Here is a 56,307-nt window from a genome sequence, read left to right as displayed (position 1 = left end):
ACTCCGGCACGTCCATCACCGAGAGCGTCTACCGTCACCAGCTCCGGCCGGTGCTGCTCAACGGAGCCGTCGCTATGGACCGCATCTTCGGCTCGGACGACACCCGGGAGACGTAGTCACCCAGTTAGTCACCCAGCAACGAAAAGAGGGCATATCCTTCAATGGGATATGCCCTCTGACCTGGTCGGGCTGACAGGATTTGAACCTGCGACCCCTTGACCCCCAGTCAAGTGCGCTACCAAGCTGCGCTACAGCCCGCCGCCACCCGGCAAAGCACCGCGCGGCAACCAGGAAAGCTTAGCAAGCCCTACCCGTGGGCCTTGCCCCGACCCCCCGGCCCGGTCTTCTTGCGCGGCTTGACGGACACCTCGATCGGCGAGCCTTCAAAGCCGAACTCCTCTCGGAGCTTGCGCTCGATGAAGCGCTGGTAACCGGCATCCAGAGGCCCGGTCGTGAAGAGCACGAACCGCGGCGGAGCCACGCCGGCCTGGGTAGCGAACAAGATGCGGGGCGCACGACCCCCTCGTACGGGGTGGGGGGTGGCCTGGGTCAAGGCAGTCAGCCACTGGTTGAGGGCACCAGTAGGAACCCGCTGCTCCCACGAAGCCAACGCACGACGCAGCGCGGGGGCGAGCTTGTCCATAGCCCGGCCGGTCTTGGCCGAGATGTTGACTCGCACGGCCCACGGGATGCGCTTCAGCTCGCGGTCGATTTCCTTGTCGAGGTAGAAACGGCGGTCCTCGTCGACCAGGTCCCACTTGTTGAAGGCGATCACCAGCGCCTTGCCGGCCTCGACGACCTGGGTCAGGACGCGCTGGTCCTGCTCGGAGATGGGGTCGCCGGCGTCCAGCAGCACGACCGCTACCTCGGCCGCTTCTACAGCCCCCGCCGTACGGAGGGACGCGTAGTACTCAGTGCCGGAGGCCTGGTTGACCCTCTTACGCAGGCCGGCGGTGTCGACGAACTGCCAGAGTTCGCCGTCCATCTCGACGAGGCTGTCGACGGGGTCGACCGTGGTGCCGGCGACGGAGTCGACGACCGCGCGCTCCTCCTTGGACACCTTGTTGAGCAGCGAGGACTTGCCGACGTTGGGGCGGCCGACCAACGCAACGCGGCGCGGGCCGCGGGGGCCGTCCTCGATGATGGGAGGCGGCGTGGGCAGCGCGTTGAGGATGTCGTCGAGCAGGTCGCCGGAGCCGCGGCCGTGCAGGGCCGAGATCGGGTGGGGCTCGCCCAGGCCCAGGGACCAGAGGCTGACGGCCTCGAGTTCGAGGTTCTGGTTGTCGGCCTTGTTGGCGACCAGGATGACCGGTTTGTGGGAACGGCGCAGCATCTTGACGGCGGCCTCGTCGACGTCGGTGGCTCCGACGGAGACGTCGACGACGAACACGACGACGTCGGCGGTCTGGACGGCGATCTCGGCCTGGGCGGCGATCGCCGCGGCGCGGTCGCGGGCGTCGGGTTCCCAGCCGCCGGTGTCGACGACGGTGAAGCGGCGTCCGTTCCAGACCGCGTCGTAGGGGACGCGGTCGCGGGTTACTCCGGGGACGTCCTCGACGACGGCCTGGCGGCGGCCGATGATGCGGTTGACCAGGGTGGATTTGCCTACGTTGGGGCGGCCGACGACGGCCACGACGGGCGCCGGGCCGGCATCAGAGTCCTCGGACAAAATGCCCAAAGGGACTTCACTCACGACTTCACCTTGCTGTTCAGAAGATTCAAGAGGTACGCGACGACCTCGTCGATGCCGATGCCGGTCGTGTCGACCTCGATCGCGTCGTCGGCCAGCTTGAGCGGGTCGGTCTTGCGGGTCGAGTCGAGCTTGTCGCGCCGGGCCAGGTCGGCTTCGGTCGCATTCACGTCGGCGGCGTCCTCGGCGCTGCGCCGGGCGGCCCGGGCGGCGGCGGAGGCGGTCAGGTAGACCTTGAGGTCGGCGTCGGGTGCGACGACCGAGGCGATGTCGCGGCCCTCAACGATGATGCGCGGCTGGGCGGCGATGATCGCCTGCTGCAGCGCCACGAGGTGCTTGCGGACGGCGGGCACGGCGGCGACGGCCGACACGGCCTGGGTCACTTCGACGCCGCGGATGGGCTCGTCGACGTTGGTGCCGTTGGCCGCGAAGTGCGGCGCCTTCGGGTCGGTGCCGATCGACAGCTCGGTCTCGAGCGCGATCTTCGCGATGGCGTCGGGGTCGTTCAGGTCGACGCCGGCCTGCAACACTGCCCAGGTCACGGCCCTGTACATGGCGCCGGTGTCGAGGTAGACGCCGTCGACCTTGGTGGCCAGCCGCCGGGACACGGTGGACTTGCCGGAACCGGACGGGCCGTCGACCGCGACCACGCACTTCTCCGGCCGTGCTTCTTGCGCCACCGTTCCTCCAAGGTTTGCCTGCCCGACCAACCCTCCCATTGTGCCCGTCGCACCGATGAGCGACGAACTAGGGTATGTTACCGGCAAGTAACCTGAGGGAGTTGCCATGCCTGCGCTCGAACGCCACGATGCGGTTTACGTCCTCGATCTCGGCGACGGCGAGAACCGGTTCCACCCCGACTGGCTGACCGAGGTCGAGTCTCTTCTCAGCGAGGTCGAGAAAAACGACGAACCTCGCGCACTGGTCACCTCGGCCCGCGGCAAGATCTGGTCGAACGGGCTCGATCTTGAATGGCTGATGGAGCATCCGGAGCAGTACACGGACTACGGCGTACGGGTGCAGGCCCTGCTTTCCCGCGTGCTGACCTCGCCTTTCGTCACCGTCGCGGCTCTGCAGGGTCACACCTTCGCCGCCGGCGCCATGCTCTCGCTGGCCCACGACATGCGGATCATGCGGGCCGACCGCGGCTTCTGGTGCCTGCCCGAGGCCGACATCAACATCCCGTTCACGCCCGGAATGTCGGCTCTCATCCAATCGCGCCTGAACCCGCAAACCGCCCACGAGGCCATGGTCCTGGCTCACCGTTTCGGCGGCACCGAGGCCGCGGGCCGTCAGATCGTCGACCAGGCGCTTCCCGAGGAGGCCGTGCTCACCACGGCGATCGAGCTGGCCGCCGCCCACGTCAACAAGGCCGGCCCCACCCTCGAAACGATCAAATCCCGCCTCTACGCCCCCGTGATCAAGGCGCTCGGCAGTCTCGATTAAAAGCCAGATTTCGTACGCCACGCGGGGCGCAACAACCGCACCATCGCGAACCCGCTGCGCCTCGCGAGCCGGCCGCAACGTTCGGCCGTAGCGCGCCCACGGGATGTTGCCGGTGGTCACCCGGGAGCCGGATGCGGCAAGGGCCGCGCACCTTCCGGACGTAACCCGTCGAAGATGATCCCCAGATAGCGCCGCCACAACTCCGGCGGCGCGTCGGGGACGAAGCTGACCACGTGGTTCGGCGCGCACATCAGCAGGATCACGTCCATCCCCGAGACGTCCTCCCGGATCGCCCCCGCCGTCTTGGCCCGCTCGACCAGCGCGACGATCGCCTCGAACAGAACCGTCCGGGCGTCGTCCAGCCGCGCGTTGACTCCCCCGGCCTCGCGCAGGAATGACAGGTCGAGCTGCCGCTGCCGTCCCGCCGCCGCGTCCATGAACTCGAGCAGCGCCGCACCGGCATCCGGAGCGTCGATCAACCGGCGGGCCAGTTCCGCGAGACCGTCGATACGATCCAGCACCACCGCGGCCAGCAGATCGTCCTTGGTCGGGAAGTGCCGGAAGACGGTCCCCTTGCCGGTCCCGGCCCGGCGCGCGATGTCGGCCACCGACGCGTCCAGCCCCCGCTCGGCGAACTCGGCTGCGGCCGCGGTCAGCAGCGACGCCCGGTTGCGTACGGCATCCGCACGCAGCGGCCGGTCGGAAGTCACACCGAAGCCTAACAAGTTGACCGCCCGGTCCGTTTAGCTCTAACGTGACCGCACGGTCCGCTTACGGGGCGGCCGCGAACCCGAAAGGAACGACGGTCATGAAGGCAGTCGTAGCCACCCAGTACGGTCCGCCCGAAAGCTTCACGCTCGCCGACCTGCCCATCCCCGAGCCGGGCCCCGGCCAGATCCAGGTCCGCATCTCGGCGGTCTCGATCAACCCGGGCGACATCGTCATCCCCGGCGGCGCCTACCGGGCCCAGGCTCCGCTGACGTTCCCGCACGTGCTCGGCAACGACTTCGCCGGCACGGTGACCAAGGTTGGCGACGGTGTCACCGCGTACGGGAAAGGGGATGAGATCTTTGGCCACGCCGTGCCGAAAGCCCTGAAAGCAATGGCGGGCAACCACCCCTCGATCACCACGGGCGCGCTGGCCGAATATGCCGTGTTCGAGGCCGGCACGCCGTTCCTCGCGCACCGCCCGCCCGGCCTGAGCACGACCGACGCCGCCGCCCTGCCCACCGTCGGCCTGACCGCCCGCGCCCTGATGGCGACCGCACAGCCGGCGGCCGGCGAAACCGTCCTGGTCATCGGGGCCACCGGCGGCGTCGGCACGACCCTGCTGCCGCTGCTGCGGCATACAACCGTGATCGCTACCGGTCACCCCGCGGACGCCGGCCTGCTGCACAGCCTGGGCGCCGACACGGTGATCGGCTACGACGACGACTACCCCACCGACGTCGACCTGGCGTTGAACCTGGTCTTGCCGACCGACCAGCTCCGGAAAGCGGCCGAGGCGATCCGCCCGCAGGGACGCCTGTTCACGATCACGTTCCCGCCACCGCGCCCCGAGATGATCGGACGCGACGACATCCGCTTCGAGCTGGTCCTCGACCTCGACGGCCAGCTCGGCGGTATGACCGAGGTGGCCGACCTGAAGCCGACGATCGGCAGAATCTACCCGCTCACCGACGCCGTGCAGGCCCTGACCGACTTCGCCCGCCGGCACACCGTGGGCAAGCTGGTGATCACGGTCTAGGCGACACCCGGGTCCAGCTCTTGTTGTCGCCGCGACGCGACGTGGCGGCGACACAGCGGGGGCAGATGTACCGCACCTCGTCCTCGGTCGTGATCACGTCGGTGGCGCGGAAGTCGAACGGCACATGCGGGAAGCGCCTCAACCGGGTGCGGCTCAGCGCCAGCCCGCACACGGTCTGGTTGGTGCCCGGCCGCCAGGCGTGCACCTCGCCGCCCGGCTGGCGCACCCCGTCCGACCCGACCCATTCACTCGAAGCGGCGACAGCGTTCACGCGCCCCGCATTCCCGCCGAACCGACGACTATGCCCGTATGGTTTTGTTCGTCAGTTCCACGGGTTACTCCGGCCACCGGTCAGCGCGCGGCTCACACACCGTGACGGGTGATGGAGGCGGGACGCGCCTTGTCTACCAGTTGAGGGCACTGGGACCCAGCACTAAATGCGGTGTACCGCGGATCAGGGCCTGACACACTGGCGCGATGTCTTCAGTCGACGATCTCACCTCCGCACGCTACGCGCGGATGCGTTGGAACACGCCGCTGTCGCAGACCCACGCGGACCTCCTTCTCCAGCGACTTGACATTCCCGCCGGCGCCCGCGTGGTGGACCTCGGATGCGGCTGGGGTGAACTGTTGTTGCAGGCAGTCGGCGCGGATGACACTGGCTCGACAACGGGTACCGGCGTGGACACCGATGACGCGGCCTTGGCGCGCGGCCGTACGCTCGCCGTCGATCGGTCACTTGACAAGCAGGTGACGTTCCTGAAGCAGGAAGCGTCGGTGTGGCGGGAACGTGCGGACCGGGTCTTGTGCGTTGGCGCTTCTCATGCGTTCGGAGAAACACCCGCTCTTGAGTCGCTCGCCAACCTCGTCCGGCCAGGCGGCCGTCTGCTGTTCGGTGAAGGGTTCTGGGAGCGTCCGCCCACAACAGAGGCGACCGAGATCATCGGCCCGGGTCTCATGCCGCTCACAGATCTCATCGAGCATGCCCGAGCGCTGGGCTGGCGAGTCCTGCACATGAGCGTTGCCGACCAGCGGGAATGGGACGATTTCGAGTCAACGTGGCTGGCCGGTCGGCAGGCTTGGTTGCTGCGTCATCCCGATGATCCCCGAGCGGCCGAGCTCCGAGACGAACTCGATGTGCGGCTACGCGAATACGTCGGCGTCTACCGCGGCGTTTTCGGTTTCGCGTACTTCATACTCGGTCGCTGACGCTTTGAACTGATGCCACATCCGCGCCATGCACCTTGAATCGGCTACCGAGCACCCGCACCCCGGGTCACCTATACGGAGGTTGAACGGGCTGCGGAACTACTGTCAGTCCCATCCACGAGTGGTGGCCGGCCTTCGCGAACATCTCGGCACACCGCGCAGGCGCCGTAGGGCCGAAAGCCGCGAACATCTGGCGCCCAACAAATTTCGCGAACGAAGCCACCCGTACGCCGGTTGGACGCGCGGCTTGCCCGCCGATTGAATGCGCGGCCTGTTTGCGGGCTGAACCTGCGGCGTGTTTTCCGACTGAACGCGCTTGTCCGCCGACTGGACGCGCTGCCAGTTCGCCAGCTCGACGCGCGGCCTGTTCGCCGGCTGAACGCGCAGCCTGTTCGCAGGTGAACGCGCAGCCCGTTCGCAGGTGAACGTGCAGCCTGTTCGCAAAGTGAACGCGCAGCCTGTCCGCCGACTGAACGCGCAACCTGTTCACCAGCCCGACGCGCGGGGCCCGTTCGCCGACGAAACGCGCGGCCTGTTTGCGGGCCGGACCTGCGGGAACCCGGATCCGCATGACAGATCGCCACAGCACCGACGAACCCGACGGGACCACCGCCCACCAGGCGTCCCTGCGGCCACCCGGCCATTCCGTGGAGATCCCCACCGACGATCAGGGCGACCTGGCGCCGGAGGACAAGCGCGGCAACCGCGACGAGGGTTCGCAGCCCTCGGAGGTCAACCGGGCCGGCTACAACACGCGGGACGTGGCCGGTGACTCGCCGAACTACCGGCCGGATTAGAAAGCATTCAGGCCCGGGACGGTCGCCGTCCCGGGCCTGTTGCTGTTTCACCGAATACTGTCGGCGGGCCGCACGCGACGCGACAGGAGCAACCCGAGGGCGATCATTCCGATGCCCAGGCCGAGGTGCAGCCAGTCGTCGGCGGTGTTGACCGGCACGAAGTTGGCGCCGGAGTCCTGCCCGACGACCAGGCCGTAGAGCCAGAGCACCAGGTAGACGGCGCCGCCGCCGATCAGGAAGTTGCGCGCGCCCGGCGCCGTGCGGGCCAGGGCCAGACCGACCACCCCGAACAGCAGGTGGACGATGTTGTGCAGCACCGACACCTGGAACACACCGAGCAGGTGCGCGTCCGAGTGGTGGCCGGCGAAGGTCATGTCGCCGTAGTTGGTCGTCACGCCGGGGATGAAGCCGGCCAGGCCGACCAGCAGGAAGACCACGCTGACGACGAGTGCGGCAGTGCGAAGAGGGCTGCGTACGGCGGCGGTGTTGCCGGCCGTGGAACGGGTGACCATGTGGTCCGTCCTTTCCTAAGGGGACGGACCGGCTTCCCCGGGGGCAACCAGGGTAAACGTCAGTCCCCGGCCGCCTTGAACAGCGCCGCGACCTCCGCGCTGGACAGGTGCCGGAAGCCGCCCGGACGCAGGTCACCGAGCCGGACCGGGCCGACCGCCGTACGGATCAGGCGGGTGACCGGGTGGCCGACCTCTTCGAGCATGCGGCGCACGATGTGCTTGCGGCCCTCGTGCAGCACGATCTCGATCTGCGCGGTTTTGCCGAGCGCGCCAAGCAGCTTGAACGAGTCGGCCTTGGCCGGGCCGTCCTCGAGTTCGACGCCCGCGAGCAGCTGACGCCCGACGTTGCGCGGCAGTGGGCCGTTGATGACCTCGGCCACGTACGTCTTCTGGATCTCGTACCGCGGATGGGTGAGCTTGTTGGTCAGCTCGCCGTCGTTGGTGATCAGCAGCAGGCCCTCGGAGTCGGCGTCGAGCCGGCCCACGTGGTGCAGCCGCACGTCGAACTGGCCCACGAAGTCGGCGAGCTCGGTGCGGCCCTTCTCGTCGTCGAGCGACGACACGACGCCGCGCGGCTTGTTCAGCGCGAGGTAGACGAGTTTGGTGTTGGTGATCACCCGCTGCCCGTCGACGAGGATCTCCACGGTGTTGGGGTCGACCTTGTCGCCGAGCTTGGCGACCTTGCCGTTGACCGTGACGCGCCGCTTGAAGATCAGATCTTCGCAGGCGCGCCGGGATCCAACACCGGCCGCCGCCAGGACTTTCTGGAGGCGTTCGGCGGTGTCAGCCTGTGGCATCGAGCACTTCTTCCACATCGTCGGGCAGGAATGGGGCGAGCGGCGGCAGCTGATCGACCGAGTTGAGGCCGATCTTCTCGAGGAACAGCCCCGTCGTGCGATACAGGTGTGCCCCGGTTTCGCTCTCGGTGCCGCATTCCTCGATCAGGCCGCGAGTAGCAAGCGTACGCATGACGCCGTCGCAGTTCACACCGCGGATGGCACTGATGCGCGAACGCGTCACCGGCTGCTTATAGGCAACCACAGCCAGTGTCTCCAGCGCCGCCTGGGTCAGCCGCACAGACTGCCCGTCGAGAACAAACCGCTCCACATACGCCGCATATTCCGGCCGCGTGTAAAGCCGCCAGCCCCCCGCCACCCGCCGCAGGTCAAACCCATGCCCCGCCGCCGTGTACCGAGCCGACAAATTGTCCAGCATCGCCGCAATCCGCTCAGTCGGCTGCTCCAGAATCTGCGCCAGCTGCAACTCCCCCACCGGCTCATCCACGACCAACATGATCGCCTCCAGAGCCCCCGCCAGCTCCGAATCCTCATTCAACCCCGGAAGATCAACCTCAACCGCTTCCGTACGCGTCGTCGCCTCACTGCCCGCCCCGAGGGGTTCCCCTTCCCGGCGCTTCTGCCCCGGCACCCCGGCCCCAGCGCCCACAGAAGCACTAGACCCCGCCCCGCCAGCAACCCGGCCCCGCTTGCCGCCAGCCCGCTTGGCCCCGGCCTTTTGGCCGCCCGCGCCCCCGGCAACCGCGCCGTCAGCCAGGTCAGCCTCAGCCACCACCCCGCCCGCAGCCGCCGCGGCAGCATCCCCGTCGCCATCACTCTCGTCGCGGTCGGCCTGGTCACGGTCGGTCTCGTCGCGGTCGATCTCAGCGGAGCCGGTAGCGCCGCGGCCGGTCTCGGCGGGGACGCTCGCGCCGCGGTCGATCTCATCACGGCCGGTCTCGGCGTGGGCGCTCTCGTCGCGCTCGACCTCAGCGGAGCCGTTAGCGCCGCGGCCGGTCTCGGCGTGGTCGCTCTGAGCGAGCCCCGTCTCGTCACGGTCGTCCCCACCCCCGACACGGCCGTCGGCGAGTTCGTCCTGATCGAGGTCGTCGTCCTCGTAGCTGTCGCTTTCCCCAACTTCGTCATCGTCGTCGTAGTCACTCCCCGGCGCCGGCACCTCATCCGAGAACGGCAAATCCATCTCGCCGTCATCGCTCACATCGTCATCGGCCGCGGTATCGAACACATCCCCCGCGTCGTCCCCTTCCGGAGGCAACGGCGCATCCACCGGAATCCCCGGCTCATCCGGATCCGCGGCTTCAGCAGCTTCTTCAATGGGATCCGGCAGCGGCAGCTCAGGCCCCGGCGCAACCTCAACGGCGTCCCGCCCCGGCTCACCAACCGGCGCATCGACCCCGGCGCCCTCATCCCCCGGCTCCCCCAGCGCGGGCTCCTCGACGGCCAAGTCGTCCGCCGCGTCCGCACGAGCGTCGGAAGCCTGCGCGACAGGCGCCTCCACCCCGCTGGTGCCGGCGCCGTCAGCAGCCGCACCGTCACGGCCGTCGGCCTCAGCAGCCGCACCATCACGGCGGACCGCGCCAGCAGCCGCACTCTCAGGGTCGACCCCGCCAGCAGCCGCACTCTCAGGGTCGACCCCGCCCGCAGCCGCACTATCAGGGCCGCTCACGTAAGCAGCCGCAGCATCAGGGCCGGCCCCATCGGTCGCGCCGGCGCCCGATACCGCGTCCGCAGCGGCAGTCACCCCGCCGGCCGCAGGCCCTCCGACAGGCTCATCGCGACCCGGATCCTGCCCAGGCGACGTCCCCTCAAAAGCGGGATCGAAGTCGTCATCATCATCGGAGAGCCCGGCCTCGTCCAGAGACTCGGTGTCGTCCGGCGCATCAAGCCCCGGCTCGTCCCCCTCGGCCCGCGCCTCAGCCTCGGCCCGCGCCTGAAACTCCCGATCCGGCGTGCGCGGGGCGCGTTCCCACGGCGGCACCCAGGCGGCCGCCTGCGCCGCAAGTGAGTCCTGCCGCTCGTCGCTGCTCACGATCGTTCCTCCGCGTCGTCGTCTTCCCCGCCAAGATGATCATGCTCGTCAAGCCGGTCAAAGACCCCCGGCTCACCCCCACGACTACGCGAATCGGGCGCCCCGCCATCCTCGGCCCGCGGTTCCGGCTCCCCGAAGCGCCCAGATCCCGCCGCCCCGGACGGAACATCGACGTCAACGCCGGCTCCGGCTCCGGCTCCGGCTCCGGCTCCGGCTAGCTCCTCATCCGCGTCGGGCCCGCCGCCACCGCTAACGCGACCCAGCTCCGATCTCAGCTCACTAACGCCCGGCCCGCCGACACCGCCGCCTCCGCTGACACGACCCGACTCCGGCCCCAGCTCACTAACGCCCGGCCCGCCGCCATGAATCTCCGCCGCACCGTCACGGGCCTGTGCGCCAACGTCGTACGCACCAGGCTCGCGCCCCTCGTCGCCGATCGCCTCCGCGTCGAACTCATCAGCGCCCGAATCAACACGCGCGCCGCCGTCCGCGGCCACGCTCCCGCCAACGCCGAACGATGCCTCGCCCAAGCCAAGCTCGCCGTCGTTGTCCAGGTCTGCCTCGGGTTCGTGCGCCCTCTGATCGCCGGAAATGGCTGCGCTCACCCCGTCACGGCTCAACTCCGAACTGAGGCCGACTCCCCCGCGGACGTCGAGGCCGGACTCGACTCCGTCGGGCATCACCCCCACGCGCTCGCCGTCAGGCGCTTCTCCAGCCTGACGGTCCAGATCGACGTCGAACTCACCTCCGGCGGCCACCGCCCCGGCACGCTCGCTGTCAGTGGCGTCCCCAGCCACGACATTCACATCGGCGCCGAACTCACCCCCGCCAGCCAGCGCGCCCATGCGCTCGCCGTCGACCACACCCCCGCCCGGGCCATCCAGATCGACGCCGAACTCGCCGTGGCCAGTCACCGCGCCCATGCGCTCGGCGTCGACCGCGTCCTCACCCCGACCATCCAGACCGCCGCCGAACTCGCCCCCGCCAGCCACCGCCTGCATGCGCTCGCCGTCAGCCGCGTTCCCAGCCAGTTCGCTCCCGTCGACGTCAAATTCGTCCCCGCCAGCCATCGCTTCCCCACGCCGGCCATCAGCCACATCGCGATCCAGACCGTTCAGATCAACGCCGGCCCTCGCCCCCGCACGGTCACCGTCAGTCGCGTCCCCAGCCAGACCGCTCAGATCAATGTCGAAGTCGAAGTCGTCGAGATCGCTGTCCTCGTCGTCGTCCGCGTCAAGATCGAGATCCAGGTCGAGGTCGGTAGCGCGCGCCGCGGTGTCGTCCGCAGCCTCCAATTCGCCCGGCTCGGACGCGGCCGTGTCGATTTCCGGCTTGCTGCCCTCGTAGTCGTCGATGTCGAGTTCGGCGTCCGAATTGTCGCCGCCGATCCAGCGGACGATCAGCTCGTCGAGGGAGACCGGCTGTTCGAAGTCGATCAGGCCCTCGCGGTAGAGCTCGAGCAACGCCAGGAAGCGGGCCACCACTTCCAGGGTGTTGTCGCAGTCGGCGACCAGCAGGGTGAACGTGGCGTGGCCGGCGCGGCGCAGGCGGTCGCGCAGGAGGGCCGCGTGTTCGCGGACGCTGACCCGCACCTGGTGGATGTGGGCGATCGACACCTGCGGCGGGCCGGGCTTGGGGGCGAACTGTTTGAGGGCCAGCTTGAACAGGCGCTCGGGGCCGATGCCCAGCACCAGGTCGGGCAGCGCCTCGGCGTATCGCGGCTCCATCGACACCACCCGAGGCCAGCGGCGCATGCCGGTGCCCTCGAGCTCCATGATGTGGGCCGCGGCTTCTTTGTAGGCCTTGTATTGCAGCAGGCGGGCGAAGAGCAGGTCGCGGGCCTCGAGCAGGGCCAGGTCTTCCTCGTCCTCGACGTCGGCCGCGGGCAGCAGGCGGGCCGCCTTGAGGTCGAGCAGGGTGGCCGCGACCAGCAGGAACTCGCTGGCCTCGTCGAGATCCCAGTCGTCGCCCATGGCGCGGATGTACGCGATGAAGTCGTCGGTCACCTGGTGCAGGGCGACCTCGGTGACGTCGAGCTTGTGCTTGCCGATCAGCTGCAGCAGCAGGTCGAACGGGCCGGTGAAGTTGTCGAGCCGGACGAGGAACTTGCCGTCGTCGACCGGGTTGCCGTCGGCGTCGACCGGCACACCGGCGGCGTTGACGGCCACGCCGTCCGCGTTGATCGTGATGCCGGGAATCGGGGGCGCGCCACCGTCCGCGGCATCCACGGCCAGCGGCTCCGAAACCGGAGCCGGCGCAGCGTCGGGCGCGGGCGGGTGGGTCGACTCGTCAGGCACGAACTGACCGTAGACCACGGCTCCGACAACCTGCTCCCGAGTCACAGGTCACTCCCATCGCTCTGATGATCAACGCCCGGCCGGGCCTCGGGTGACTGGCATCAAACCGGAAAAATCGCTTGCGGGGCAGCGTGAGAATGCCGGGATGCCGACCATCACGACCGAGCGCCTGATCCTGCGTGACTGGCGCGACGACGACCTCGACACCCTGGCCGCGATCAACGCCGATCCGGAGGTCATGCGGTACATCCTGGATGGCTCCGTGCGCGACCGTGAGCAGAGCGCGCAGGGTCTGCAGCAGATGATGCGTACTTGGCAGGACCACGGCTTCGGCCTGTTCGCCGTGGAGCGGGACGGCACTCTGATCGGCTGGGCCGGCCTGTCGATCCCCGGCTTCCTGCCCGAGATCCTCCCGGCGGTCGAGATCGGCTGGCGTTTCGGCCGCCGCTCCTGGGGTCACGGCTACGCCACCGAGGCGGCCCAGGCGGCCCTGCGGTTCGGCTTCGACGAGATCGGGCTCGACCGCATCGTCAGCATCCGCCACGTCGCCAACGAGCGATCGCGACGGGTCATGGACAAGCTGGGCCTACGGCACGAGTTCGACACCGTGGTGCCCGGGCACGGTCAGCCCGTCGCCGTTCACGCGATTACTCCCGTACGGGCTGCCTGAGGATCGTACGGAGTTGGGAAGGCTCGGTTTTGCGGCGGTCGCTCAGGTAGATCTCGTGGTGCTTGCCGGCCATCGTGAACCCCTGGGAGGGGATGAAGGACGAGTGCATGGCGGCCAGCACCTCGGTCTCGTCGTCATAGGACCCGACGTGCAAGGTCTGCACGCACCGCCCCTCGGCCAGGGTCTCCAGACGGACCGGCGAGGCCGGCGGAGCGACCTCGGCGAACATCTCCGGCGTGATCCAGTCCGGCACCATGATCATGAGGGTCCAGTCCCATTGCGACTTGTCGCGGGCGGCGGTGAAGGACTCCATGTCGTCGGCCCACCACAGGCCCTCGAGCGGCATGACCACGTAGTCGCGACCCTGTACCTTGCTGGCGAACTTCAGCTTGTACGCGAGCGGGTAGAGCGCCTCGACGGCGCCGGTGAACAGCGGGGTGTTCGGGTCGCCGTGCCCGTCGATCATCAGGTATTGCAGGTCGGGCACGTCCACGACCTGGAATCCGCGGCGGGCGCGGTAAACCGGAAGCGTCTTCTTCAAGTCGACCTTGCTGGACTCCGCCACACCGAAAATCTTGACACACGGAAAACGATCACAGTCCATCTAAGAATTTTCGTCGTCAACTAATCTTGCGCGTATGGCTTCGTTCAACGACACAATGATCGACACCTTCAGGGCCAACAACGGCGTGCTCGGCGGCCACTTTGAAGGCAAGACGACCCTGCTGCTGCACACCCCGGGCCGCAAGACCGGAAACGTGACCGTCAACCCGCTCGTCGCGGCGCCGGACGGCGACTCCTACATCCTGTGCGGGAGCGGGGCCGGCGCGCCGGCTGACCCGCAGTGGGTCGCCAACCTGGAGGCCATCGACGGCCCGGTGACGATCGAGCTGGGCACCGAGACCCTCAAGGCCGACCACCGAGTCGTACGCCCCGGCCGGGACGACGATTGGGAGCGCCTCTACGGCCTCTGGCGCGCCTACTGGCCGGCCGCGGCCGACTACGAGACCAAGACCGACCGGCAGTTCCCGGTCGCTGTGATCACCCCGCGTTGACCTACGAGCGGCACTGAGCCGCACACCGACCTGCGAGCCGCACTACGAGCCGCACACCGACCTGCGGGCCGCACTGCGAGTCGCACGCCGTCCTGTGAGTTGCAGTGCCGCGCGGGCCGTCCTGCAAGCCGCACGCTGACCTGCGGGCCGTCTGCGAGTCGCGTGCCGCGCGGGCCGCGCTGCGAGCCGCACGCTGACCTGCGGGCGCGGATAAGCGCACGTTGACCGTTGGGGGCCGCGCCGGGCGTGGCCCCCAACGTCAAGCGGCCAGGGCCATGCCGGGCGAAGGCTCGTATGTCCCTTGGACCACGCTCCGCGCCCAGCGCATGCGGGCGACGGCGGTCTCCGGGTAGTCGCCGTAGGCGGCGGCGAGGGCGGCCACACATCCGCGGGTGCCGCCGCACGTGCGGACGGATGCGGCGATGGTGGCTTCCACGAGAGCGACACTGGGCCGGGATCCGGACGGGAGGTCGCTGGCGAACAGGGCGGCGGCGCGGGCGGCGAGCAATTGGCTGCGCATCTCGATCATCTCCGGTAGCGGAACGAACGAAGCGAATGAACTGATGCGTTCAGAGTGCGCCTCGTACGCCACCGCTCGCCTCCAGGTTTCCCCCTGAGGCACGAATCCGGGGGCTTAGGGGTTAACCCCAGACACGCACGAACACCAATCCGAGCGCATTCAAGATCTGCAGCAGGAACGGCATTCCGAACGGGAAGATACACAGGATCAGCAGTACGAGGACGCCGATGTTCTTGTCCTCGAACCACAGCCGCATCCACTGAAGTCCCTGGCCAGGCTTGCGGACGGCGTTGTAGAGGATGCCGAAGCCGTCGAGCGGCGGGATCGGGATCAGGGCCAGAATGCCGAAGCAGAGAAGCCCGACGGCCAGCGACAGCTGCACCTGGTGCGCTATCGGCAAGCCGATACCGAGCAGAACATCGGCCGGTCCGATTATCGACAGCACATTGTCGGGGTATGTCAGGGCGTACGCCAGCAGAAGCAGTTGCGAGGCGACGATGCAGACGATGGGGCCGGCCGCGAAGACCGCGATGGCTTTTCCTCGGCCCTGATAGCGGGGCACCTCGTCGACCGAGAGGATCTTGCCCCAGCCCATGCCGCCGATCGCGGCCGCGACACCGCCGAACGGGTCGATGTCCTCGCGCAGGCGGGGCGCGATCGGGTCGCGGCGATCGGCCAGGCCGAGAGTGCGCGCGGTCAGGCGGATGGCGACGGCGCGCAGCACGATCGCGAGCAGGAACGAGACGACCAGGGCAACGAACGCCACCGGCTCACCGAGAGCGAACAGCACTGGGTCAGCCGCGCTCAGCCTTGGCAGCGATGACCTCGCGGGCGAGCTGCCGGTAGTTGCGGGCGCCCGAGGACGCGGGGTCGAGCGTCGTGATCGGCGCGCCGGCCACGGTGGACTCGGGGAACTTGACGGTCTTGGTGATGACGGTCTGGTAGACCTTGTCGCCGAACGCCTCGACCACGCGCTGCAGCACCTGGCGGCAGTGGGTGGTGCGCGAGTCGTACATGGTGGCGAGGATGCCCTCGAGCTCGAGGTCGAAGTTGAGCCGCTCGCGCACCTTGTCGATCGTGTCGAGCAGCAGGGCGACACCGCGAAGCGAGAAGAACTCGCACTCGAGCGGGATCAGCACGCCGTGCGCGATCGTGAGCGCGTTGATCGCCAGCAGGCCCAGCGAGGGCTGGCAGTCGATCAGGATGAAGTCGTATTCCTTGCGGACCGAGCGCAGCACCCGGGCCAGCGCCATCTCGCGGGCGACCTCGTTGACCAGCTGGATCTCGGCCGCCGACAGGTCGATGTTGGCGGGCAGCAGGTGCAGGCCGGCCACGTCGGTCTTGATGATGACGTCCTCGGCACTGACGTCATCCTGCATGAGCAGGTTGTAGATGCTCAGGTCGAGGTTGTGCGGGTTGACACCCAGACCGACCGAGCAGGCGCCCTGCGGGTCGAAGTCGACCAGCAGCACCTTGCGGCCGTATTCGGCCAGCGCGGCGCCCAGGTTGATCGTCGTGGTGGTCTTGCCCACGCCACCCTTCTGGTTGGCGAGCGCGATGATGCGCGCCGGACCGTGCCGGTCGGTCGGCATGGGCTCGGGAATGGGACGGCGCATCGTGTACGCCGTCGGGTCGGCCGGGCCCAGGTCAGCGCCCAGGTCCATGGAACCCTGCTGCTCCCGGAGCGCCGAGGTCCAGGCCTCTGCCCGATCGCCGTTGCCCGCCATGACCCTCGCCCCCTTCCGACTCGCTGCAGCCGGAGTCGATGCCCGACTCTACGCCACGTCCGCCGCCGTACCGGGGTGAGCGGTCGGCGTGTCGCTATCTATGGGTGCGCAGTCTCTAACGAGCGCGAGGGTGTGCGGTCGCGTACACCTCGCGAAGCCGGTCCACCGTGACCAGCGTGTACACCTGGGTGGTGGTCACCGAGGCGTGACCGAGCAGCTCCTGCACGACGCGCACGTCGGCGCCGCCGTCGAGCAGGTGGGTGGCGTACGAGTGGCGTAACGTGTGCGGGCTCACGGCGTGCGGTCCCTCGACCGGGAGCCCGGCAGCCTCGGCGGCGCGGTGCAGGATCGTCCAGGCGCTTTGCCGCGACAGCCGGCCGCCACGCGCATTGAGGAAGACGGCGGGCGTCCCTCGTCCGTTTTTGACGAGCACTGGCCTGGCCCGTACGAGATAGGTCTCCAGAGCCGTCTTGGCGAACCCGCCCACCGGCACCAGCCGCGTGCGGCCGCCCTTGCCGTGCAGGACGGCGGCGGGCTCGTCGCCCAGCTCGAGGTCGTCGATCGCCGCGCCGACCGCCTCGGAAATGCGCGCGCCGGTGCCGTACAGGAACTCGAGCAGTGCCTTGTCACGCAGGGCGAGCGGGGTGTCGCCGGGCACGTCGAGCAGGCGGGTGACCTGGTCGACGTCGAGGGCCTTGGGCAGGCGTTTGGCCGGCGCGGGCGGGCGGACCTCGGCGGCCACATCGGTGCCGACCAGCCCTTCACGGGCGGCGAATTTGTGCAGGCCCCGTACGGCGCTGATCGCGCGGGCGGCGGAGGCGGCGGCCAGCCCTTCGGCGCGCAGGGCGGCCAGATGCCCGGTGATCTGGCCGGAGCCCACCGCGGCGAGATCGGCGATCCCGTCCGCGGCGAGCCCCTGCGCATAGCGTTCGAGGTCACGCCGGTACGACGCGAGGGTGTTACGCGACAGCCCACGCTCGACGGTGAGATGGTCGAGATAGGCCGCGATCACGCGCTCCACAGTCAGCTCCGTCTGGTTCCGGTTCCCCGCCCGGGGTCAGTTCAGCACCTCGGCCAGGTCCAGCGTCGTCATGCCGTGGGCCTCCGCGACCGGCCCGTACGTGACGTGCCCGTCGAAGGTGTTCAGGCCCAGGCCGAGCGCGTGATCGGCCCTCAGCGCGTCGCGCCACCCCAGGTTGGCCAGCTCCAGAGCGTACGGGAGGGTGACGTTGGTCAGGGCATAGGTGCTGGTGTGCGGCACCGCGCCGGGCATGTTCGCCACGCAGTAGAACAGCGAATTGTGCACCTTGTAGACGGGATCGGCGTGGGTGGTGGGCCGCGAGTCCTCGAAGCAGCCACCCTGGTCGATCGAGATGTCCACGAGCACGCTGCCCGGCTTCATCCGCGAGACCAGCTCGTTGGAGACCAGGTTGGGCGCCTTCGCCCCCGGCACCAGCACCGCCCCGATGACCAGGTCGGCGTCCAGCACAGCCTTTTCGATCTCGTACGCGTTGGAGGCGACGGTCTGCAGGTGCCCCCGATAGTCGGCGTCGGCCGCACGCAGCCGGGCGATGTTGCGATCCAGCACCAGGATCTCGGCCTGCATGCCGAGCGCGATGGCCGCCGCGTTCATACCGGACACGCCGGCCCCGATGACCACGACCTTGGCCGCGTACACACCCGGAACCCCACCCATCAGCACGCCGCGCCCGCCGCCCGGACGCATCATGTGATACGCCCCCACCTGCGGCGCCAGACGCCCCGCAACCTCGCTCATCGGCGCCAGCAGCGGCAGTGAGCGATCGGGCAGTTCCACGGTCTCGTACGCAATACCCGTCACCTTGCGGTCGAGCAGCGCGTCGGTGCACTCCTTGGACGCCGCGAGATGCAAATAGGTGAAAAGCACCTGCCCAGGCCGCATCCGCGGATACTCCTCGGCAATCGGCTCCTTCACCTTGAGAATCAGGTCGGCCGTGCCCCACACCTCGTCCGCTTTGTCGAGAATGGTGGCCCCGGCGGCCACAAAGTCACCGTCGGTGATCGACGACCCGGCCCCCGCCCCCGCCTGCACAAAGACCTCGTGCCCGGCTCGGCGGAACTCGTACACACCGGCCGGGGTGATGGCCACCCGGAATTCGTTGTTCTTGACCTCGCTGGGAATGCCGACCTTCATCGAGCCGACACCGTCCTTTCTCAACGCTGAGTGACGTCCCAGGCAGGCCCCTCCTCCACCGGGCCGGCCCCGAGGAAGAGTACCCCGTTCAATGTCTGGTATGTCCGCTTCACGCGGCGTGGACGCTCAGAAGGGCAGGCCGCCACGCCGGTCATCACACGTTGCGAGCGTTCACGGCAAGCGAATGAGCTTCGGTATCGGGCTCATCGATGCCAAAGCTGAGAATCCGGCTCGGATGAATCCGGATGATCGGCGCGCCCGAGCCATAACCGGAGTCGGACGGCGCCTCCAGCGCTTCGGCAGTGCCGCGAATCTCGAGACAGCGCACCCGCCACGGGTCAGTCGACGGAACATCGTCGACAACGAAGGCGACCTGCGCGGTGGCAGCCACGTTGCGAAACTTGTGACTGCCGGCCATGTTGTGCCCGGCAATGTCGATCGTGCCGGTGCCGGGGTTGTAGCGAAACCCGACCGGACTGTTCTGCAGGCTGCCGTCGGTGCGCAGCGTGGCCAGACGACCCAGCGGCTGCCCGGCGAGATAAGCAAGCTCGTACTCCGTAAAACTCATCCGACCATGCTGCAACCTCAACCATCATTGAGGTCAACCCCGACCGCCGATGCGCGCAACGAACGTCCGTTTCCGCGCGCTTAGCCGACGTCTGCTCATGCGTGCGCAGCAGACGTCAGTTCATGCGCGCAACGAGCGTCCGCTCCTGCGCGCGCAGTGGACATCCGCCCGCGCGCGCAACGAGCGTCCGCCGCGAACATCGGCTCCTGCATGCCGGCCTCCCGCGCTGCGCGCGACGAGCATCCGCTCCTGTGCGCCGCGAACGCCCGATCCTGCGCGGCGCGAGCGTCCGCCATGCGCGCAGTGAACGTCCACTCCTGCGCAACACCCAGCGCCGCCATGCGCGCAGTGAGCGTTTACTCCTGCGCGACCCGAGCATCCGGCCACGCGCGCCACGGACGTCCGTTTACGTGCGCACCGAGCGTTCGGTCATGCGCGCGGCGAGCGTTCGGTCATGCGCGCGGCGAGCGTTCGGTCATGCGCGCGGCGAGCGTTCGGTCATGCGCGCGACGAGCGTTCGGTCATGCGTGCGGCGATCAAGTGGAAGTCGGCCTCGGGGATGGTGAACAGGCCTCGGCGGAACGGTAAGCCCCAGTGGGTGGGGTCGGGGATGAACGACAGATCGCCGGCCAGCGGTTTGACCTCGATGGGGGTCGTGGGCTCGAAGTCGCACGTGAGGCGCCAATGTCCGGTGGCGGTTACCTGGTAGGGCTCGGCTCCGGTGACCACGGCGAGAGCGGTGAACTCGCGTACGGGATCGCCGCCTCGCAAGGCCGTTCGGGGTGAATAGAAGACGATGCGGTCGCCGGGGCGCAGGCGGCTCAGGCGGGTGTTCGCGCCGTGGTCGGCCTGGGTGAAACCGCCGGCCTCGGCCGCGCGGACGTGGTCGAGGCTGGCCGTGCTGACCCAGAATCGCTCAGGCCCGGTCATGCAGCGTCACCTGGTAACCGTCGGGGTCGGCGAACGTGAACGTGCGGCCGAACGGGCCGTCGATCGGCTCGGAGACGATCGGCACCCCGCCGGCGGAGAGTGCGTCGTGGATCTCCTGGGCGTCGGGGGCATGCAGCCAGAGGGCCACGCCGCGGCCCGGGTCGGGCACCGGGCCGGCGATCGCCGTGCGTACGGCGAAAGCGATGGGCTTGGTGTCGAAGACGACGGCGTGCGGCGGGCCGGGGCGGCGCAGCAGGCCCAGATATTGCTCGTAGAAGGCCGCGGAACGCTCGATGTCGCGCACCTGCAGGGAAATGAAGTCGGGTCCGGTGACCGCCATGCTCGCTCCTCGATTGTCGGTGTCAGCTAACTGACATGGCTCAGAGTATGTCAGGATGCTGACATGGGTCAAGTGGAGCTGGACACGTCGGTGGGCTACCTGCTGAAAATGGCGTCGAGCGCCCTGCACAACGCGATGGAGGCGGTACTGCGGCCGCTCGGCATGACGATCACGCACTACTCGTGCCTGGAGCTGCTCGCGCAGCGGCCGGGGCTGTCCAACTCCGAACTGGCCCGCGGCACGTTCGTGACCCGCCAGTCGATGAACGTGGTGCTGCAGACTCTGGAGCGCGATGGGCTGGTCGAACGACCCGAGCGCGCGCCGTCGGGCCGGGTGCTGCCGACCACGCTCACCGTCAAGGGGCGCCGTCAGCTGGCGACGGCTAGCGGGGCCGTACGGGCCGTGGAGGATTCGATGCTCGCCGGGATGACGCCCGCCGAACAAAACCAGATGCGCAGGTTGCTGCACTCCTGTGTCGTTTCGCTCAAGACACCGGTGGCAGACAGCTGATTCGATGCACGTATGGATTTCGCGTACGTCGTCGCCATCATCATCGCCCTTGTCGGTTTCGGCCTGGTCGTGGCGTCGAACCGGTCGAGCCGCAACAGCCAGGAGAAGGCCCGGCTGGCTGCGGTCGAGCGGAAACTGGACGCCGTCATGAGCCATCTCGGCATCGAGGAGCCCGTGCCCGCCGAGGATCCCGAAGTGCTCGCCCACCTGCTGAAGGGCGAGAAGATCCACGCGATCAAGATCTACCGCGAGCGTACGGGCGTGGGGCTGGCCGAGGCCAAGGACGCGGTGGAGCGCATGGCCCGCGAGCGCGGCCTCGGTTAGCGCCGTTCACCGGCGCGGCGTTCGGCCCAGCCGGATCGAGTTCGAGGGCGCCGGCGCGGTCTCCGGCTCGCCCCTCCCCGTCCGGGCTGACCCCCACCACCCCGTCCCTCGATTCCCTGACAGGCAGCTCACCAGGGAACCGGGCCGTGCTCGTCGAAGAAGCCGCCGGTCGGCCCGTCATCGGGCAGCGTGGCGAGCCGGACGACCACGGCCGCGCCGTCGGCCGCGGTGCGGGTGAGGCCGGGGAACGCGGTGGTGAAGTCGGTCGCACACGGCCCCGGATCGGCGGCGTTGACCAGGATGTTGCGGCTGCGCAGTTCCTTGGCGTACTGCACGGTCAGCGAGTTGAGTGCGGTCTTGGACGGGACGTACCCGGCCATCGGGGGCCGGGTTGTGAAGTAGTCCTCGGGATCGGTCATCCGGGCGATGGAGCCCAGTCCACTGCTGACATTGACGATCCGGGCGGCGGGAGAACGGGCGAGCAGCGGCAGCATCGTGGTGGTCACGCTGATCACGCCGAATACGTTGGTCTCGAACACCTCGCGCACAGCGGGCAGTTCGACACTGCCAGGGCTCTGGGCGGCGAGGTCGCCCGAGATGCCGGCGTTGTTGACCAGGATGTCCAGCCGGCCGAAGCGCTCCTCGATCCAGCGGGCGGCGGACAGGACGCTGGCGCGGTCGGTGACGTCCAGGGTGACCGGGTACACCCGCGGGCCCAGTTCGGCTGCGACTGCCGCACCGCGGTGCGGGTCGCGCGAGGCCAGCAGCACGTTCGTGCCCAGCGAGGCGAGCTGGGCTGCGACCTCGCGCCCGATGCCCTTGTTGGCCCCGGTGACCAGGGCAGTCGTGGTTTCTGTCATGCGTTCAGCCCACCACGGGGGCGGCCGGGAGTTCCAACACCGACCAGGCATGCAGCGATACCGTACGGGTATGGAAAGACCGGAGGTCCGCGAGCTTGTTTACTTCACCGCTGTCGCCGAAGAACTGCACTTCGGCCGCCCGGCTAGGGATGACCCAACCGCCGCTCTCCCGCGCCATTCAGCAGCTCGAACGACGGCTGGGCGTAGACCTGTTGGAACGTGGCAGTCGCCGGGTCGCACTGACCGAGGCGGGGGCCGTCCTGCTCCGCGAGAGCCGTACGGTGCTCGACGCCGCGTCGGCCGCGGCGCACCGCACCCGGCGGGCCGGCCGCGCCGACCCGAGTCTGGTCCTGGCCATCAAGCCGGGCGGCGACGGTGGCCTGCTGCCCGCGATCCTCGACGCCTATCAGGCTGCGCCGGGTGCGCTGCCGGTCGAGCTGGTGTGCAGCTTCGGCGAGCGTGAGATCCTCCTGCGGGAGGGCCGTGCCGACGCCGCCCTGCTTCACCGCCCCCAGCAAGACCTCACCGGCCTGGACACCCAGGACCTCCTGACCGAGACTCAACTGCTCGTGATACCGGGTTCGCATCGCCTCGCGGGCCGCACCCGGGTCTGCCTGAACGACCTCGCCGGGGAGCCCCTGCCGCGCTGGCCGCGCGCATCTGAGGGTGGCTCACACGGACCCGAGGTCCACGACCTTGGGCAGCTTCTCCATCTCATCGCCTTGCGCCGCATGGTCGCCGTCCTCCCCTCCTCCATCCGCGACCAGCTCCGCGACGACCTGGTCGCCGTCCCAGTCGATGATGCCGAGCCCACCACGCTCGTCCTCGCCTGGCCCGAGCACGCCACCTCCCCAGCCCTGGCCGCCTTCGTCCGCGCGGCCTCCGTCGTGGCGGGCGAGGCGACGGGCCACGGCGGGTAGATCGGGGTGGGAGGGGCCCTCGCCCCTCCTCGCAGGCGTGCGAACACTCCAGGACGCCCTCACGGCCCCGTCGAGATCACACCGCTCAGCCCAGCGCTAGTGGAGTTCGCGGGCGCGGCGTTCGGCCCAGCGCGGGTCGAGCGTGCGCAACATGTGTTCGTTGTCGTGCGCGATCGCGGCGAACGACCAATACAGGACATCGTCGCGCGCAGAAGTTGCGCGGTCTTCGACCACCTTGCCGCCCTCGGCGCGCATCCAGTGATAGAGCCCGTCGGAATCGACCAGAACGTACGGGCAACCGTCGTCCGGCTCGAACACGAGCACATCGGGCTGTCCGACCCCGATCAAGGCAGCCAACCGGGCCACCTCGGCTTTGAGCACTTCCAGCCCGTACGCGGATTGACCCGGCCCGGCGTCGCGGCGGAACTGCTTCATGGCCTCAACGGTAGACCGGTTGATGGAAGACGACCTCGGGACAGCGCGGCAACGGGCCGGGCGCCGCGCGCAAATGCTTGTCCAGCGTCGCGGTGACGTACGCGCGGGTGATCTGCATGCTGCGCGCGCCGGCGAGCGGCTGAATGGGCAGTCCGGCCTGGTCGCCCAACGGCGCGAAGTCGGTGAACGACAGGTGGGTGGTGCCGGTGACCGAGAGCCAGCGCTTCCAGCCGGTCAACTTCGTCCACGTGTCGGTCCAGGTCTCGTCGGCGCCGGGGACGCCGTGCTTCTCGTTGCCGATGAACACAAACGGACGGTCGAGTCCGCGCGCCGGCAGTTCGATCTGCACGGTTCCGTCCAGGTTCACGCCCACGTCGATGCGGCGATCGGCGACCATCGCGGCCGACGCCGCCGAGCCACCCAGCGAGTGGCCGACCAGCGCGATCCGCCCGGAGTCGTAGCCACCGCGCAAAGAGTCGAGAACGAACTGCACATCCCGTACGCGGGAAGCAGTCACCCGCGGACCGTCGGCCTTCTCGCAGATCAGGCACTCGGCGATGCGACCGTCGGGAAAGGTCACCGCGGCCGACTCGTAAGTGTGGTCGATGCCCGCGACCACATAGCCGCGGCTGGCCAGATCCTCGGCCAGGCCGGTCAGCGACGAACGGGGCAGGGTGAAGCCGGGCGACAACACGACCAGAGGCCGGCGGTTCTGATGCGCAAGTGGATGCGCGTTCGTGCGCGAATGAGTGACCGTGGTGCTCAGGATCTCGGGCGGAACGCCGGTCACGCGCTGACGTTCGAGGATGAGCGCGGACTCCTCGGGCGTCACATATTGCGCGGTGCGGCCAGATTCGCGCATCGCCGGATACCAAATGGACACCATGAGCTCGCGGCGACGTTCCGGCACCCACGGGTCGGCGCGGGCCCAGTCGACGAGGTGCCGGTTGACGACACCGACCGCGTACGGGCCGGTCGGCGCGGGCAGCTCCAGGGTCGCGGCCGGCGCCACCAGCAGGGACGCCGCGGTGACGGCAACGGTGAGGACGCTCATGTCTTCACCCTGGCGGACGGCCCGCCCGGACACATCCAGGACCGCCCCTAAGGCCCCGGACGTGCCGGCCGTCAAAGTGGGCGGTCAGGGCAGGGCGAAGTACACGCTGCCCAACGTCCGGGTCGGCGTCGAGCCGAGTGCGGGCGGTCTGTGTCGTTCGATTCAAGGCGCCCGGATGATCGGAACGCCGAGCCCGTCGATGTCGCGATCGTCCGTGATCACGCCGCTCACCTCGTTCAGCGGCATCACCACGTACGGGGAAGCGGCGTTGATCTTTTCCGCACTGGCCATCACGTACGTTTCGGCGGCCCGGCTCGCCAGCGTTCGTTTCATCGCCGCCTCGTCGGGGTCGCCGGTGGTCAGGCCCGCTTTTCGATGTACGCCGGTGACGCCGAGGAGGAACAGGTCGGCGTGCACGCTCTGCGCGGCCTCGGCCGTGATCGCGCCGCAGGTCACCGCCGAGTGCTTGAACAGGCGGCCGCCGAGCACGATCACGTCGACGGACGGATGGTCGACCAGCGCGGCGGCGATCGTGACGCTGTGGGTGACGATCGTGGCCTCCAGGTCGGGCGGCAGCGCGTTGACCACGGCCAGGGCGGTCGTTCCGCCGTCGAGCAGCACGGTCGCGCCGGGCTGGATGAGCGCGGCGGCCGCGGCGGCGACCCGGCGCTTGCTGTCGGGCGAGACCTGTTTGCGCGCGGCATAGTCGGCGGCCGCCGGTGCTGCGGGCAGCGCACCGCCGTACACCCGCTGCAGCAGACCGGCGGCGGCCAGATCGCGCAGGTCGCGGCGGATGTTGTCCTCGGCGAGGCCCAGTTCGAAGGCGATGTCGGTGACCACGAGCTTGCCCTCGGCCCGCAACCGCTCGAGCAGGAAGTCGCGGCGCTCGGCCGGCAGCATTACGTGTTTCTCCTCATTCTTGTCGACTGTTGCGTGTTCTCGGGTTAGCGTACCGGCCATGACCGACCTCGGCACCCCCGGCATCGACCTTCCCGACCACCGCGGCCGCACCCGCCTCGACGAGGCCGGCCGCGATCTCACCGGCAACCCCGACGTGATGATCCGCGACGTGGAGCTGCTGGCCGCGGCGTGGCACGTCCTTCGCCGTACGACGTACGACTATCGCCGCCGCGACGGCAGCTGGACCAGGGAGCAGCGCGAGACGTACGACCGCGGCGACGGCGCGACGATCCTGCTGTACGACCTGGCGCGCCGCACGGTGCTGCTGACCAAGCAATTTCGCTATCCCGCCTACGTCAACGGGCACCCCGACGGCATGCTCGTCGAGACGGCAGCCGGACTGCTGGACGACGACGATCCGGCCAGCGCGATCCGGCGCGAGACCGCGGAAGAACTGGGCATCACGGTCGGCGAACTGCAGCACGTGTTCGGCGTGTGGATGAGCCCCGGTTCGGTCACCGAGCGCCTGCACTTCTACGCCGCGCCCTACACCGCGGCCGACCGAACCGGCCCGGGCGGCGGAGTGGCCGACGACGGCGAGGACATCGAGGCCGTCGAGTTCGACTTCGACGACGCCCTGAACGCCATTTCCGACGGCCGCATCGCCGACGCGAAGACCGTCATGCTGCTGCAGTGGGCCGCCCTGAACGGACCGTTCGCTCCTCGCGCCGGTAGAGGGTCCCTCTGATATGTATTGATTGGGATGATTGCATGGGTCGTCTCCGCTGACATGCTCGCGAGCACGCCGCCACCTCATTCGATGGCGGTCCCCGAGCCCCACGGAGGACCTTCGTGCGAGCACCCCTCGTCCTCGGCGTGGCCGCGCTGGCGTTAGGCCTGGTCACCGCACCGGCCAACGCCCGATCGACCGACGCCGCCGTCCTGGCCGCCCCGAACATTTCCGTCGCCAACGTCAAGGCGCATCTGACGCAGTTGCAGAACATCGCCACGGCCAACGGCGGCAACCGCGCGCACGGCCGGCCCGGTTATCTGGCCTCGGTCACGTACGTGAAGAACCTGCTCGACGCGGCCGGCTTCACGACCCGCCAGCAGTCGTTCACGTACAACGGCGCCACCGGCTACAACCTGATCGCCGACTGGCCGGGCGGCGACACCGCGGACACCCTGATGGTCGGCGCGCACCTCGACAGCGTCACGGCCGGTCCGGGCATCAACGACAACGGGTCCGGCTCGGCCGCGAACCTCGAAGTCGCGCTGACCGTCGCACGCACCGGTTTCCAGCCCGACCGGCACCTGCGCTTCGGTTGGTGGGGTGCCGAGGAGCTGGGCCTGCGCGGCTCGACCGCGTACGTCAATTCGCTCACGACCGCGCAGAAACGTGAAATCACCGGGTACCTCAACTTCGACATGGTCGGATCACCCAACCCCGGCTATTTCCTGTACGACGGGGACAACTCCGACGGCACGGGTTCGGGTCCCGGCCCGGCCGGTTCCGCGCAGATCGAGCAGACGCTGGCCGACTACTTCACGTCGATCGGCGTGCCCACGCGCGGCACGGACTTCGACGGCCGCAGCGACTACGGCCCGTTCATCGCGAACGGCATCCCGGCCGGCGGCATCTTCACCGGCGCCGAGGGCCGCAAAACAGCCGCGCAGGTGCAGCTGTGGGGTGGCACGGCCACGACGTTCGACCCCTGCTACCACGCATCATGCGACACCATCTCGAACATCAACGACACCGCGCTCGACCGTAATTCGGACGCCATCGCGTACTCGGTCTGGACGCTGGCCGACGGCGGCACCACTCCCCCGCCGACCGGCACGACGGTGTGGTCCGACGACTTCGAGACGGCGACCGGCTGGACGGCGGGCACGTCCGACACCGCCACCTCGGGCCGGTTCGAGCGCGGCGACCCGGCCGCGACCACCTCGGGCATCGCGACCCAGCTCGGCAACGCCGCGGGCGGCACGTACGACCTGGTCACCGGGGCGACCGCGGGTGCCAGCGCCGGCGCCAACGACGTGGACGGCGGCACCACAACGCTCGTCTCCCCGTCGATCACGCTGCCGTCGGGCACATTGACGCTGGGCTTCAACTGGTACCTGTCGCACCTGAACAACGCCAGCAGCGCCGACTACTTCCGCATCCGGGTGATCTCCGGCAGCACCACGACCACGGTGTTCACCCAGGCCGGCGCCGCCTCCGACCGGGCCGCCGCGTGGGCCACCGGTTCGGTCAACCTGTCGTCGTTCGCCGGCCAGACGATCCGCCTGAGCGTGGAGGCCGCCGACCTGTCGACCGCCTCGCTCGTGGAGGCGGCCGTCGACAACGTCAAAATCACCAAGGCTTGACCCGTACGCGGGTGACGGCCCACGCCGTCACCCGCGTTCCCAACGCCGTGCCCTTACTTCGCCGCGCGCCCTCACTTCGCCGCGCGACCCGAACCCGCATACCGACGCCACTCATGCTCGAACGCGCACCACGCCACATGCACCCGCGCACTATTCGCTCATGCACTCGGCACCTCGACGGCATCGCTTGGGATTTCAGGCCATGGTCGCCAGGTAGCCGACTCCGCCGCCCGCGAGCAGCAGGCCCAGCGCCGCGAACCAAACGATTATCTGGGTGCCGAGCCGGATGCTGTCGCGGCGCGCGGCGATCACTTGATCGCGGCTGTCGGCCGAGAAAACGGTCAGTCCCGCGCGGCTCTTCTTGAGCGTTCCGTCGCCGAGCCGGCCAAGAGCGAACACTCGCGTGCCGCGCGGCACCCGGGTCTCGGTGAGCGTGAGCCGTTCGTTCTTGCGCACATCGTCAACGATTGCGCGCGACACGACCGACGGCAGTGTCCGGGGAGCTGAGCGTTTGTGCACGATCGTGGTCACCACGGGCACACCGTGCTCGGTGACGTACGGGGAGCCGAAAATCGCCGGATCGACTGGAACACGTCCACTGTGGTCGGCGAGCGTGAACCCGTCCGGCGATGAGAAGTCGATCAGCACGTCGTAGTCGGGTCCGTCCCCGCCCGAGTAGTGCCGGGTGGGCTCGCGGATGAGGCGTACGTGGAACCAGGTGCAGTCCTCACCGCTGACTGGCGCGAATTGCCGACCGGCCGGGCCGTATTCCGTTTGGCCCTCGATCGCAACACGGCCGCCCCGCCGGGTCGCGGCCGGCACCACCGCCAGGCGCCGCATGGTCCGCAGCGCCTGCAGATCGCCGAGGTTCAACAGCAGAAAGATGCCGGAGCCGCCGAGCAGCAGGCCCCCCAAGCAGTACGCCACAGTCGCGACGACCATCACGCCGTCAAGGTAGGGCATGCGTTCCAGGGCCCGCGTGGCGGCGCGGACCCTCGTACGACCGGTCAGCCGCCGATCTTGCCGGCGGCGAACTCGGCGCCGCGCCCCACAGTGCCGTTCCGGTTGTAGGCCAGGTGCGCCGCGAAGTTGTTTCCACCGCCGCAGACCGGGTCGCCCGTGTTGCAGAACTCGACCGCTTTCGCCGCGAATGCCGGCGCGGCCTGCGCGATCGTCTGCCGCCGGATGCCCAGCGGATTGCCGTAAACCACAACGGCCGCCACGCGCGCCCGCAATTCAGCCGGGATGGCCTTGCCCTGGGTGCCGACGCCGCGGATGCCGATGGCGATGTCGGTGACCGTCGCGCCCTGCGAATAACCGCCGATCACGAACTGCGTCTCCGGGCAGCTCTGCGCGACCTGCTCAATGTGCTCGGTCATGTTGGTCGCCCCCGGCCCAGCGCTGCGCTGGTTGGACGCGGCGTCATAAACCACGGCGAACGAGCCCACCGTACGTCCCTGGAGCTCGGCGGCCAGGGCCTGAGCCAGCGGCCGGCCGACAATCCCGAGACCTTGCGGCTCCCCGGTGCCACGCGCGAACACCAGCTCCACATCCGAACACCCAGCCGCGTTGCCGCCACCGGCCTGCCCGCCACCGTTCTGCCCACCGCCGGCCTGCCCGCCGCCGTTCTGCCCACCGTTCTGCCCGAACCGATCACGAAGCCGCTGCAAGAACGACCCCCCACCGGCCGCCGAACTGCTGGCCGCAGTTCCCGTTCCCGTCCCCGCAAATGCCTGCGGCGTCACGACTGCGCCCGCCACCACCACAGCGGCGCTGACCCCAACCAACACAAGGCGCCGCGACCTGCCACCCGCGGCCTTCCTCGCCCCCACACGTCGTTTCGGCATTCCCACCATCCCCTTAGCTCGTACCGGCTTTGCATAAACCGGTACGGCGGCGAAGGCAGCCCGGGTTGTGGCACTGACAGTGCGAATTCCAGCGCGGCCCACCGCGACAACGTTTTCCCAGGCCAGAGCGCTGAGACGGCCATCTCAGGATCCCGCCGCCACCACGAAGGAGACACCGGACACGCGACACGCAAGCCCCGAAATCATCACAAGAACGAACCGCCGAACAGCCGTAGCACCAACCGAACGAGGCGCCAAGAACGACGCGCCACAACGCCACAGCCCAACACGGGACGCGTCGAGGCGGCGCGGCACGGTTGCGCGGGGTGGCACGGTTGCGGGGGGCGGCGCGGCGCGGCACATATGTCGTCAGCGAGCGCGCTGCTCACGCAAGCTAACGGCGCAAGAGATAGGGCATGCCTTTACTGCGACCGGATGAGCGTTCGGTCGTGCGCCTGAGTTCGCGGGGGCTGAATTACTGACCTCTGCGCCCGTCGATGCATTCGCGAAGTAGGTCGGCGTGGCCCAGGTGGCGGGCGTACTCCTCGATCATATGGACCAGGACTTCGCGCAGCTCCACATTGTCCTGCCCTCGGGCATCCAGATCCGTTTGGGCTACGTAGTCGTCGGCGGCGTCGCACTGGCGCTGCCATTCCGTGAAGGCCGCGTCGACCTCGACGTCCGTAGGTGTCGGGAGAGTGAATTCTTCGCTGTGCAGACCGTTGGGGCGGAACGGCCGAGGGCCGCTGTCGCCTTGCATTACGCGCTGGAACCACCCGTGCTCGACTGCGGCCATGTGCCGCACCAGTCCGAGCAGTGTCAACTCCGACGGAGGCACCGCAGGCCTCGCGAGTTGCTCCGGCGTGAGTCCTGCGCATTTGAGCTGCAGCGTTGCCGCTGGGAGCGCAGGTACCCGATCAGCACGTCTCTCTCGCCGTGGATCTCACCTTGGTCCCGCGGGTCGCCCTCGGGCGAAACGAACATGTTCTGCCAGCCGAAACCTTTGCCCGACCACTGGTCACTCATGATCCAAGGTTGTCAGCCATCTAGGAAGAGACGCAACGCGATACGCCAAGGCGATCGCCCCGGCTCGCGGCGCTGCCAACGTGGTGCCGGAAGTCGCGAGCGTCTCGCGCCCAATCTCGCGAACGAAACCAGCTTGGGCTACAGCAATGTGAATACAAAGAAGCGGCGGTGTGGGCCGGGATCGCCCCCACACCGCCGCCGTCTTGAGTGTTGCTACTTCTTGGATGCGGGGGCCGCGCCCTCGTTGCCCGCGCCGGCCTCCTCGCCTGCGCCGGCCTCTTCGCCCGCTCCGGCTTCTTCGCCGGCACCGGCCTCTTCGCCGCCCTGGCCGGCTTCCTCACCGGCGCCCGCGTCTTCGCCCTGGCCCGCGTCGCCGCCGGCGCCGGCCACTACGGCCTTCGCGTCGGCCAGCGCCAGGCAGGACTGCAGCAGGCTCTGCTGGGCTGACGTCACGGCACGAGCGGCGGCGTCGGCCGCTGCGCCGCCGGCACCGGCGTCCTGGCCCTGACCGGCCTCTTCGCCAGCGCCAGCCTCTTCGCCTGCTCCGGCCTCTTCACCGGCACCGGCCTCGCCCGCGCCGGCTTCTTCGCCCGCTCCGGCCTTCTCGCCCTTACCGGCCGCGCCGGCCTTGCCCGCGGCGCCGGCCTTGCCCGCCTTGGCCGCGCGGACCTTCAGGGTCTTGACCCACTTCTTGGCCTGGGCCTTGTTCTGGGCCTTGGCCGCGGGGGAACCGGGCGCGGCTTCCTCGCCCGCGCCCGCCTCGTTGCCGGCACCGGCCTCTTCGCCGGCGCCGCCCTCGGCTGCCGCCGCGTCGGCCGCGAACGTGTCGCACGCCGCCTCGAGCGCTGCCGCCGATGCGGCCGCCGCGTCGCCGGGGGCCTGCTGCTCGACCGGTGCGATCTCCTCGCCGTCACAGACCACGGCGCCCGCGTTGACCTGGACGTCCGCGCAGTTTGCGACGTCGAACTGCTGACCGTCGACGGTCACCAGCTCGACGGCCTTGGTCTCGGTGCTGGCGTTGGCCAGCTGAACCCCGGTCACGCCCAAGGCCACGACCACGCCGGCCACAGCGATCGCGCCGATCGTCTTCCGCCGGTTTCCCTCGTTGGGACGTCGGTACTTGCGGGACCTCATGGCCACTCCTCGTCGTTGGACGTCGATGTCACCGGTGCTGCGGGCCAGTACGGGTCCCGACCGCCGCCCGGTTCAACCGACCTCCGGCCGTCAGCCCCAAATCGACGCCGTCACAACGGCAAAACACCAGGTCACAGCCCCTGCTAGAAAATCTTGAAAATTAGCTGGTAATCCACCGATCCGGACGAGTCAGGCGGAGGCCAAGCCGGAGGCTGGAGCCGGAGACTGGAGCCGGGCCGCAGGGTTCCGGCCGGGGGCCGGGTTCCGGCCGCTGGGGCCGTGGGCGGGGCCAAGCTGGAGGCTGCCGCCGGGCCGCGGGGTAGCGGCCGGGGGGCCGTGGGCGGGGCCAAGCTGGAGGCTGCCGCCGGGCCGCGGGGTAGCGGCCGGGGGGCCGTGGCGTGGACGGGACCGTCGGCAGAGGCGGGGGCGCGGGCCACGGCGGGGCCGTCGGCGGGGCCGTGGGGCGTGGACGGGACCGTGGGCCGTGGGCCGTGGGCCGTGGGCCGTGGGCCGTGGGCCGTGGGCCGTGGGCCGTGGGCCGTGGGCCGTGGGCCGTGGGCCGTGAGCCGTGAGCCGTGAGCCGTGAGCCGTGGGCCGTGGGCCGTGGGCCGTGGGCCGTGAGCGAGGGCCAAGCTGGAGGCTGCCGCCGGGCCGCAGGGTGTGGCCGGGGCCCGTGGCGTGGGCGGGGCCGTCGGCGGTGGCGGGGCCGCGGGGCTGTAGCGGGGCCGCGGGCGTGGGCGGGGGCCGTCGGCGGGGGCCGTCGGCGTGGGCGGGGCCGTGGGCGGGACAGCACGCCGTGCTGCGCGAAGCGCAGAGAACGACCGAAGACGCAGAGCGAATGGCGACTCAGACGCGGCACGAAGCCCGGCTTCGAACCAAGCAGTCCGCGCGGAGGATCGGGACCCAATCCGGCCGGGATCGAAAGCAAAACCAGCCAAGTCGCGAAGTGGATTCACGAAAAGGCGGAGCACAGCCGGAATGGGTAGGCCGAACGGGCAGGAATGGCGGCCGGCAGGCGTACGGGAAATGGCTGAACAACGCGAACGGGCTCACCGAAAGGGAGATGGCCGCGATCCGGAAAGCGGGAGACCATGAGTGCGCCAGTCCACAGTGGTGGCGGTGGAAAACGTTGCGTGACAACGGTTCCCGGGGTTGCCGTGGGGGAAACACGACGGCCCGGAAGGGAAACACCACTGGGCGGAAATGGCATTATCGGCGCCGATCTGGGGGCGGCGCCGATGAATGGCGGTGAACGCGGGCCGGTGGCGGCCGGCCCGCGTTTACCCGATCTAAGACGCCCGAACTCGGACGCCCGGACTAGGAAGCAGGGCGCAGTGTGGCCCAGCCCTCGTCGCGGGCGCGGGCTGCGGCCAGCAGGCCCCCCACAGCGGCGGCGTTGGTGATTTCGCCGCGGAAGACCATCGCCACGGCCTCGTCCAGGTCGGTCCAGACGACTTCGAGGTCGGCTTCCTCGTCGGTGCGCTCGAAACGCGAGTCGTCGGGCACCGGGGCCAGGTCGCGCGCCAGGAAGATGCGGATCGTCTCGTCGGAGAAGCCGGGCGACGTGAACAGGTCGATCAGCAGGTGGAACTGGCCGGCTCGCAGGTCGGCCTCCTCGGCGAGTTCGCGCGCCGCGGTGACGGCCAGGGCCTCGCCCTCGACGTCGCGCAGCCCGGCCGGCAGCTCCCACAGGCGCTGCCCGACCGCGTGGCGGTACTGGCGGATCAGGACGACCCGGCCGACGTCGTCGAGCGCGACCACGCCGACCGCGCCCTTGTTCTTGACGACGTCGCGGTGGGCGGTGCCGCCGGACGACATCGTCACCTCGTCGGTGAAGACCGTGAAGATCGGGCCCTCGTAGCGGGTGACGGTCGACTTTACCGAGTGCGTGAAGCTCACGACGCGTCCACCGGCAGCTCGTCCGCCGCCGCGTACTCGATGGCGGCCTTGGCCAGGCCGTCGAAGAGCGGGTGGGGACGGGTGGGCCGGCTCTTGAGCTCGGGGTGGGCCTGGGTCGCCACGAAGTACGGGTGCACCGACCGGTCGAGCTCGATGAACTCGACGAGCCGCCCGTCCGGCGAGGTGCCCGAGAAGACCAGGCCGGCGTCGGCCAGCTTGGCCCGGTAGTCGTTGTTGACCTCGTAGCGGTGGCGGTGACGCTCGGAGATGTCGGTCGAGCCGTACACCTCGGCCACGATCGAGCCTTCCTGCAGCTCGGCCGGGTAGGCGCCGAGCCGCATGGTGCCGCCGAGGTCGCCCTTGCCGGCCACGATGTCTTCCTGGTCGGCCATCGTCGAGATCACCGGGTACGGCGCCCGCTCGTCGAACTCGAGCGAGTTGGCCCCGGCCATCCCGGCCAGGTGGCGTGCGGCGTCGATGGTCATGCACTGCAGGCCGAGGCAGATGCCGAGAATGGGGATCTGGTTCTCCCGGGCGTACCGGGAAGTGTTGATTTTGCCCTCGATGCCGCGGACGCCGAACCCGCCCGGAATGACGATGCCGTCGACGCCCTTGAGGGCCGCCGCCGCGCCCGCCGTGGTCTCGCAGTCGTCGCTGGGCACCCACCGCAGCTGCACCTTGACGTTGTTGGCGAAGCCGGCGGCCCGGATGGCCTCGCTGACCGACAGGTACGCGTCGGGCAGGTCGACGTATTTGCCGACGAGCGCGATGGTGATGGTCCGCTTAGGGTGGTGCACCCGGTGCAGCAGATCGTCCCACTGTGTCCAGTTGACATCCCGGAACGACAGGCCCAGACGCCGTACGACGTACGCGTCGAGACCTTCGTCGTGCAGCACCTTGGGGATGTCGTAGATGCTGGGCGCGTCGGGCGCCGCCACCACGGCCTCGCGGTCGACGTCGCAGTAGAGCGCCAGCTTGTGCTTGAGCTTCTCGGGGATTTCCCGGTCGCTGCGGCAGACCAGCGCGTCGGGCTGGATGCCGATGTTGCGCAGCGCCGCCACCGAGTGCTGGGTCGGCTTGGTCTTGAGCTCGCCCGAGGGCGCCAGGTAGGGCACCAGCGAGACGTGCAGGTAGAACACGTGGTCGCGGCCGACCTCGTGGCGCACCTGGCGGATCGCCTCGAGGAAGGGCAGCGACTCCATGTCGCCGACCGTGCCGCCGACCTCGGTGATCACGACGTCGGGCCGGCGGCCGGACTCGTCGGGGTCGGCCATCGCGAAGATCCGCGACTTGATCTCGTTGGTGATGTGCGGGATGACCTGGACGGTGTCGCCGAGGTATTCACCGCGCCGCTCCCGGGCGATGACGGCCGAGTAGACCTGGCCGGTCGTGACGTTCGCCTTGCCGGACAGCGACCGGTCGAGGAACCGCTCGTAGTGACCGACGTCGAGGTCGGTTTCGGCGCCGTCCTCGGTGACGAAGACCTCGCCGTGCTGGAACGGGTTCATCGTGCCCGGATCCACGTTCAGGTACGGGTCGAGCTTCTGCATGACGACCCGGAGCCCGCGCGCGGTCAGCAGGTTGCCGAGGCTGGAGGCCGTGAGGCCCTTGCCCAGCGAGGAGGCGACGCCCCCGGTGACGAAGATGTGCCGCGTTTCGCGCACTGTAGAGGCCAAGGCCTTGCTCCCGTGGTCGTCTATTGAACCGACGTCTGTTTAACCGACGTGTTAACCGACGTGCGAACCGGGTCCTGAAGAGCCCCATCCACGGGAGTCCACCGTAACACCTGTGCGGGCGCGGACACGGTTCGGGCTGGTCGAGAAGCGTGTCAGCGAGCGGTCAAAGAGGGATCTTCGCGGGTCAGAGGTCCGCCGGGGCCGTCCGTTTCCCCTTCGGGGCGGGTGCGATCGGCCGCGTGCAGCAGCACCCGCAGCGCGGTCAGCACGGCGGTCGGCACCGCGGTGGCCGCGGCCGCCCCGGCCACGGTCAGCGCCGACCCGTTGAGCACCCCGGCGATCAGCGTCGCCACCGTCACGCCGGCCCCGGCCGCCCGCAGCGCCGGGTGCAGCCCGAAGAGCCGGTTGAGCCCGCCCCACGGCGAGAACTGGCAGAACGCCAGCATCAGCACCCCGGCCACGGCCAGGATCGTCAGCGGGCTGTCCAGCAGGGCCTGCCCGTTGGCGGCGGCGTTGCGTGACATGGCCGGCCCGGCGGTGCCGTTGAGCAGCTCGGTCAGCACCCGGCCGAGGATGCTCTGGTCGGAGGCCGGGCGGCGCACGTCGACCAGCGCGAACGCGATCGTGACGCCGAGGCCGGACAGCGCGGCCCAGGCAAAGCGGGGGAACGTCAGCCAGCCGCCGGTGGTGATGGCCGCGGCCACGCAGACCCCGGCGGTCAGGGCGATCGCGCCGACCGGGTCGGCGCCCAGGTAGGGGCTGCCGACGATCACCACGCCGATGCCGCCGAGCAGCACGACCACGACCGGGCGCCACGGCCTGGTGATCCACTGGCTGAGCGAGCCGGCCAGCACGAGCAGCCCGGCCACGAAGACGCCGAGCCCGACGCCGCCCACCCCGGCATAGCGTCCGCCGTGCACCGCCGAATAGCCCGCCACGCCGTTGAGCTGCAGCTGGGCGCCGGTGAGCAGGTCGAGGCCGACGACGATGGCGGCGATGCCGGCGGTCGCGCCGAGCGGCCACAGCGTGCGGGGGAAGCGGGGGGCGAACCGGATGAACGCGGTGCCGATCGCGATGAAGAGGGCCGTCACGCTGCCGAAGACCCAGGCCGGGTGGGAGTTGCGCCACCACGGGGTGGCGTCGGCGATCAGCGCGGCCGGGATGGCCAGCGCGGCGGCGATCAGCGCCAGCTCGAGCACGGTCACGATGCGCGCCGACGGCAGGGCCGGGCCGCGCGGACCGGCGTGCCGGCGGGCCCGCACCATCACCGGCACGGTCAGCAGGAACAGCAGGATCTGCAGGCCGGCCAGCACGGTGAAGAAGATCTCGGCCACCGCGTTCTGGGCGATCGAGCGGTGGTCGGCGTTGTGCACGCCCAGCATCGCGTCGGCCACGTCGGCCGGCCGGTCCTCGGCCACGGTGATGCTGCGCCCGGCGAACAGCTTTTCGGGCAGCGGCTTGCCCAGCGCGGTCAGCACCGTGGGGGCCAGGTCGATCAGCTGCAGGTAGCCGTCGCGGCCGGTGCCGGCCGAGGTCAGCCGGCCGCCGTTCCAGCCTTCGCCCTCGGCGATCGCCACGTGCAGCCGGTTGGAGCGTTCGGTGTCCGAAACCCCGGCGACGATCAGCAGCGAGCGCTGCGGGCGGGCGGCGAGCACCCGGGCCAGCGTGGCGTCGGCCATCCGCACCCGCTGCCGCCGTTGCTCGCCGTCGCCCGAGACGGTGCCCAGGTCGACGATGCTCAGGTTGCACTCGGACAGCAGGTTGCCGCCGTCGACCGGGAACGCGGGCTGGTATTTGTCGACGCGGCCGAACGGGCGGGCGGCCGCCATCGCCGCGCCCGGCCCGAAGGCGTAGGTGCAGCGCACCGACTCGGCCAGGGCGCCGGGCACCGCCCCGTACGGGAGCCGGTCCTGGTTGTTCTGGACCACCGAGCGCTGTTCGGTGAGGCTCGCGCCGATGTCGTCGGGCCGGGTGAGGGCCGGTTCGGCCGGTTCGCAGACGCTGCCGGTGGTGTGCCGGGGCCAGGCCGCGTAGTTGCCGGCGCCGAGCGTGAGCCACCCGTCGGAGGGGCACGTGACCCGCATCGCCGAGCGCACCGACAGCCAGCCGATCGAGCCCTTGGTCGCCTCCTGCCAGAGGGTGGGCGTGCGCTGCGGGTCGAGGTCGTCCCAGCGCAGTCCGGCCGAGCCGGCCAGGATCACGTAGTCGGCGCTGCCCGGGTTGGTGTCGCTGACCGGCCGGATCGCCAGTCCGGCCAGTCCGGCCACCGCGATCAGCGCGACCATCAGGTAGGGCACCCAGCGGGCGGCCCGGGGGCCGGCGGGCGTGAAGGGTTTGCGGACCCGGCGCAATCGGTCGAAAGCCTTCACGTCAAGAGCCCGTCGCTTCCGCGTACGCGGCCAGGACGTCGGCCACCGTGTCGGCCTCACCGGGCCAGGTCGCCGCCTGTTCGGGCCCGCGGGCGGCGTATTCGGCCCGCAAGGCGGGGTCGGTCAGCATCGCGCGCACCGCGTTGTCGAGGGCGTCCACGTCGTCCGGCGGGATCAGCATGGCCGCGTCGCCGACCAGCCCGGGCAGCCCGCCCACGGCCGTGCTGATCAGCGGCACGCCCGACTCCAGCGCCTCCTGGGCGAACAACTGCCGCGCCTCCCAGTCGCTGGTGATGACCGCCAGGTCGGCCCCGAGCAGCAGGTCGGCCACGTCGTCGCGGCGGCCGAGCAGGTGGAACGGGGCCCGCTTCTGCGACGCCCGCTGGGCCAGGAACATGTAGCTGGGGCCGGAGCCGGCCACCACGACGACCGGGGCCGGGTCGAGGTCGCGCCACCGGGCCGAGGCGTCGACGAGCAGGTCGTAGCGTTTCTGCGGGTGCAGGCGGCCGACCGACAGGATCAGCGGGGTGTGCGGCGGCAGCCGGAACTCGGCGCGCACGGCCGATCGGGTGCGCCGGGGCACGGGCAGGGTGGGCGCGGCGACCGCGCCGAGCCGGGCACGGCGGGCGCCGAGCTCGGTGGCCCGCTCCACCAGATCCTGCGAGGCGCCCAGGGTGAGCGTGGCGCTGCGGGCCACGACCCGTTCGACCAGGGTCGCGGCCTGCCCGCGCAGGCCCTTTCGCGACAGGACGGCGTTGTGCCAGGTCACCACGAGCGGGGCCCCCGAGCGGGCCAGCTGGGCGACGAAGCCGGCGCGGAAGCCGTGGGCGTGCACCACGTCGGGGCGCCGGGCCGACAGGGCGCTGCGCAGCTGGCGTACCGCCCCGGCGTCCTGCGCGCCCGGACTGGCCGGGATCTCGACGGCGACGAACGTCGCGCCGGCGTCGGTGAAGCCGAAAAGCTCGTCGGTGGCGGCCGGGCCGCCCACCATCACGTCGCAGCCGGCCGCGACCAGACCGCGGGCCAGGGAGGCGACGTGCTGGCCGACCCCACCGGTGCTGGAGGCCAGCACCAGAGCCACCGAACCACGCCAGTCGTCGCCCACAAAGATCTCCTTCTCAGGCCGAGCGGCGCCGCAGCCGGCGGGCCAGCGGCGCCAGGTCGTGCCGGGCCAGTGGGTAGACGACACCCAGGAAGACCACCAGCACGGCGAGCCCACCCAATATGCCTTGCACAATGCTGCCGGGAACCTGGGGGGTCGGGCCGAACAGGGCGCCGAGCCCGGCCACGACGCCCCACCCGGCGAGCGCGGCCAGACCGGCCGCGAGCACCGTGACCAGCGTGGTCCGGCCCAGGCCGGCGAGCGCGGCCGGCCCGGCGTGCCGGCGGACGGCGAGCACCAGCAACAGTCCGATGACCGACATGCCGATGCTGTTGGCCAGGCCGAGCCCGAATACCAGGCGGTTCCGCTCCACGTCGGCGAAGCCCACGGTCACGAACGCGAGCGCCGAGCCGGCCGCGACGACCCAGCCCGCAGCGGCCGCGGCCGCTGCGGCGGCCGTCGCGCCGCGGGCGTAGAGCGCCCGCGACAGCAGCGCGAACAGCGCGTAGCCGAGCAGCCCGGGCGCGAAGCCGACGATGCCGGACGAGGCGGGACCGGCGTCGATCAGGAACGCGGCCGGCCCGGCCACCGCGATCAGAGCGGCCGCGCCCAGCCCGGCCAGCAGCATCACCGAGCGGGCGGTGGCCGACAGGGCCTTGCGGTACGCCACCTCGTCGCCCTGGCTGGCGGCGGCCGACAGGCTCGGGTAGACGGCGGTCGCCACCGGCACGGCCAGCACCGCCCAGGGCAGCAAGAAGATCGTCTGTGCCGCGTTGTAGCGGGTGAGATCGCCGTTGTCGCCGGTGGCCAGCGCGATCGCGGTGATCGTCATCAGCTGCTGGGAGCCGACGGTGACGGCGCCCGCCCAGCCCAGCCGCACGGCCTGGCGACCCTCGTCGCCGGGGAACCGCAGGGTCGGCCGCAGCCGCAGGCGCAGCCGCCGCAGCGGGATCAGCAGGCACAGCGCGAGGACGACCACGCCACAGGTGGTGCCGGCCGACAGGATCAGCTCGCCGGTGCGGGTCAGGCCCGCGAAGCCGGTCTGGGCGCCGTCGGCGGCCGCGTACGACAGGTAGGCGCCCATCACGGTGACGCTGGACAGCAGCGGGGCGATGACCGGCCAGGCGAACCGGTGGTGGGCCTGCAGCACACCGGTGAGCACGATCCCCACCCCGTACAGGGGAAGCTGGGGTGCGAAGACCCGCAGCATGCTCGCGGCCGTCTGCTGGTGGGCGGCGGGCACGTCGAACAGGCCGGCGATCGGCCCGGCGAGCAGCGCGACCAGCACGGCCAGGGGCACCAGCAGCACCAGCACCCAGGTGAGCAGCGCCGAGGACACCGCGCTGACCCGGTCGCGGTCGCCCGCCGCGACCGCCCCGGCCAGCAGCGGCACGACCAGACTGGCCAGCGCGCCCCCGGCGACCAGCTCGAAGACGATGTTGGGGATGGTGTTGGCGGCGTTGTAGATGTCGCCCAGGCCGCCGTCGCCGACCGTGTGCAGGAAGACGAAGGTGCGCCCGAACCCGGCGATCCGCGCCAGCACCGTCAGGACGGTGATCAGCGCGGCGGCCCCGGCGATCTTCGCCGCTGGGGCCTGGGTCACGAGCCGCGGCGGCCCAGCTCGTCGACGTAGCGAAGCCACGGCGTGTCCTGAATGACCTTGGTGAAGCTGACCTTTTCGCTGGCCGCGGTCAGCGCGCCCAGCACGGTCAGCGCGGCCAGCCGCCCGGCCGGGCCGCTGCGGGCCACCAGCGCCACGCCGAGCAGCGCGCCCAGCGCGTTGGCCCCCGAGTCGCCCAGCATGATCTCTTCGCCCAGGTCGGCGGGCAGCAGCGCGGCCGAGGCGCCCAGCGTGCCCGCGGCGATCCCGCCGCCGCGGCCCAGCGCCAGCGGCGCGCCGACGATCGCGCCCGCCTTGATGGCGCGGCCCGGGCGCAGGTCGAGCAGGTTGACGAGGTTGGCCATCCCGGCGATGACGCCCGCGCCGAGCAGCACGTCGGCCGCCCGGCCGGCCCGGCTCGGGCGGTCGCTGCCGATCAGCGCGCCGGCCACCAGCCCGGCCGCGCCGACCCCGGCGATCTTGACCAGTCCGCTGGTCACCCGGCCCTCGCGCAGCGCGCCCAGGTGCCCCGCGAAGCCCTTCGCCCACTTCTGCTCGGGGCGGTTGCCGACGATGTCGTCGTAGAGGCCGACCGCGCCCGACACCGCCCCGGCGGTGACCGCGGCGGCGGCGAGCCGGCCGCTGCCCGCGCCGAGCGCGGCGGCCGCGCTCGCGCCCACGGCGAGCGCCGGGCCCCCGGCGAGGGTCACCGTGCGGCCGTGGAAGTTTGTGCGCTCGAGCGCGCCGGCGTGCTGGTCGCGGCGGATCCAGGCGAGCGCGGCCCGGGCGACGGCCGCGCCGGCCCCGAACGAGCGGAGGGTTGCCATGGGTGCGAAGTCTAGAGAGTCGCCGCTACGAGCCGGCCTTGGGCACCAGCGACGCGGCCCCGGCGGCCAGGCCGTAATGGCCGGTCTTGTCGTCGACCACGCGCTCGACGGTCGCCATGGCCGAGGCGACCTGGCCGTCGGCGGTGCTGGCGTTGTCCACCGTGGAGATTCGCTTGACCAGGGTCGGGTCGCCGCGCACGGCCGAGATGACGTTGCCGTCGCCCACGCCGACGCCGGCCACCACCAACCGGCGCTCGTCGCTGAACTGGGTGGCCATGGTGAGCAGCGACTGCGCCTTCTTGGTGGCGTCCTTGTCGACGGCCGGCGCGCCGGTGATCATCACGGTGGCCTCGGCTCCGCCGGTGGCGTCGTCCTCGACCGCGATGTAGCTGGCCTTGGTGTACGCCGTCAGCACGGCGGTCACGTCGCCCGCCGAGGGCTGGGCGACCGGGGCCGCACCGGAGACCGAGGGGCGCTGCAGCAGGGCCAGGGCGAGTTGCGCGCTGGCCGTCTCGACGCCGTCGCTGTTCACCGGCAGCTCGGCCAGGCCGATCGTGGGCTGGGACGACTCGCTGGCCAGGTCGAGCAGTTCGAGCCCGCCCGCGGGGTCGAAGAACTTGTCCTGCACGGTGACCTTGGCCGTGATGGTGGCCCCGGCGATCGTCAGCATCGAGATCACCTTGTCGGCGTACTGGTCGGTGCCGGGCAGCGCCAGCACGGCCAGCTTGCGACCGGCCAGCTTGCCGTTGAGGACCGTCGGCGCGATCTCGGTGGCGAACTCCTGGCTGCGGTTGATCTCCTCGCGGTACTGGTTGATCTCGTCGCGCTTGTTGGACAGGTCCTTGTTGAGCGCGGTGATCTGGCTCTTGAGGTTGTCGGCCACCGGACCGTTGAGCGCGGCGGTGCCCACGACCAGGCCGATGGCCAGAGCCAGGAAGACCGCGGTGAGCGACACCACGTGGTACCGGAAGTTGATCACGACGAAAGCCCCGTAGTCAGAAAAGGTGGCCGAGCTGGAAGACCAGATTGTCCCACCACTCGGAAACCACGGTCAGGTACGCCTTCCCGACCGTCGACACGGCCACCGCCGACGCCATCGCCGCGGTCGCCGAGAGCACCAGCAGCAGCAGGGCCGAGCCGGAGATGTTCTGCTTGTAGAGCCGGCTCACCCCCTTGGCGTCGACCAGCTTGCCGCCGACCTTGAGCCGGGTCAGGAACGTCGAGGCCATGCCGCCGCGTCCCTTGTCGAGGAACTCGACCAGGTTGGCGTGCGTGCCCACGGCCACGATCAGGGTGGCGCCCTTGTCGTCGGCCAGCAGCATCGCCAGGTCTTCGCTGGTGGCCGCGGCCGGGAAGGTCAGCGCGGCCACGTCGAGCTTGTGCACCCGCTCGAGACCGGGGGCGCGGCCGTCCGGGTAGGCGTGCACGACCACCTCGGCCCCGCAGCGCAGCACGTCGTCGGTGACCGAGTCCATGTCCCCGATGATCATGTCGGGGGTGTAGCCGGACTCGACCAGCGCGTCGGCCCCGCCGTCGACGCCGATCAGCACCGGCTTGTATTCGTGGATGTAGGGCCGCAGGACGTCGAGGTCGTCCTTGTAGTCGTAGCCGCGCACCACGATCAGCACGTGCCGCCCGGCGATCCGGGTGCGGACGTCGGGCACGCCGACGCCGTCGAGCAGCAGCTCGCGCTCCTGCTTGAGATAGTCCATGGTGTTGGCCGCGAACGCCTCGAGCTGCACCGACAGGCCCTCACGGGCGTCGGCCATCGAGCGCGCCACGGTCTCGGAATCCTGCCGGACACCGGTGGCGACCGGCTCGCCGGCGAGCATCACGGTGTCGCCCTCGATGACCACCGAGTCGCCCTCGCTCAGGCGCTCGAAGACCTCTTCGCCGAGGTCGTCGATGAGCACGATGCCGTTCTTGATCAGCACCTCGGGCCCCAGATTGGGATAGCGCCCGGAGATCGACGGCTTCGCGTTGAGCACGGCGGCCACCCCGACGGCGACCAGCGCGTCGGCGGCCACCCGGTCGATGTCGACGTGATCGATCACGGCGATGTCGCCGGGGCGCAGCCGGCCGGTCAGCCGCTTGGTCCGGCGGTCGAGGCGGGCGGTGCCGGCGAGGGCATCGGGATCGGTGCTCCGCGCGCGGCGCAAGGTGGGAAGTCGCATCACGGCCATCCTGACATGCCGAATCACGCGCCTGGCACGCGACATGCGCGATCTCACCCACTAAAGGGGCATTTGCCCCGCTCGTCCTTCTCAGTCATGGTGCCATGACCGAACTGCCTGCTCAGGCCCTTTTCTCGCGCCCGGCCACGGCCAGCAACTCTTCGGCGTGCGCGATGCCCAGATCGGAATCCGGCAATCCCGCGAGCATGCGGGACAGCTCCCGCGCCCGCTCGGTCTCCTCGACCACGCGCACCCCGCTCGTGGTGATCGCGCCGCCGGTGTCCTTGGCCACGACCAGGTGCCGGTCGGCGAACGCGGCCACCTGCGGCAGGTGGGTGACCACGAGCACCTGATGGGTGCGCGCGAGCCGGGCCAGCCGCTTGCCGATCTCGACCGCGGCCGTGCCGCCCACGCCCGCGTCGACCTCGTCGAAGACCAGCGTCTCGGGACCACCGGCCCCGGCGAAGACCACCTCTATGGCCAGCATCACCCGGGAGAGCTCACCGCCGGACGCGCCCTTCTGCAGGGGCAGCGACGGCGCGCCCGGGTGGGCCAGCAGCCGCAGCTCGACCTCGTCGGCGCCGTCCGGCCCGACGGCCAGCTCACCGGCGGTCGGCTCGTCCTTGCCGGCGACCCGCGGGACGACGGCCACCTCGACCTTGGCATGCGGCATGGCCAGCCCGGCCAGTTCGACGCTGACCGCCTCGGAGAACCGGACCGCGGCCTCGGTGCGCGCCTCGGTGAGCCGGGCGGCCAGCTCGCCGACCTGCGCCTCCAGCCGCTGACGTTCCTTGTCGAGCTCGTCGAGCAACTCGTCGGACGAGTCGAGCACGGCCAGCTTGGCGCGCGCCTCCTCGGCCCAGACGATGACGCCCTCGACGTCGTCGGCGTATTTGCGGGTGAGCGCGCGCAGGGCGGCGCGGCGCTCGTAGATCTGCTCGAGGCGGGCCGGGTCGGCGTCGAGGCTGCTCAGATAGGCCGACAGCTCGGACGAGACGTCACCGACCAGGGTCGCGGCCTCTTCGACACGCGCGGCCAGCTCGCCCAGCATCGGGTCGACCGCGGCCTGCGCCTCCAGCGTGCGCCGGGCCGTGCCCAGCAGCTGGGTGGCGTCGGGCGCCTCCTCGGTGACCTCGACCCCGCCGGCCAGCGCCTGGGCGGCCAGCGCGGCCGCGACCCGCAGGCCCTCGGCGTGCTCGAGACGCTGCACCTCGTTGCGCAGCTCGTCGTCCTCCCCCGGCTGGGGGTCGACCCGGCTGATCTCGTCGAGGCCGAGCTTGAGCAGGTCGGCCTCCTGCGAGCGGGTCCGCGCGTTGCGGCGGCGGTCGGCCAGGTCATCGACCACGGCCCGCCAGCGGCCGAACGCCTCGCGATAGGTGTCGAGCAGCTTCTCGTGTTCGGGACCGGCGAAACGGTCGAGCGCGGCGCGCTGCTCGGCCGGGCGCAGCAGGCGCAGCTGATCGGACTGGCCGTGCACCGCCAGCACCCGCTCGCCCAGGTCGGTCAGCATCGACACCGGCATGCTGCGGCCGCCGACGTGGGCCCGCGAGCGGCCCTCGATCGTGACCGTGCGGCTCAGCAGCACCGTGCCGTCGTCGTCGACCTCGCCGCCCGCGTCGGACACGCGCGTGGCCACCTCGCCGGCCAGCTTGCCGGCGAGGCGCAGGCGGCCCTCGACGACCGCGCGGCCGGGGTCAGCCCGCACGCGCCCGGCATCGGCCCGGCCGCCGAACAGCAGCCCGAGACCGGTCACCACCATCGTCTTTCCGGCACCGGTCTCACCGGTGATGACGTTCATGCCCGCCGTCAGCCGCAGCGTCGTGTCGTCGATGACGCCGAGCCCGGTGATGCGCAGTTCCTCCAGCACAGGGCAGACAGTATCGGTGCCCCCCGACATTTGCCCACCGCGGGCTCAGCGTGACCGCGGCGGAAAACCGATAGAAACCAGAACGTGACTACCGCTTGCTGCCGCGCCATCCCTCGACGGGAAGGGCGAACTTGGCCACGAGCACGTCGGTGAATGGCCGGGGCTGCAGGCGGACCAGCCGGACGGGCAGCCGGCCGCGCTCGACGGTGACCTTGGCGCCCGGCGGAAGATCCCAGGTGCGGCGACCGTCACAGCACAGCACGGCGAAAGACGTGTACGGGTCGACGGTCAGCGCGAACGTCGACGTCGGCGCGGTCACCAGCGGCTTGCTGAACAACGCGTGGGCGCTGATCGGCACCAGCAGCAGCGCCTCGACCTCGGGCCACACCACCGGACCGCCACCCGAGAACGCGTACGCGGTCGAACCGGTCGGCGTCGCGCACACAACACCGTCGCAGCCGTAACGCGCGAGCGGCCGGCCGTCGACGTCGACCATCAACTCGAGCATCTGGGCCCGCTGGCCCTTCTCGACGCTGACCTCGTTGAGCGCCCACGACTCGGCGATCACGCGGCCGCCGTACTCGGCCCGCACGTCCAGCGTCAGCCGCTCGTCCACCTTGTACGCGCCGTCGACGACGTCCTTGACGGCCTGGTCGAGGTGGTCGATCTCGGCCTCGGCCAGGAAGCCGACCTTGCCCAGGTTGATGCCCAGCAGCGGGGCCTTGACCGGGCGGGCCAGCTCGGCCGCCCGCAGGAACGTGCCGTCGCCGCCCATCGCCAGCACGATCTCGGCGCCCTCGGCCGCGGACGGCGACGGGGCCTCGACCGTGGTCACCTCGGGCGGCAGGTCGAGATCGGCCACCTCCTCGGCGATGACCCGCACCTCGAAACCGGCCGCCAGCAGGTCACGCGCCACCGTGCGCGCGTGCTGCGTGCTCTGCCTCCGGCCGGTGTGCGTGACCAGCAGGGCCGAGCGCGTCATGTGTCCTCCAAGGGGGCGGCCGTCTGCTCCGGCCCGGCAGAAGCTACCTTGATCCCGGGTCCGGCGGCGACAACTTCTTCGATCTCCGCTCGATCGGCGGCGGGCGCGTCGCGGCGGAACCAGACGAAGAACTCGACGTTGCCGCTCGGCCCCGGCAACGGGCTGGCGGTCACCCCGGCCACCCCGAGACCCAGCTCGGACGCGGCCCGGGCGACATCGAGCACCGCTTCGGCCCGCAGCTTCCAGTCCCGTACGACCCCGCCCGCGCCCACCCGTTCGCGGCCCACCTCGAACTGCGGCTTGACCATCAGTGCGAGATCGCCGTCGGCCGCCGTGCACGAGGTCAGCGCGGGCAGCACCAAGCGCAGCGAGATGAACGAGAGATCGGCCACAGTCAGGTCGGCGGGGCCGCCGATCGACTCCGGCGTGATCGACCGGACGTTGGTGCGCTCGAACACCACGACCCGCTCGTCGGTGCGGATCGGCCAGGCCAGCTGGCCGTAGCCGACATCGACCGCGACCACCTGCCGGGCCCCGGCGCGCAGCAGCACGTCGGTGAAGCCCCCGGTCGAGGCGCCGGCGTCCAGGCAGCGGCGACCGGTCACGGCCAGCCCCCGCGGCCCGAACGCGGCCAGCGCGCCGGCCAGCTTGTGGCCGCCGCGCGACACGTACTCGGTCGCCGGGTCCTCGCCGGTGACGAGCACCGGGTCGGCCGGATCGATCATGGCGGCCACCTTGCGGGCCACCGTGCCGCGCACCTGCACGCGGCCGGCCTCGACCAGCGCGGCGGCCTGTTCCCGCGAGCGGGCCAGTTTGCGGCGCACCAGCTCGGCGTCGAGACGGGCACGACGGGCCATCAGTTGGTCATTCCCATTTCTCAGCGATCGATGCTCGCCAGGGTCTCCTGGAGAACCTGGTGGGCCGCCTCGTACTCGGCGATCTGTTCGGCCGGGGCCAGACGCGCGGCGTTCGCAAGCGAACGCAGCACCTCGTCGACCGCCGGGTGACCGGTCTGCTCGACGATCCGGCCGGTTTCCTCGTCGACCGCGGGCGGAACGACGACCGCGGCCGGCGGAGCCGGCGACGGCGGCGAAACCGGCGGCGGACCGGGCCGGTAACCACCCGGAGGCGGACCGGGCCGGAACCCGCCGGACGGCGGCCCGGGCTTCGGGAACGTCATCGCGTCAGGCCTCCGGCTGCGGCTCGGCGGACGGAGCGACCGCCTTCTTTGCGGGCGCCTTCTTGGCCGCGGCCTTCTTGGCCGGCGGCAGCTCGGTGGCCGCCGCGGCCTCCCGCACCGGCGCGGTCGGGGCGTCCGCCGTGCCCGCCGGCACGGCCGGGGTGGCCTTCTTGGCGGCCTTCCTGGCCGCGCTCTTCTTGGCCGGCCGGGCGCCTCCCGCCTCGGCCTCCAACGTGGCCGGCGCGGGCCTCGCGGTCGCCTTCACCTCGGCCGGGATCACCTCGTCGGGCGGCGGGACCGCCTTGGCCGGCGCCTTCTTGGCGGCCGTCTTCTTGGCCACGGCCTTCTTGGCCGGCGGCTCCGTGACCGGCGCGGTGTTGGCCGGCGGGCCGGCCGGGTTGGTGCCCGCGGCGGGCATCTTGTTGGGCGCGGCCTTCTTGGCCACCGCGCGGGGCGCCGGGGCCGGTTCGTCGATGCGGGTGCCGCCGACACCTTCGCTGGGCGCGTCGGCCGCCGTGCCGCCCTGCGCGCGCGACTCGGCGGCACGGAGCTGACGTTCCAGATCGCGTACGCGACCGGTCAGCTCGGTGACCTCCTCGGCGGTGGCCAGTCCGACCACGCCGAGCGCCTTGTCGACCTCGTAGCGCACGATGTTCGTGAGCGCCTCACGATTGGCCATGCCGGCCGACAGCAGATCGTCGACCAGTCCCTGCAGCTGCGTGGCCGTGGCCCCGCCCCGGTTCACCAGCTCGCCCGCCACCTTCTGGGCACGCTTGCGTGGTGCTTCGGTCAGTCCGAGCGCCATCTCCAGATACGCCCGCCATGCGTCCGGCATGTTCCGCTCCTCTCGCGGCTCGTCGGGTGCCACGCTACCGGGCGGTGCGCCGGACTTCGTGAGGTACGGTGCGGTACGCCGACCGCATGTCGTGAGGAAGGGACCCGATGGCCACGGTGGACGAGTGCCGGCAGGCGCTGCACGACCTGGCCGCACGCCTCGAGCGAAACGCCGAGACGCGCGGCAAACTCGACTTCGACCGCACGCTGGCCTGCCGCGTGCCCGACCTCGGGACGGCCTTCCACGGACGGCTGACCGACGGCCTGCTGACCGGCATCGCCGACGGCGACGACCCCAAGGCCAAGATCGCGCTGACCGCCAACGGCGACGACCTGATCGCCCTGGTCGGCGGCCGGCTCGACGTCACCCGCGCGGTCACCTCCGGCCAAGTGAAGATCAAGGCCAACCCGTTCGACCTGCTCAAGCTGCGCAAACTGCTCTGACGCGGTCAGCCTCCGATGTGGCCAAGGGCGGGCATCCGCCAGCCCTCGGCCAGCCGTGACGGGTGCACGTTGACGCCGCCGCCGAAGAACTCGCAGAACTTCATGACCAGCGGATCCCAGCGCAGCGGGTCGACGTGGGCGGTGCCGGGCACGAGCAGGCTCTCCTCCACGTGCGTGCGCAAGACCTCGATCTCGTACGCGGTGGCGCCGCCCCCGGTCAGCCGGCGCGTGCCCGTGACCCGGCCCTCGAGCTGGATCGGGCACTCGGCCACCCGGGGCGGCGCGACGAGGTCGGACGCCTGCCGGCTCAGTCCCCCGAGAGTGAACTTGTCGGCCACGTGCCGGTAGCCCTGCGCCGCCTTGCCCTCCGGCACGTCCGGCCGCCCGGTCGTCATGGCGATCCGGTCGACCGCCCCGGCCAGCGACGACGACGGCAGATTGAGCACCACTTCCCGCTCGCGGGCCAGGTTGGCCGCCGTACGGCTGCGGTCGCCCATCCCGATGACCGCGGTCTGCCCGAGCCACCAGGCGGACGACATCGGCGCCAGGTTGGCCGTCCCGTCCTCGTTGACGGTGCTGAGCAGCACCACGGGCGTACCGAAATACAGAACTTTCAGGCCGGGTACGACGTGCATCGTGAGCCTCTCGTCGGGTGAGGCTCCATGCTCGCCCGCCGCGCGGGGTGAACGCTGGCGTCTTTCGGACGTCGCGTCTCAGCGCAACTCGGCCCGCATTTCCCCGGCCTCGGGCATGCCGAGCTCGCCGTAGATCTCGGCCGCCCGCTCGTAGTGCCGGCGGGCCGCGGCCGGGTCGCCGAGCGCCCGGTGGGCCCGGCCCAGACCGGCGTGGGCACGGGCATGCTGGTCGGGCATGCCGATCCGGACGGCGGTGGCGTGCGCGGCCTCGTGATGCGCGACGGCGTCGGCCGGACGTCCCGTGGCCCGGGCGGCCTCACCCAGCCCGTTACGGGCCCAGGCCTCGCTGTCGGCGTCGCCCAGCTCCCGGAAGATGCGCAGCGCCCGCTCGTAGTGCTCGGCCGCGCGGGCCGGCTCACCCATGCGCAGGTGCAGCGACCCCAGTTCGTCGAGCACGCCGCCCTCCCCGCCGCGGTTGCCCAGGCTGCGCTGCAGGTCCAGCGCCCGGCCCAGATGCTCGCGCGACGACTCGTACCGGCCGGTCTTGCCCTCGACGACCCCGAGGCCGTGCAGCATGTACGCCTCCCCCACCGGGTCGCCGCCGGCCCGGCACAGCAACAGGGCCTGGCCGTAGTGGTCGATGGCCTCGGTGTAATGACCGGCGCGCTGGGCCAGCACGGCCAGGCTGCCGAGCTGACTGCCCTCGCCCACCCGATCGCCGATCTGCCGATAGAGGGCCAGCCCCTCCCGATGATGGGCGGCCGCCGCCGTGTAGTCGCCGGACCGTTTCGCGATGATGCCGAGGTTGGCGACCACCCGGGCCTGCCCCTCCGCGTCACCGGCCAGCCGGAACAGCTCCAGTGCCTGCCGGCAGTATTCGCCCGCCGGCTGATAGCGGCCCAGGCGCAGCGACGCGATGGCCAGATTGGCCAGGGCGTGCGCCTCCCCGGCGCGGTCACCGGCCGTACGGGCGGCGTGCACGGCGTGACTGTGCACGGCCAGGCCGTCGTGGTAGTAACCACCGTCGAGATAGCGGTAGAGGGTGTTGGCCAGCCGGACGGTGTGGCCGGGCCAGCCCTGAGTGGCGGTCAGCGCGGCCACGGCGACCAGCGTCGGGCGTTCGACGGCCAGCCAGCTCACGGCCGCGTCGGCCTCCCCCAGACCGGGCACCGGGGTCTCGACGGCCGGCTTGGGCGGACGCCGGTACGAGTCGCCGCCGTGCAGAGCGTCCAGCGCGGTGCCGGCGGCCGCCAGGTAGTAGTCGAACAGCCGGGTCAGGGCGGCGTGGCGCTCGGCCGGGCGTTCCTCCTCGGCGGCGCGCACGGTCGCGTAGGCCCGCACCAGATCGTGGAACGTGTAACGGCCCGGCGCGGCCTGCTGCAGCAGGTGGTCGGCTCGCAGCTGGTCGAGCCCGGTCCGGGCCACCTCCACGCCGGTGCCGGTCAGAGCCGCGACCGCGTACGGGTCCAGGTCGTGACCGGGATGCAGCGCGGCCAGTCGCAGCAACCGGCGCTGCCCGGCCGGCAGATGCTGGTAGGACAGGTCGAGAGCGACCTCGACGCCGTCGTCCAGGCGCCGGTCGCGGTGGCGCTCGTCGAGCCGGTCGGCGTGGTCGGTCAGCGTCCAGTCCGGGGTGCTCCGGATGTGCGCGGCGATCAGCCCCAGCGCCAGCGGCAGGTGGCCACAGCGCCGGGCGATGCGGGCGGCGGCGTCGGCGTCCGGCCCGACCGGCACGTCCGGCACCGCCCCGATCAGGAAGGAGACGGCCTCGTACGGGGGAAAGACGTCGAGGCTGAGGCGGGTCGCGGGACCCAGATCGGGCAGGCTGCGACGGCTCGTGACCACGGTCAGGCACCCGGAGGTGGCCGGCAGCAGCGGGCGCACCTGCTCGGTGGTGGCCGCGTTGTCCAGCACCACCAGCGCGCGGGTGCCGGCCAGCCGGTCGCGATAGAGGGCGGTGCGGTCGGCCAGCTCGTGCGGGATCTGCTGACCCGGCACGCCGAGCAGACGCAGGAACCCGTCCAGCACGGCCGAGGGGTCGGCCGGGGGCTGCGCCGGATCCGGATGGAACCCTCGCAGATTCACGAACAGCACGCGCTCGTACGAACGTTCCCGGCGCAACTGGTGACCGAGGTGGACGACGAGCTGGGTCTTGCCGACGCCGGCCATGCCCTCAACGGCCGAGACCGCGGAGCCGCCACCCCGGGGCGACGCGCCACGCAGCCGTTCCAGCTCCGCCGCCCGCCCGGTGAACCCGGCCATCGGGGGCGGCAGGAAGTCCTGCACCCGCACCTGCGAGGCGGCCTCGGTTTCACCGGAGATGACCCGCAACGCCTGCCGCCACTGCGTCACATAGCCCTCGTCCGGATGCAGCGCGCGCACGACCGCCAGCACCAGGTCGGTGTTCAACCGGCGGCGGCCCAGCTTGAAACAGTCGACCAGCGTGGACTTGCGGGTCAGCTCGCCGGCCGGACGGCCCGCGGCCACCCACGCCGCGTTGACCCGGGTGGTGATCGTGTCGTACGACGGGTCACCGGCCCAGAGCTTCAGGGACCGCAGCGCCTCGATGAGGTCGTCGAGATTCCGGGCCCGGCCGGGGTCGGCGGGATCGCCGGTCATGGATGGGATCGTACGGACTCGAACGGCCCGCCGTCGACGAAGTTAGAGCGACCAGCCCTTCAGCAGGTCACGGGCCGCGTCCGACGACGCCTTGATCCCGCTCACCGGCACCCCGTCCCACGTGGCCGCGCACAGCAGCCGCAGCGCCACGACTGGGTCACCGGAACCGTCCAGGGTCACCGATTCACCCTCCCGGGTCACCTGCCAGCCGCCCGCCTCGCCCGCGTCGAGGGGCACCGCGACCTCCGCCGCCGGGCGGAACAACCCCGACAGGTCGGCCGCCACGAACGTGGGCCGCCGGGCCGGCTCGGCCGCCAGCAGGTCGGCCGGACCGCTGACGCCGGTCAGCACGAGCAGGCTGTCCATGCCCGCGGTGACCGCACCCTGGATGTCGGTGTCGAGCCGGTCGCCGACGACCAGCGGCCGCTCGGCCCCCGACTGCGCGGCCGCGGTGGTGAACAGGGGCGGCTCGGGCTTGCCGACGACCAGATCGGGCTCGCGGCCGAGGGCGGTGCTCAGCACGGCGACCAGCGACCCGTTGCCGGGCAGCGGGCCGCGCGGGCTGGGCAGCGTCCGGTCGGTGTTGGTGGCCACCCACATGGCCCCGCCGCGGACGGCCAGCGAAGCCTCGGCCAGGATCCGCCAGCCCACGTCGGGGCCGTAGCCCTGAACGACCGCCACCGGCTCGTCGTCCAGCGACTCGACCGGGGTCAGCCCGGCGTCGGCGATCTCGGCCCGCAGCGCCTCCGCGCCCACCACCAGCACCGGCGAGCCGGCGGGCAGCTTGTCGGCCAGCACGACGGCCGTGGCGCCGGCCGAGGTGAGCACCTCGGCCGGCGTGGCCGGCACACCCATGCCGGTGAGCAGATCGGCGACGTCCGCGGCACGACGCGAGGCGTTGTTGGTCGCGTACGCCACCGGGGTGTCCCGCCCGTGCAGCTTCTCGACCGCCTCGGGCGCGCCCGCGATCGGCTTGTCGATCAGGAAGACGACGCCGTCCAGGTCGAAGACGACCAGGTCGTAGCCGCCCGCCAGATCGTCGTGGCTCACGCCTCCGGGCTCTTCCGGTCGCCCTGGGGCTCGCTGACGAACTCGTCGCCGGCCGCCTTGTCGTCCGCGGTCCTCGCGGCGCGCTCCTCTTCGAGCTCCTCGGCGTCGGCCTCGAGCTCCTCCGCAACGTCCTCGACGGCGACCGGGTCGGTGTTGACGTCGGTGTCCGTCACGGCCACCGGCTCGTCGTCCTCGTCCTGGTCGTCGTCTTCGTCTTCGTCTTCGCCGTCGTCCTCGTCGTGGACGGCGCTGGGCTCGTCCTCGTCCTCGTCGTCCTCGTCTTCGAGGTCGTCCTCGTCGCGGACAGCCGTCGGCTCGTCGTCCTCGTCGCGGTCGTCCCCGTCCTCGTCCTCGTAGTCGTCGTCCTCGTCGTCGCGGGCCGCACGCGGCTCGTCGTCCTCGTCGCGGTCGTCGCCGTCCGGCGTCGTGCCGCTGGGCTCGGACTCCTCGTCCTCGATGGTGACGCCGTCCAGCTCGAGCAGACGCTCGGCCGCGTCGGTGAGACCCTCCTCGTCGGCCGTGGCCGCCCGGGTGAACCACTCCCGCGCCTCGTCACGCCGACCGGCGGCGAGCAGGGCATCCGCGTACGCGTAGCGCAGGCGCGGCGCCCACTCGGCGTTCTCCTCGGCGGTCAGCTCGCGGACCTGCAGCATCGCCACGGCCGCGTCGTGCTGGCCGAGGTCACCGCGGGCGCCCGCCGCCACGATCAGCAGCTCGATCGCGCCGCTCTTGTCCATCTTCTCGACGTCGGCGCCCCGGTAGAGGTCGATGGCCCGCTCGGGCCGGCCCAGCGCGCGCTCGCAGTCGGCCAGCTCGGCCAGGTGCGTCTGCCGTCCGGTCATCCGGTGGTAGGTGCGCAGCTCGGCGATCGCGGTCGTCCAGTCGCCGGCCGCGTACGCCGCCAGACCCACGGCCTCGCGGACCACGGCGATGCGCGACGCGAGCCGCCGGGCCGCGATGGCGTGCTGCAGCGCGAGCTCGGAGTCCTCGTCGATGATCTGGCCGGCCGCGACGAGGTGCCGGGCGACCTTGTCGGCGACGTCCCGCGACAGCGTCAGCAGCTCGGAACGCACCTCCTTGTCGAGGTCGGTCGCCTCGATCTCCTCGGGGATGTCGGGCGTCTGGAACGCCTGCGCGTCGTCCCGCTCCTCCTGGGCCGGGTGCTGGCGCTCGTCCCGGTCGTCACGCACGCGCGGACGGTCGTCCCGATCACGGAACCCGCCGGTGCGAGGGCCACGGTCGTCGCGGTTGCTGTAGCCGCCCTCGCGGGGAGCGCGGTCGTCGCGGTCACGGAACCCGCCCTGACGCGGCCCGCGGTCCTGGTAGCCACCACGATCCTGGGAGCCACCACGGTCCTGGTAGCCGCCACGATCCTGATAGCCGCCACGGTCACGGTCGCCGCCGCGGAAGCCGCCGCCCTGGGGACGGTCACCCTGCGGGCGGTCACCCTGCGGGCGGTCACCTTGCGGGCGGTCCCGGAAGGGACGGTCGCCCTGCGGACGGTCGCGGAAGCCGCTGCCGCCACGGTTCCCGGGCCGGTCGCCCTGAGGACGGTCCCGGAAGCCGCCGCGATCCTGGAAGCCGCCACGGTCACCGCCGCGGTCACGGTCGCCCTGGTAGCCGCCGCGCGCACCGCCGGTCTCGCGGTCGCCCCGGTAGCCGCCCTGCGGACGGTCGCCACCGCGGAAACCACCGCGGTCGTCCCGGTTCTGATAGCCGCCACGGTCCTGGTATCCGCCCTGCGGACGGTCGCCGCCACCCTGGGGACGGTCACTGCGGCCCTGGTAGCCGCCGCGGTCACGGTCACCGCCGCGGAAGCCGCCGCTCTGCGGACGGTCACCACCGCGGTAGCCGCCACCCTGCGGACGGTCGCCGCCACCCTGCGGGCGGTCGCCGCCACCCTGCGGGCGGTCGCTCCGGCCCTGGTAGCCACCGCGGTCACGGTCGCCGCCACGGAAGCCGCCGCCCTGGGGACGGTCACCCTGGGGACGATCACCCCGGTCCTGGAAGCCGCCACGGTCACGGTCACCGCCACGGAAGCCGCCACCCTGGGGACGGTCACCCCGGTCCTGGAAGCCGCCACGGTCGCGGTCACGGAAGCCGCCGGCCTGGGGACGGTCGCTCCGGCCCTGGTAACCACCGCGGTCGCGGTCGCCGCCGCGGAAGCCGCCACCCTGAGGTCGGTCCTGGTAGCCGCCGCGGTCACGGTCACCGCCACGGAACCCGCCACCCTGAGGTCGGTCGCCACGGTCCTGATAGCCCCCGCGGTCGCGGTCACCGCCGCGGAAGCCGCCACCCTGGGGGCGGTCACCACGGTCCTGGAAGCCGCCACGGTCACGGTCACGGAAGCCGCCGCCCTGGGGACGGTCGCCGCCGCGGAAGCCGCCGCTCTGCGGACGGTCGCCGCCACGGAAGCCGCCGCCCTGGGGACGGTCGCCACCCCGGAAGCCGCCGCTCTGAGGACGGTCGCCGTAGCCGCCACGGTCGCCGCCGCCGGTCACGCCACGCCGGTCGCCGCTCTGGGAACCGCCCTGGTAACCGCCGCGGTCACGATCGCCGCCCCGGTAACCGCCGCGGTCACCGCCGGCGCCACCCCGGTCACGGTCACCGCCACGGAAGCCGCCACCCTGGGGACGGTCGCCACCACGGAAGCCGCCACCCTGCGGACGGTCGCCGCCGCCGCGGTAGCCGCCACGGTCTCCACCGGAGTAGCCGCCACGGTCACCCCCGCGGTCGCGGTCACCGCCGCGGTAGCCGCCCCGGTCACCGCCGGAACCGCCGCGGTCGCCGCCGGCGCCACCCCGGTCACGGTCACCGCCACGGTCGCTGCCCCGGTCGCCCCGGAAACCACCACGGTCACCGTCGCGACCGCGGCCGCCCTGCCGCTCGTTGTCGCGGGGGCTGGAGCCGCCGTCGTCCTGGGGTGTAGTCACGGATCAATCCTTCCGATACGGCCGGCCCTCGGGTTGGCGGGCACGCCTCAACGTTCAAAAGTACTCGGGACCAGACATAGAAAAGCAGCCGAGGGCCGACCCCGGTGGGGTGGCCCTCGGCTGTGACGTTAAGTCCGGCGGCGTCCTACTCTCCCACACCCTCCCGAGTGCAGTACCATCGGCGCTGGAGGGCTTAGCTTCCGGGTTCGGAATGAGACCGGGCGTT

General features: G+C 71.0%; 53 protein-coding genes, 1 tRNA gene, 1 rRNA gene and 3 pseudogenes (1 of these 58 only partly in view). 14 read left to right on the top strand and 44 right to left on the bottom strand.

Features of this window, described 5'->3' with window-relative positions:
• A pseudogene (locus tag ACZ3I4_RS42175) lies at positions 1–116 on the top strand (site-specific integrase); its annotated part reaches 55 nt to the left of the window's first position; the annotation flags it as partial.
• Between the two features lie 65 nt (positions 117–181).
• On the opposite strand, the gene ACZ3I4_RS42170 reads toward ACZ3I4_RS42175, so the two are convergent.
• The 3 genes from ACZ3I4_RS42170 to cmk form a co-directional block, all read right to left on the bottom strand.
• Positions 182–258: transfer RNA gene (locus tag ACZ3I4_RS42170), tRNA-Pro, on the bottom strand.
• A 49-nt stretch (positions 259–307) separates the two neighbouring features.
• Positions 308–1,693, bottom strand: coding sequence for a ribosome biogenesis GTPase Der (gene der / locus ACZ3I4_RS42165; RefSeq protein WP_465387756.1), 1,386 nt, complete (start codon positions 1,691–1,693; stop codon positions 308–310).
• Positions 1,690–2,370, bottom strand: a complete 681-nt coding sequence (cmk, locus tag ACZ3I4_RS42160) for a (d)CMP kinase (RefSeq protein ID WP_465387755.1) — start codon at positions 2,368–2,370, stop codon at positions 1,690–1,692. Before cmk ends, der begins: the two co-directional genes overlap by 4 nt.
• A 106-nt stretch (positions 2,371–2,476) precedes the next feature.
• On the opposite strand from cmk, the gene ACZ3I4_RS42155 reads away from it, so the two are divergent.
• Positions 2,477–3,136: an enoyl-CoA hydratase/isomerase family protein gene (locus tag ACZ3I4_RS42155; protein WP_465387754.1), complete on the top strand. Its 660-nt coding sequence runs from the start codon at positions 2,477–2,479 to the stop codon at positions 3,134–3,136.
• 116 nt (positions 3,137–3,252) lie between these two features.
• Here ACZ3I4_RS42155 and ACZ3I4_RS42150 read toward each other — a convergent pair whose 3' ends face one another.
• Positions 3,253–3,846, bottom strand: a complete 594-nt coding sequence (locus ACZ3I4_RS42150; protein ID WP_465387753.1) for a TetR/AcrR family transcriptional regulator — start codon at positions 3,844–3,846, stop codon at positions 3,253–3,255.
• Positions 3,847–3,944: 98 nt separating this feature from the next.
• Between ACZ3I4_RS42150 and ACZ3I4_RS42145 the strand changes: the two genes are divergently transcribed.
• Positions 3,945–4,883, top strand: a complete 939-nt coding sequence (locus ACZ3I4_RS42145; RefSeq protein ID WP_465387752.1) for an NADP-dependent oxidoreductase — start codon at positions 3,945–3,947, stop codon at positions 4,881–4,883.
• Here ACZ3I4_RS42145 and ACZ3I4_RS42140 read toward each other — a convergent pair.
• A complete protein-coding gene (locus ACZ3I4_RS42140; protein WP_465387751.1) occupies positions 4,873–5,154 on the bottom strand; it encodes a hypothetical protein in 282 nt (93 codons plus the stop codon). The two genes, ACZ3I4_RS42145 and ACZ3I4_RS42140, sit on opposite strands and share 11 nt — an antisense overlap.
• Positions 5,155–5,360: 206 nt before the next feature.
• Between ACZ3I4_RS42140 and ACZ3I4_RS42135 the strand changes: the two genes are divergently transcribed.
• Complete coding sequence (locus ACZ3I4_RS42135; RefSeq protein WP_465387750.1) at positions 5,361–6,092, top strand: SAM-dependent methyltransferase; 732 nt, start codon at positions 5,361–5,363, stop codon at positions 6,090–6,092.
• Positions 6,093–6,661: 569 nt separating this feature from the next.
• Positions 6,662–6,889 carry a hypothetical protein gene (locus tag ACZ3I4_RS42130; RefSeq protein ID WP_465387749.1) on the top strand — a complete coding sequence of 76 codons (228 nt, stop codon included), beginning with the start codon at positions 6,662–6,664 and terminating at the stop codon, positions 6,887–6,889.
• A gap of 47 nt (positions 6,890–6,936) precedes the next feature.
• Here the strand turns inward: ACZ3I4_RS42130 and ACZ3I4_RS42125 are convergent, their stop codons facing one another.
• From ACZ3I4_RS42125 to ACZ3I4_RS42110, 4 genes and pseudogenes are all read right to left on the bottom strand, one after another.
• A complete protein-coding gene (locus ACZ3I4_RS42125; RefSeq protein WP_465387748.1) occupies positions 6,937–7,401 on the bottom strand; it encodes a DUF4383 domain-containing protein in 465 nt (154 codons plus the stop codon).
• A gap of 59 nt (positions 7,402–7,460) precedes the next feature.
• Entirely contained in the window at positions 7,461–8,216 is a 756-nt protein-coding gene (locus ACZ3I4_RS42120; protein ID WP_465387747.1) for a pseudouridine synthase, read from the bottom strand.
• Positions 8,185–8,973: an SMC-Scp complex subunit ScpB gene (gene scpB, locus ACZ3I4_RS42115; RefSeq protein ID WP_465387868.1), complete on the bottom strand. Its 789-nt coding sequence runs from the start codon at positions 8,971–8,973 to the stop codon at positions 8,185–8,187. Before scpB ends, ACZ3I4_RS42120 begins: the two co-directional genes overlap by 32 nt.
• Before the next feature lie 2,588 nt (positions 8,974–11,561).
• A pseudogene (locus ACZ3I4_RS42110) lies at positions 11,562–12,374 on the bottom strand (segregation and condensation protein A); the annotation flags it as partial.
• 295 nt (positions 12,375–12,669) lie between these two features.
• Here ACZ3I4_RS42110 and ACZ3I4_RS42105 point away from each other — a divergent pair.
• A complete protein-coding gene (locus ACZ3I4_RS42105; RefSeq protein ID WP_465387746.1) occupies positions 12,670–13,194 on the top strand; it encodes a GNAT family N-acetyltransferase in 525 nt (174 codons plus the stop codon).
• Here ACZ3I4_RS42105 and ACZ3I4_RS42100 read toward each other — a convergent pair.
• Positions 13,172–13,759, bottom strand: coding sequence for a GyrI-like domain-containing protein (locus tag ACZ3I4_RS42100; protein WP_465387745.1), 588 nt, complete (start codon positions 13,757–13,759; stop codon positions 13,172–13,174). The genes ACZ3I4_RS42105 and ACZ3I4_RS42100 overlap by 23 nt on opposite strands.
• Before the next feature lie 73 nt (positions 13,760–13,832).
• Here ACZ3I4_RS42100 and ACZ3I4_RS42095 point away from each other — a divergent pair, with 73 nt between their 5' ends.
• Positions 13,833–14,249, top strand: coding sequence for a nitroreductase/quinone reductase family protein (locus tag ACZ3I4_RS42095; protein WP_465387744.1), 417 nt, complete (start codon positions 13,833–13,835; stop codon positions 14,247–14,249).
• Between the two features lie 259 nt (positions 14,250–14,508).
• Here ACZ3I4_RS42095 and ACZ3I4_RS42090 read toward each other — a convergent pair whose 3' ends face one another.
• The 8 genes from ACZ3I4_RS42090 to ACZ3I4_RS42055 all read right to left on the bottom strand — a co-directional run bounded on the left by ACZ3I4_RS42090 (position 14,509) and on the right by ACZ3I4_RS42055 (position 20,507).
• Complete coding sequence (locus tag ACZ3I4_RS42090) at positions 14,509–14,769, bottom strand: hypothetical protein (protein ID WP_465387743.1); 261 nt, start codon at positions 14,767–14,769, stop codon at positions 14,509–14,511.
• 121 nt (positions 14,770–14,890) lie between these two features.
• The gene (locus ACZ3I4_RS42085; protein WP_465387742.1) at positions 14,891–15,535 is read right to left on the bottom strand and encodes a zinc metalloprotease; all 645 of its coding nucleotides are present in this window, start codon (positions 15,533–15,535) and stop codon (positions 14,891–14,893) included.
• Positions 15,536–15,563: 28 nt separating this feature from the next.
• Positions 15,564–16,496: a ParA family protein gene (locus ACZ3I4_RS42080; RefSeq protein ID WP_465387741.1), complete on the bottom strand. Its 933-nt coding sequence runs from the start codon at positions 16,494–16,496 to the stop codon at positions 15,564–15,566.
• Positions 16,497–16,611: 115 nt separating this feature from the next.
• The gene (locus ACZ3I4_RS42075; protein ID WP_465387740.1) at positions 16,612–17,517 is read right to left on the bottom strand and encodes a site-specific tyrosine recombinase XerD; all 906 of its coding nucleotides are present in this window, start codon (positions 17,515–17,517) and stop codon (positions 16,612–16,614) included.
• A 36-nt stretch (positions 17,518–17,553) separates the two neighbouring features.
• Positions 17,554–18,669, bottom strand: a complete 1,116-nt coding sequence (gene ald, locus ACZ3I4_RS42070; RefSeq protein ID WP_465387739.1) for an alanine dehydrogenase — start codon at positions 18,667–18,669, stop codon at positions 17,554–17,556.
• Between the two features lie 154 nt (positions 18,670–18,823).
• The gene (locus ACZ3I4_RS42065; protein WP_465387738.1) at positions 18,824–19,237 is read right to left on the bottom strand and encodes a PPOX class F420-dependent oxidoreductase; all 414 of its coding nucleotides are present in this window, start codon (positions 19,235–19,237) and stop codon (positions 18,824–18,826) included.
• Between the two features lie 498 nt (positions 19,238–19,735).
• Positions 19,736–20,167, bottom strand: coding sequence for an EVE domain-containing protein (locus ACZ3I4_RS42060; RefSeq protein ID WP_465387737.1), 432 nt, complete (start codon positions 20,165–20,167; stop codon positions 19,736–19,738).
• A complete protein-coding gene (locus ACZ3I4_RS42055; protein ID WP_465387736.1) occupies positions 20,154–20,507 on the bottom strand; it encodes a VOC family protein in 354 nt (117 codons plus the stop codon). The genes ACZ3I4_RS42060 and ACZ3I4_RS42055 overlap by 14 nt, the downstream gene beginning before the upstream one ends.
• Positions 20,508–20,570: 63 nt before the next feature.
• Here ACZ3I4_RS42055 and ACZ3I4_RS42050 point away from each other — a divergent pair, with 63 nt between their 5' ends.
• On the top strand, positions 20,571–21,017 hold the full coding sequence (locus tag ACZ3I4_RS42050) for a MarR family winged helix-turn-helix transcriptional regulator (RefSeq protein ID WP_465387735.1): 447 nt from the start codon (positions 20,571–20,573) through the stop codon (positions 21,015–21,017).
• Between the two features lie 12 nt (positions 21,018–21,029).
• On the top strand, positions 21,030–21,341 hold the full coding sequence (locus tag ACZ3I4_RS42045) for a ribosomal protein L7/L12 (protein WP_465387734.1): 312 nt from the start codon (positions 21,030–21,032) through the stop codon (positions 21,339–21,341).
• A gap of 128 nt (positions 21,342–21,469) precedes the next feature.
• On the opposite strand, the gene ACZ3I4_RS42040 is transcribed toward ACZ3I4_RS42045, so the two are convergent.
• Positions 21,470–22,201, bottom strand: coding sequence for an SDR family oxidoreductase (locus ACZ3I4_RS42040; RefSeq protein ID WP_465387733.1), 732 nt, complete (start codon positions 22,199–22,201; stop codon positions 21,470–21,472).
• A gap of 149 nt (positions 22,202–22,350) precedes the next feature.
• Between ACZ3I4_RS42040 and ACZ3I4_RS42035 the strand changes: the two genes are divergently transcribed.
• Complete coding sequence (locus ACZ3I4_RS42035; RefSeq protein WP_465387732.1) at positions 22,351–23,121, top strand: LysR family transcriptional regulator; 771 nt, start codon at positions 22,351–22,353, stop codon at positions 23,119–23,121.
• Between the two features lie 96 nt (positions 23,122–23,217).
• Here the strand turns inward: ACZ3I4_RS42035 and ACZ3I4_RS42030 are convergent, their stop codons facing one another.
• The 3 genes from ACZ3I4_RS42030 to ACZ3I4_RS42020 all read right to left on the bottom strand — a co-directional run bounded on the left by ACZ3I4_RS42030 (position 23,218) and on the right by ACZ3I4_RS42020 (position 25,510).
• Entirely contained in the window at positions 23,218–23,556 is a 339-nt protein-coding gene (locus ACZ3I4_RS42030) for a hypothetical protein (protein ID WP_465387731.1), read from the bottom strand.
• Positions 23,557–23,560: 4 nt separating this feature from the next.
• Positions 23,561–24,610 carry an alpha/beta hydrolase family protein gene (locus ACZ3I4_RS42025; protein WP_465387730.1) on the bottom strand — a complete coding sequence of 350 codons (1,050 nt, stop codon included), beginning with the start codon at positions 24,608–24,610 and terminating at the stop codon, positions 23,561–23,563.
• Between the two features lie 162 nt (positions 24,611–24,772).
• The gene (locus ACZ3I4_RS42020) at positions 24,773–25,510 is read right to left on the bottom strand and encodes a DeoR/GlpR family DNA-binding transcription regulator (protein ID WP_465387729.1); all 738 of its coding nucleotides are present in this window, start codon (positions 25,508–25,510) and stop codon (positions 24,773–24,775) included.
• A 58-nt stretch (positions 25,511–25,568) separates the two neighbouring features.
• On the opposite strand from ACZ3I4_RS42020, the gene ACZ3I4_RS42015 reads away from it, so the two are divergent.
• Both ACZ3I4_RS42015 and ACZ3I4_RS42010 read left to right on the top strand, forming a co-directional pair.
• Positions 25,569–26,258, top strand: a complete 690-nt coding sequence (locus ACZ3I4_RS42015; RefSeq protein WP_465387728.1) for an NUDIX domain-containing protein — start codon at positions 25,569–25,571, stop codon at positions 26,256–26,258.
• 104 nt (positions 26,259–26,362) lie between these two features.
• Entirely contained in the window at positions 26,363–27,883 is a 1,521-nt protein-coding gene (locus tag ACZ3I4_RS42010) for a M28 family metallopeptidase (protein ID WP_465387727.1), read from the top strand.
• Between the two features lie 195 nt (positions 27,884–28,078).
• On the opposite strand, the gene ACZ3I4_RS42005 is transcribed toward ACZ3I4_RS42010, so the two are convergent.
• The 17 genes and pseudogenes from ACZ3I4_RS42005 to ACZ3I4_RS41925 form a co-directional block, all read right to left on the bottom strand.
• Positions 28,079–28,828, bottom strand: a complete 750-nt coding sequence (locus ACZ3I4_RS42005) for a hypothetical protein (RefSeq protein ID WP_465387726.1) — start codon at positions 28,826–28,828, stop codon at positions 28,079–28,081.
• A gap of 62 nt (positions 28,829–28,890) precedes the next feature.
• Positions 28,891–29,433, bottom strand: a complete 543-nt coding sequence (locus ACZ3I4_RS42000; RefSeq protein ID WP_465387725.1) for a cutinase family protein — start codon at positions 29,431–29,433, stop codon at positions 28,891–28,893.
• Positions 29,434–30,205: 772 nt separating this feature from the next.
• Positions 30,206–30,756: pseudogene (locus tag ACZ3I4_RS41995) on the bottom strand (DinB family protein).
• 213 nt (positions 30,757–30,969) lie between these two features.
• Positions 30,970–31,890 carry a hypothetical protein gene (locus ACZ3I4_RS41990; protein ID WP_465387724.1) on the bottom strand — a complete coding sequence of 307 codons (921 nt, stop codon included), beginning with the start codon at positions 31,888–31,890 and terminating at the stop codon, positions 30,970–30,972.
• Between the two features lie 1,317 nt (positions 31,891–33,207).
• Complete coding sequence (locus ACZ3I4_RS41985; RefSeq protein ID WP_465387723.1) at positions 33,208–33,789, bottom strand: NUDIX domain-containing protein; 582 nt, start codon at positions 33,787–33,789, stop codon at positions 33,208–33,210.
• Complete coding sequence (locus ACZ3I4_RS41980; RefSeq protein ID WP_465387722.1) at positions 33,786–35,465, bottom strand: CTP synthase; 1,680 nt, start codon at positions 35,463–35,465, stop codon at positions 33,786–33,788. Before ACZ3I4_RS41980 ends, ACZ3I4_RS41985 begins: the two co-directional genes overlap by 4 nt.
• A 152-nt stretch (positions 35,466–35,617) precedes the next feature.
• Positions 35,618–37,834, bottom strand: coding sequence for a hypothetical protein (locus ACZ3I4_RS41975; protein ID WP_465387721.1), 2,217 nt, complete (start codon positions 37,832–37,834; stop codon positions 35,618–35,620).
• Position 37,835: 1 nt separating this feature from the next.
• Positions 37,836–38,939: a glycosyltransferase family 4 protein gene (locus ACZ3I4_RS41970; protein ID WP_465387720.1), complete on the bottom strand. Its 1,104-nt coding sequence runs from the start codon at positions 38,937–38,939 to the stop codon at positions 37,836–37,838.
• Positions 38,940–38,952: 13 nt separating this feature from the next.
• Positions 38,953–40,539 (bottom strand): murein biosynthesis integral membrane protein MurJ, encoded by a 1,587-nt coding sequence (gene murJ, locus ACZ3I4_RS41965; protein ID WP_465387719.1) that lies wholly within the window; start codon positions 40,537–40,539, stop codon positions 38,953–38,955.
• Positions 40,536–41,363, bottom strand: coding sequence for a hypothetical protein (locus ACZ3I4_RS41960; RefSeq protein WP_465387718.1), 828 nt, complete (start codon positions 41,361–41,363; stop codon positions 40,536–40,538). The genes murJ and ACZ3I4_RS41960 overlap by 4 nt, the downstream gene beginning before the upstream one ends.
• Positions 41,364–41,388: 25 nt before the next feature.
• Complete coding sequence (locus ACZ3I4_RS41955; RefSeq protein ID WP_465387717.1) at positions 41,389–42,342, bottom strand: copper transporter; 954 nt, start codon at positions 42,340–42,342, stop codon at positions 41,389–41,391.
• A 16-nt stretch (positions 42,343–42,358) separates the two neighbouring features.
• Positions 42,359–43,537, bottom strand: a complete 1,179-nt coding sequence (gene steA, locus ACZ3I4_RS41950; protein WP_465387716.1) for a putative cytokinetic ring protein SteA — start codon at positions 43,535–43,537, stop codon at positions 42,359–42,361.
• Between the two features lie 121 nt (positions 43,538–43,658).
• Entirely contained in the window at positions 43,659–45,404 is a 1,746-nt protein-coding gene (gene recN, locus ACZ3I4_RS41945; protein ID WP_465387715.1) for a DNA repair protein RecN, read from the bottom strand.
• Between the two features lie 88 nt (positions 45,405–45,492).
• Positions 45,493–46,386 carry an NAD kinase gene (locus tag ACZ3I4_RS41940; RefSeq protein WP_465387714.1) on the bottom strand — a complete coding sequence of 298 codons (894 nt, stop codon included), beginning with the start codon at positions 46,384–46,386 and terminating at the stop codon, positions 45,493–45,495.
• On the bottom strand, positions 46,383–47,243 hold the full coding sequence (locus ACZ3I4_RS41935; protein ID WP_465387713.1) for a TlyA family RNA methyltransferase: 861 nt from the start codon (positions 47,241–47,243) through the stop codon (positions 46,383–46,385). The genes ACZ3I4_RS41940 and ACZ3I4_RS41935 overlap by 4 nt, the downstream gene beginning before the upstream one ends.
• 20 nt (positions 47,244–47,263) lie before the next feature.
• Positions 47,264–47,566, bottom strand: a complete 303-nt coding sequence (locus ACZ3I4_RS41930; protein WP_465387712.1) for a hypothetical protein — start codon at positions 47,564–47,566, stop codon at positions 47,264–47,266.
• A gap of 4 nt (positions 47,567–47,570) precedes the next feature.
• A complete protein-coding gene (locus tag ACZ3I4_RS41925) occupies positions 47,571–48,401 on the bottom strand; it encodes a phasin family protein (RefSeq protein ID WP_465387711.1) in 831 nt (276 codons plus the stop codon).
• 107 nt (positions 48,402–48,508) lie between these two features.
• On the opposite strand from ACZ3I4_RS41925, the gene ACZ3I4_RS41920 reads away from it, so the two are divergent.
• Positions 48,509–48,844 (top strand): alkyl sulfatase C-terminal domain-containing protein, encoded by a 336-nt coding sequence (locus ACZ3I4_RS41920; RefSeq protein ID WP_465387710.1) that lies wholly within the window; start codon positions 48,509–48,511, stop codon positions 48,842–48,844.
• 5 nt (positions 48,845–48,849) lie between these two features.
• Here the strand turns inward: ACZ3I4_RS41920 and ACZ3I4_RS41915 are convergent, their stop codons facing one another.
• From ACZ3I4_RS41915 to ACZ3I4_RS41900, 4 genes are all read right to left on the bottom strand, one after another.
• Positions 48,850–49,479 carry a flavin reductase family protein gene (locus tag ACZ3I4_RS41915; protein ID WP_465387709.1) on the bottom strand — a complete coding sequence of 210 codons (630 nt, stop codon included), beginning with the start codon at positions 49,477–49,479 and terminating at the stop codon, positions 48,850–48,852.
• Positions 49,480–49,557: 78 nt separating this feature from the next.
• Positions 49,558–52,098 carry an ATP-binding protein gene (locus tag ACZ3I4_RS41910; protein WP_465387708.1) on the bottom strand — a complete coding sequence of 847 codons (2,541 nt, stop codon included), beginning with the start codon at positions 52,096–52,098 and terminating at the stop codon, positions 49,558–49,560.
• A gap of 42 nt (positions 52,099–52,140) precedes the next feature.
• Entirely contained in the window at positions 52,141–53,148 is a 1,008-nt protein-coding gene (locus ACZ3I4_RS41905; protein WP_465387707.1) for an HAD-IIA family hydrolase, read from the bottom strand.
• Positions 53,145–54,221: a tetratricopeptide repeat protein gene (locus tag ACZ3I4_RS41900; protein ID WP_465387867.1), complete on the bottom strand. Its 1,077-nt coding sequence runs from the start codon at positions 54,219–54,221 to the stop codon at positions 53,145–53,147. Before ACZ3I4_RS41900 ends, ACZ3I4_RS41905 begins: the two co-directional genes overlap by 4 nt.
• 87 nt (positions 54,222–54,308) lie before the next feature.
• Here ACZ3I4_RS41900 and ACZ3I4_RS41895 point away from each other — a divergent pair, with 87 nt between their 5' ends.
• Positions 54,309–56,207, top strand: a complete 1,899-nt coding sequence (locus tag ACZ3I4_RS41895) for a hypothetical protein (protein WP_465387706.1) — start codon at positions 54,309–54,311, stop codon at positions 56,205–56,207.
• Positions 56,208–56,213: 6 nt separating this feature from the next.
• On the opposite strand, the gene rrf is transcribed toward ACZ3I4_RS41895, so the two are convergent.
• A 5S ribosomal RNA gene (gene rrf / locus ACZ3I4_RS41890) occupies positions 56,214–56,307 on the bottom strand; the annotation flags it as partial.

It is taken from the genome of Actinoplanes sp. NPDC021490, assembly GCF_055562135.1.
Note: the sequence above shows the minus strand (reverse complement) of the source record. Positions and strands in the feature narration are given on the sequence as shown.

Bases quoted from the DNA above. Each gene is read 5' to 3' on its own strand.
- ACZ3I4_RS42155 (WP_465387754.1), top strand. From the start codon at position 2,477: ATGCCTGCGCTCGAACGCCACGATGCGGTTTACGTCCTCGATCTCGGC.
- ACZ3I4_RS42145 (WP_465387752.1), top strand. From the start codon at position 3,945: ATGAAGGCAGTCGTAGCCACCCAGTACGGTCCGCCCGAAAGCTTCACG.
- ACZ3I4_RS42135 (WP_465387750.1), top strand. From the start codon at position 5,361: ATGTCTTCAGTCGACGATCTCACCTCCGCACGCTACGCGCGGATGCGT.
- ACZ3I4_RS42130 (WP_465387749.1), top strand. From the start codon at position 6,662: ATGACAGATCGCCACAGCACCGACGAACCCGACGGGACCACCGCCCAC.
- ACZ3I4_RS42125 (WP_465387748.1), bottom strand. From the start codon at position 7,401: ATGGTCACCCGTTCCACGGCCGGCAACACCGCCGCCGTACGCAGCCCT.
- ACZ3I4_RS42120 (WP_465387747.1), bottom strand. From the start codon at position 8,216: ATGTGGAAGAAGTGCTCGATGCCACAGGCTGACACCGCCGAACGCCTC.
- ACZ3I4_RS42105 (WP_465387746.1), top strand. From the start codon at position 12,670: ATGCCGACCATCACGACCGAGCGCCTGATCCTGCGTGACTGGCGCGAC.
- ACZ3I4_RS42095 (WP_465387744.1), top strand. From the start codon at position 13,833: ATGGCTTCGTTCAACGACACAATGATCGACACCTTCAGGGCCAACAAC.
- ACZ3I4_RS42090 (WP_465387743.1), bottom strand. From the start codon at position 14,769: ATGCGCAGCCAATTGCTCGCCGCCCGCGCCGCCGCCCTGTTCGCCAGC.
- ACZ3I4_RS42080 (WP_465387741.1), bottom strand. From the start codon at position 16,496: ATGGCGGGCAACGGCGATCGGGCAGAGGCCTGGACCTCGGCGCTCCGG.
- ald (WP_465387739.1), bottom strand. From the start codon at position 18,669: ATGAAGGTCGGCATTCCCAGCGAGGTCAAGAACAACGAATTCCGGGTG.
- ACZ3I4_RS42065 (WP_465387738.1), bottom strand. From the start codon at position 19,237: ATGAGTTTTACGGAGTACGAGCTTGCTTATCTCGCCGGGCAGCCGCTG.
- ACZ3I4_RS42060 (WP_465387737.1), bottom strand. From the start codon at position 20,167: ATGACCGGGCCTGAGCGATTCTGGGTCAGCACGGCCAGCCTCGACCAC.
- ACZ3I4_RS42055 (WP_465387736.1), bottom strand. From the start codon at position 20,507: ATGGCGGTCACCGGACCCGACTTCATTTCCCTGCAGGTGCGCGACATC.
- ACZ3I4_RS42050 (WP_465387735.1), top strand. From the start codon at position 20,571: ATGGGTCAAGTGGAGCTGGACACGTCGGTGGGCTACCTGCTGAAAATG.
- ACZ3I4_RS42045 (WP_465387734.1), top strand. From the start codon at position 21,030: ATGGATTTCGCGTACGTCGTCGCCATCATCATCGCCCTTGTCGGTTTC.
- ACZ3I4_RS42040 (WP_465387733.1), bottom strand. From the start codon at position 22,201: ATGACAGAAACCACGACTGCCCTGGTCACCGGGGCCAACAAGGGCATC.
- ACZ3I4_RS42035 (WP_465387732.1), top strand. From the start codon at position 22,351: ATGACCCAACCGCCGCTCTCCCGCGCCATTCAGCAGCTCGAACGACGG.
- ACZ3I4_RS42030 (WP_465387731.1), bottom strand. From the start codon at position 23,556: ATGAAGCAGTTCCGCCGCGACGCCGGGCCGGGTCAATCCGCGTACGGG.
- ACZ3I4_RS42025 (WP_465387730.1), bottom strand. From the start codon at position 24,610: ATGAGCGTCCTCACCGTTGCCGTCACCGCGGCGTCCCTGCTGGTGGCG.
- ACZ3I4_RS42020 (WP_465387729.1), bottom strand. From the start codon at position 25,510: ATGCTGCCGGCCGAGCGCCGCGACTTCCTGCTCGAGCGGTTGCGGGCC.
- ACZ3I4_RS42015 (WP_465387728.1), top strand. From the start codon at position 25,569: ATGACCGACCTCGGCACCCCCGGCATCGACCTTCCCGACCACCGCGGC.
- ACZ3I4_RS41990 (WP_465387724.1), bottom strand. From the start codon at position 31,890: ATGAGGTCCCGCAAGTACCGACGTCCCAACGAGGGAAACCGGCGGAAG.
- ACZ3I4_RS41960 (WP_465387718.1), bottom strand. From the start codon at position 41,363: ATGGCAACCCTCCGCTCGTTCGGGGCCGGCGCGGCCGTCGCCCGGGCC.
- steA (WP_465387716.1), bottom strand. From the start codon at position 43,537: ATGCGACTTCCCACCTTGCGCCGCGCGCGGAGCACCGATCCCGATGCC.
- ACZ3I4_RS41940 (WP_465387714.1), bottom strand. From the start codon at position 46,386: ATGACGCGCTCGGCCCTGCTGGTCACGCACACCGGCCGGAGGCAGAGC.
- ACZ3I4_RS41935 (WP_465387713.1), bottom strand. From the start codon at position 47,243: ATGGCCCGTCGTGCCCGTCTCGACGCCGAGCTGGTGCGCCGCAAACTG.
- ACZ3I4_RS41930 (WP_465387712.1), bottom strand. From the start codon at position 47,566: ATGACGTTCCCGAAGCCCGGGCCGCCGTCCGGCGGGTTCCGGCCCGGT.
- ACZ3I4_RS41925 (WP_465387711.1), bottom strand. From the start codon at position 48,401: ATGCCGGACGCATGGCGGGCGTATCTGGAGATGGCGCTCGGACTGACC.
- ACZ3I4_RS41920 (WP_465387710.1), top strand. From the start codon at position 48,509: ATGGCCACGGTGGACGAGTGCCGGCAGGCGCTGCACGACCTGGCCGCA.
- ACZ3I4_RS41915 (WP_465387709.1), bottom strand. From the start codon at position 49,479: ATGCACGTCGTACCCGGCCTGAAAGTTCTGTATTTCGGTACGCCCGTG.
- ACZ3I4_RS41910 (WP_465387708.1), bottom strand. From the start codon at position 52,098: ATGACCGGCGATCCCGCCGACCCCGGCCGGGCCCGGAATCTCGACGAC.